Origin of the sequence: Cryptosporangium sp. NPDC048952 (assembly GCF_043197895.1) — a bacterium.
GTDB lineage: Bacteria > Actinomycetota > Actinomycetes > Mycobacteriales > Cryptosporangiaceae > Cryptosporangium.
Window position 1 is genome coordinate 34477 of sequence record NZ_JBICTY010000003.1, and the last position, 49382, is coordinate 83858.

General features: G+C 70.7%; 36 protein-coding genes and 2 pseudogenes. 17 read left to right on the forward strand and 21 right to left on the reverse strand.

All coding sequences use genetic code 11. The annotated features are described in order from the left end of the window. Positions 1-311, forward strand: a 311-nt coding sequence (locus tag ACGFY5_RS16285; protein WP_392720585.1) for a hypothetical protein, incomplete at its 5' end; no start/stop codon positions are given. Between the two features lie 244 nt (positions 312-555). Beyond that, the gene (locus ACGFY5_RS16290) at positions 556-1143 is read left to right on the forward strand and encodes a TMEM165/GDT1 family protein (RefSeq protein WP_392720587.1); all 588 of its coding nucleotides are present in this window, start codon (positions 556-558) and stop codon (positions 1141-1143) included. A 65-nt stretch (positions 1144-1208) separates the two neighbouring features. Here the strand turns inward: ACGFY5_RS16290 and def are convergent, their stop codons facing one another. From def to ACGFY5_RS16305, 3 genes are all read right to left on the reverse strand, one after another. Beyond that, positions 1209-1766 carry a peptide deformylase gene (gene def / locus ACGFY5_RS16295; protein WP_392720589.1) on the reverse strand — a complete coding sequence of 186 codons (558 nt, stop codon included), beginning with the start codon at positions 1764-1766 and terminating at the stop codon, positions 1209-1211. Beyond that, positions 1763-2356: a winged helix-turn-helix domain-containing protein gene (locus tag ACGFY5_RS16300; RefSeq protein WP_392720591.1), complete on the reverse strand. Its 594-nt coding sequence runs from the start codon at positions 2354-2356 to the stop codon at positions 1763-1765. The genes def and ACGFY5_RS16300 overlap by 4 nt, the downstream gene beginning before the upstream one ends. A gap of 239 nt (positions 2357-2595) precedes the next feature. Continuing rightward, positions 2596-3159: a QsdR family transcriptional regulator gene (locus ACGFY5_RS16305; protein WP_392720593.1), complete on the reverse strand. Its 564-nt coding sequence runs from the start codon at positions 3157-3159 to the stop codon at positions 2596-2598. A gap of 152 nt (positions 3160-3311) precedes the next feature. Between ACGFY5_RS16305 and ACGFY5_RS16310 the strand changes: the two genes are divergently transcribed. Further along, on the forward strand, positions 3312-4835 hold the full coding sequence (locus tag ACGFY5_RS16310) for a diguanylate cyclase domain-containing protein (RefSeq protein WP_392720595.1): 1524 nt from the start codon (positions 3312-3314) through the stop codon (positions 4833-4835). Here ACGFY5_RS16310 and ACGFY5_RS16315 read toward each other — a convergent pair. Continuing rightward, entirely contained in the window at positions 4825-5922 is a 1098-nt protein-coding gene (locus tag ACGFY5_RS16315; RefSeq protein WP_392720598.1) for a lytic polysaccharide monooxygenase, read from the reverse strand. The genes ACGFY5_RS16310 and ACGFY5_RS16315 overlap by 11 nt on opposite strands. A 225-nt stretch (positions 5923-6147) precedes the next feature. Between ACGFY5_RS16315 and ACGFY5_RS16320 the strand changes: the two genes are divergently transcribed. Further along, entirely contained in the window at positions 6148-7668 is a 1521-nt protein-coding gene (locus ACGFY5_RS16320) for a CHAD domain-containing protein (protein WP_392720601.1), read from the forward strand. Between the two features lie 81 nt (positions 7669-7749). After that, the gene (locus tag ACGFY5_RS16325; protein ID WP_392720603.1) at positions 7750-9366 is read left to right on the forward strand and encodes a carboxylesterase/lipase family protein; all 1617 of its coding nucleotides are present in this window, start codon (positions 7750-7752) and stop codon (positions 9364-9366) included. Between the two features lie 46 nt (positions 9367-9412). Here ACGFY5_RS16325 and ACGFY5_RS16330 read toward each other — a convergent pair whose 3' ends face one another. Further along, the gene (locus ACGFY5_RS16330) at positions 9413-10339 is read right to left on the reverse strand and encodes a pirin family protein (RefSeq protein WP_392720605.1); all 927 of its coding nucleotides are present in this window, start codon (positions 10337-10339) and stop codon (positions 9413-9415) included. Between the two features lie 116 nt (positions 10340-10455). Here ACGFY5_RS16330 and ACGFY5_RS16335 point away from each other — a divergent pair, with 116 nt between their 5' ends. Continuing rightward, positions 10456-11400 carry an alpha/beta hydrolase gene (locus tag ACGFY5_RS16335; protein WP_392720607.1) on the forward strand — a complete coding sequence of 315 codons (945 nt, stop codon included), beginning with the start codon at positions 10456-10458 and terminating at the stop codon, positions 11398-11400. Between the two features lie 75 nt (positions 11401-11475). Here the strand turns inward: ACGFY5_RS16335 and ACGFY5_RS16340 are convergent, their stop codons facing one another. Genes ACGFY5_RS16340 through ACGFY5_RS16350 form a run of 3 tightly spaced genes read right to left on the reverse strand, consistent with a single transcriptional unit; the run spans position 11476 to position 14983 of the window. Next, entirely contained in the window at positions 11476-12930 is a 1455-nt protein-coding gene (locus ACGFY5_RS16340; protein ID WP_392720608.1) for a helix-turn-helix domain-containing protein, read from the reverse strand. After that, positions 12927-14564, reverse strand: a complete 1638-nt coding sequence (locus ACGFY5_RS16345) for a hypothetical protein (RefSeq protein ID WP_392720610.1) — start codon at positions 14562-14564, stop codon at positions 12927-12929. The genes ACGFY5_RS16340 and ACGFY5_RS16345 overlap by 4 nt, the downstream gene beginning before the upstream one ends. Further along, entirely contained in the window at positions 14552-14983 is a 432-nt protein-coding gene (locus ACGFY5_RS16350) for a MarR family winged helix-turn-helix transcriptional regulator (protein ID WP_392720612.1), read from the reverse strand. Before ACGFY5_RS16350 ends, ACGFY5_RS16345 begins: the two co-directional genes overlap by 13 nt. A 130-nt stretch (positions 14984-15113) precedes the next feature. Between ACGFY5_RS16350 and ACGFY5_RS16355 the strand changes: the two are divergent. Next, positions 15114-15815: pseudogene (locus tag ACGFY5_RS16355) on the forward strand (ABC transporter ATP-binding protein); the annotation flags it as partial. A gap of 40 nt (positions 15816-15855) precedes the next feature. After that, on the forward strand, positions 15856-16584 hold the full coding sequence (locus ACGFY5_RS16360) for an ABC transporter permease (protein WP_392720614.1): 729 nt from the start codon (positions 15856-15858) through the stop codon (positions 16582-16584). A gap of 163 nt (positions 16585-16747) precedes the next feature. On the opposite strand, the pseudogene ACGFY5_RS16365 reads toward ACGFY5_RS16360, so the two are convergent. Continuing rightward, positions 16748-17254, reverse strand: a pseudogene (locus tag ACGFY5_RS16365) (VOC family protein); the annotation flags it as partial. A gap of 125 nt (positions 17255-17379) precedes the next feature. Here ACGFY5_RS16365 and ACGFY5_RS16370 point away from each other — a divergent pair. Continuing rightward, positions 17380-17988: a LysR substrate-binding domain-containing protein gene (locus tag ACGFY5_RS16370; protein WP_392720616.1), complete on the forward strand. Its 609-nt coding sequence runs from the start codon at positions 17380-17382 to the stop codon at positions 17986-17988. Positions 17989-18048: 60 nt separating this feature from the next. Continuing rightward, positions 18049-18987, forward strand: a complete 939-nt coding sequence (locus tag ACGFY5_RS16375) for a cation diffusion facilitator family transporter (protein WP_392720618.1) — start codon at positions 18049-18051, stop codon at positions 18985-18987. Between the two features lies 1 nt (position 18988). Here ACGFY5_RS16375 and ACGFY5_RS16380 read toward each other — a convergent pair whose 3' ends face one another. Next, the gene (locus ACGFY5_RS16380; RefSeq protein ID WP_392720619.1) at positions 18989-19798 is read right to left on the reverse strand and encodes an SAM-dependent methyltransferase; all 810 of its coding nucleotides are present in this window, start codon (positions 19796-19798) and stop codon (positions 18989-18991) included. Positions 19799-19963: 165 nt separating this feature from the next. Here ACGFY5_RS16380 and ACGFY5_RS16385 point away from each other — a divergent pair, with 165 nt between their 5' ends. Both ACGFY5_RS16385 and ACGFY5_RS16390 read left to right on the forward strand, forming a co-directional pair. Then, on the forward strand, positions 19964-23032 hold the full coding sequence (locus ACGFY5_RS16385; protein WP_392720621.1) for a PAS domain S-box protein: 3069 nt from the start codon (positions 19964-19966) through the stop codon (positions 23030-23032). Beyond that, positions 23029-24639 (forward strand): chemotaxis protein CheW, encoded by a 1611-nt coding sequence (locus tag ACGFY5_RS16390; protein ID WP_392720622.1) that lies wholly within the window; start codon positions 23029-23031, stop codon positions 24637-24639. Before ACGFY5_RS16385 ends, ACGFY5_RS16390 begins: the two co-directional genes overlap by 4 nt. Here the strand turns inward: ACGFY5_RS16390 and ACGFY5_RS16395 are convergent. The 3 genes from ACGFY5_RS16395 to ACGFY5_RS16405 all read right to left on the reverse strand — a co-directional run bounded on the left by ACGFY5_RS16395 (position 24636) and on the right by ACGFY5_RS16405 (position 27619). After that, positions 24636-25904: an EAL and HDOD domain-containing protein gene (locus ACGFY5_RS16395; RefSeq protein ID WP_392720624.1), complete on the reverse strand. Its 1269-nt coding sequence runs from the start codon at positions 25902-25904 to the stop codon at positions 24636-24638. The genes ACGFY5_RS16390 and ACGFY5_RS16395 overlap by 4 nt on opposite strands. A gap of 131 nt (positions 25905-26035) precedes the next feature. Continuing rightward, entirely contained in the window at positions 26036-26980 is a 945-nt protein-coding gene (speB, locus tag ACGFY5_RS16400) for an agmatinase (RefSeq protein ID WP_392720626.1), read from the reverse strand. An 18-nt stretch (positions 26981-26998) separates the two neighbouring features. After that, positions 26999-27619: a TetR/AcrR family transcriptional regulator gene (locus ACGFY5_RS16405; RefSeq protein WP_392720627.1), complete on the reverse strand. Its 621-nt coding sequence runs from the start codon at positions 27617-27619 to the stop codon at positions 26999-27001. A 52-nt stretch (positions 27620-27671) separates the two neighbouring features. Here ACGFY5_RS16405 and ACGFY5_RS16410 point away from each other — a divergent pair, with 52 nt between their 5' ends. Together ACGFY5_RS16410 and ACGFY5_RS16415 are read left to right on the forward strand one after the other, a co-directional pair. Beyond that, positions 27672-29063 (forward strand): DHA2 family efflux MFS transporter permease subunit, encoded by a 1392-nt coding sequence (locus tag ACGFY5_RS16410; protein ID WP_392720629.1) that lies wholly within the window; start codon positions 27672-27674, stop codon positions 29061-29063. Between the two features lie 2 nt (positions 29064-29065). Then, positions 29066-29431, forward strand: coding sequence for a hypothetical protein (locus ACGFY5_RS16415; protein ID WP_392720630.1), 366 nt, complete (start codon positions 29066-29068; stop codon positions 29429-29431). Here ACGFY5_RS16415 and ACGFY5_RS16420 read toward each other — a convergent pair whose 3' ends face one another. From ACGFY5_RS16420 to ACGFY5_RS16430, 3 genes are all read right to left on the reverse strand, one after another. After that, complete coding sequence (locus ACGFY5_RS16420) at positions 29432-33544, reverse strand: molybdopterin-dependent oxidoreductase (RefSeq protein WP_392720631.1); 4113 nt, start codon at positions 33542-33544, stop codon at positions 29432-29434. It lies immediately after the preceding gene. A gap of 149 nt (positions 33545-33693) precedes the next feature. After that, positions 33694-36417: a molybdopterin-dependent oxidoreductase gene (locus ACGFY5_RS16425; RefSeq protein ID WP_392720633.1), complete on the reverse strand. Its 2724-nt coding sequence runs from the start codon at positions 36415-36417 to the stop codon at positions 33694-33696. Then, complete coding sequence (locus ACGFY5_RS16430; protein ID WP_392720635.1) at positions 36414-37193, reverse strand: FAD binding domain-containing protein; 780 nt, start codon at positions 37191-37193, stop codon at positions 36414-36416. Before ACGFY5_RS16430 ends, ACGFY5_RS16425 begins: the two co-directional genes overlap by 4 nt. Positions 37194-37405: 212 nt before the next feature. Here ACGFY5_RS16430 and ACGFY5_RS16435 point away from each other — a divergent pair, with 212 nt between their 5' ends. The 3 genes from ACGFY5_RS16435 to ACGFY5_RS16445 all read left to right on the forward strand — a co-directional run bounded on the left by ACGFY5_RS16435 (position 37406) and on the right by ACGFY5_RS16445 (position 41656). Then, a complete protein-coding gene (locus tag ACGFY5_RS16435; protein WP_392720636.1) occupies positions 37406-39700 on the forward strand; it encodes a putative bifunctional diguanylate cyclase/phosphodiesterase in 2295 nt (764 codons plus the stop codon). Positions 39701-39815: 115 nt separating this feature from the next. Further along, entirely contained in the window at positions 39816-40442 is a 627-nt protein-coding gene (locus tag ACGFY5_RS16440; protein WP_392720638.1) for a biotin transporter BioY, read from the forward strand. Positions 40443-40513: 71 nt separating this feature from the next. Further along, positions 40514-41656 carry a damage-control phosphatase ARMT1 family protein gene (locus ACGFY5_RS16445; RefSeq protein ID WP_392720640.1) on the forward strand — a complete coding sequence of 381 codons (1143 nt, stop codon included), beginning with the start codon at positions 40514-40516 and terminating at the stop codon, positions 41654-41656. On the opposite strand, the gene ACGFY5_RS16450 is transcribed toward ACGFY5_RS16445, so the two are convergent. The 5 genes from ACGFY5_RS16450 to ACGFY5_RS16470 all read right to left on the reverse strand — a co-directional run bounded on the left by ACGFY5_RS16450 (position 41653) and on the right by ACGFY5_RS16470 (position 49202). After that, the gene (locus tag ACGFY5_RS16450) at positions 41653-43014 is read right to left on the reverse strand and encodes a CoA transferase (protein ID WP_392720642.1); all 1362 of its coding nucleotides are present in this window, start codon (positions 43012-43014) and stop codon (positions 41653-41655) included. The genes ACGFY5_RS16445 and ACGFY5_RS16450 overlap by 4 nt on opposite strands. Before the next feature lie 9 nt (positions 43015-43023). Continuing rightward, the gene (locus ACGFY5_RS16455) at positions 43024-43383 is read right to left on the reverse strand and encodes a VOC family protein (RefSeq protein ID WP_392720643.1); all 360 of its coding nucleotides are present in this window, start codon (positions 43381-43383) and stop codon (positions 43024-43026) included. A 29-nt stretch (positions 43384-43412) separates the two neighbouring features. Beyond that, complete coding sequence (locus ACGFY5_RS16460) at positions 43413-44723, reverse strand: N-acetylmuramoyl-L-alanine amidase (RefSeq protein ID WP_392720645.1); 1311 nt, start codon at positions 44721-44723, stop codon at positions 43413-43415. A gap of 82 nt (positions 44724-44805) precedes the next feature. Beyond that, positions 44806-45129: an STAS domain-containing protein gene (locus tag ACGFY5_RS16465; RefSeq protein WP_392720647.1), complete on the reverse strand. Its 324-nt coding sequence runs from the start codon at positions 45127-45129 to the stop codon at positions 44806-44808. Further along, the gene (locus tag ACGFY5_RS16470; protein ID WP_392720648.1) at positions 45126-49202 is read right to left on the reverse strand and encodes a SpoIIE family protein phosphatase; all 4077 of its coding nucleotides are present in this window, start codon (positions 49200-49202) and stop codon (positions 45126-45128) included. The genes ACGFY5_RS16465 and ACGFY5_RS16470 overlap by 4 nt, the downstream gene beginning before the upstream one ends. Positions 49203-49382 lie beyond the last annotated feature (180 nt).

The window sequence follows — 49382 nt, forward strand, 5'->3', positions numbered from 1 at the left end:
CGGCCTCCGCGGCCTCCGCGGCCCTCCGTGCCCTCCGGCCCTCTGCGGCCTCCGCGGCCCTCCGTGCCCTCCGGCCCTCTGCGGCCTCCGCGGCCGCCGCGGCCCTCCGTGCCCTCCGGCCCTCTGCGGCCTCCGCGGCCTCCGCGGCCCTCCGTGCCCTCCGGCCCTCTGCGGCCTCCGCGGCCCTCCGTGCCCTCCGGCCCTCTGCGGCCTCCGCGGCCCTCCGTGCCCTCCGGCCCTCTGCGGCCTCCGCGGCCCTCCGGCCCTCCGCGGCCTGTGTGGTGGCGGGGGTGGCGGGCGGGGAGTTGTAAGTCCATCGCGGGATGGAGATGTGAGACGTGTCGCGTCTTGGGGAGGCGACTGGGGTCGGGTGGGCTGATAGCGTTCGGGGCGCGAAGGGGAGTAGCTCCCAATGTCGCGGTCGACATGCTGAAGCGCTCGCGCTTCCGGCCGCGCGGCCCTCACGGGCGAGCGAGACCTTCGACTCAGGCGTTGTGTACGCCGGGTCGAGGTCGTGCGCGCACCTGGATCCGGCTGAAGACCGGAAGGTGTTTCGTGTCTGGATTCCTAGTGGCGACCGCCGTGAGCTTCGGCGTCATCTTCGTCGCCGAACTCGGCGACAAGTCGCAGCTCATGGCGCTGACCTTCGCCACGAAGTTCCGCGCCCTCCCGGTGCTGATCGGCATCACGATCGCGACCGCGATCGTGCACGCGGTGTCGGTCGCGGTCGGCTACGGACTCGGCGCGACGCTCCCCACCGGCTGGATCGCGCTGGTCGCCGCGATCGCCTTCCTCGCGTTCGGCGCATGGACGCTCCGCGGCGACACGTTGACCGACGAGGAGCGCTCCAAGGCCGAGAAGACCACCAAATCGGCGATCGTCGCCGCATCGGTCGCGTTCTTCCTCGCCGAACTCGGCGACAAGACGATGCTCGCCACGATCACCCTCGCCACCCAGTACGGCTGGTTCGGCACCTGGCTCGGCTCGACCATCGGCATGGTCGCCGCCGACGCGCTCGCGATCGTCGTCGGGCGCTCGCTGGGCCGGCACCTCCCGGAGAAGGCGATCAAGTACGGCGCCGCCGCACTGTTCTTCATCTTCGGCATCTGGCTCCTGATCGACGCGATCGCAGAGCTGGCCTGACCTGGTCGGCCGCGCTCAGCCCGCGAGCGGAGGCTCCTGGGAGGCGCTGCCCGATCGAACCGGACTCAGCCCGTGAGTGGGGGTTCCAGGGAGGCGCTGCCGTTCCAGGACGCCGCCCGGATGTCCTTGAGCGCCTGCTTGCGCACCCTCCCGCCGAGTCGCTCGACGTAGAGCACCCCGTCGAGGTGGTCGACCTCGTGCTGGAAGCAGCGGGCGAGGTATCCCTCACCGACGACGTCGACGGCGGCGCCGTCCACGTCGACGCCGGTCACCCGCACCCGCGCCGCGCGGGGCGTCGAGTAGCGCAGGCCGGGGACGGAGAGGCAGCCCTCCATCTCCTCTTCCAGTTCGGTGGAGAGCCGCTCCAGCACGGGGTTCACGACGTGGCCGCGCTTGCCCGGGCCGCAGTCGTAGGTGAAAAGCCTCAGGCCGACGCCCACCTGCGGCCCGGCCAGGCCGGCGCCGGGGGCGGCCTTCATCGATGCGGTCATCTGCTCGACGAGTTCGGCGAGCGTGGCGTCGAATGCGGTGACCGGCGCGGCCGGGCGGTGCAGCACGGGTTGCCCGGTGATGACGATCGGGAGCAGCCCGCTGGGGCCGCGTTCGGGGAGTACCACGGTCATGACGGCTGCTCCGGGAAGTCGGTGGGGGCTACGAGCGGGAACACCCGGGAGACCAGGGCGACCGGTCGGGCGTCGGGTGGGCGGGCGTCCGGGTGCTCGCGGGCGGCGAAGCGCTCGGCGACCGCGCGGACCGCGGCGGCGACCTCGGCCATCTCGGCCGGGGTCAGCCAGAGGACGTGGCTGGCGGCCTCGTCGGCGTGCCAGCGGGGGTCGACGGTGTCGCGGCCGGCGAGCCAGCGGCGGTAGCCCTCGTCTTCCAGCTCGCGCAGCAGCGGGGTCAGTTCGGGCTCCGCGTCGCGCAGGCGCGGGGTCAGTTCGGGCTCCGTGTCGCGCAGCCGCGGGGTCTGTTCGGGCTCCGCGCCGCGCAGCCGGGAGGTTTCGGCATCCCGGAGTCGCCACGGGCGGCGGCGTCCGGAGCCGCTACCCGGGGCGACCGGGGCCTCTTCGACGAGCCCGGCGCGGGCGAGTTGGCGCAGGTGGAACGAGCACGATCCGGAGCTCTCGCCGAGCTCGCGGGCGGCCTGGTTCGCGGTGACCGGCCCGTCGGCGAGCAGCGCCAGCAGCGCCTCACGGATCGGATGGTCCTCCACGCTTTGCAAAGTATCACCTTTGCAAAGCCCACCCCGCCGCAAAACCGCGCCGCGCGACCGCGCTGCGCCGCGCAACCGCGCTGCGAGGTCCGGCGCGCGACCGCGCTGCGAGGTCCGGCGCGCGACCGCGCTGCGAGGTCCGGCGCGCAACCGCGCTGCGAGGTCCGGCGCGCGACCGCGCTGCGAGGTCCGGCGCGCAACCGCGCGGCTAGTCTGCCGCGCAGCGAGTGCGGCAGTGGCTAGTCCGAGAGCTCCGCGCCCACGAGGACGCGGACTATGGCCAGGGCGGTGTCTACTTCTGGGGCGCCGCGCCCCAGGAGGTGGGCGTACATGTGGAAGTCGCAGACACGCACTATCGCGACCGCCAGCGCGGGAACCGGGAGGGCCAGCGTGAGTCGCCCGTTGGCGCACTCCTGCGCCAACAACCCCTCGACCAGCGCTGCTGCCCGATCCTCGATCGCGCCGGGCGTCGTCGCCAAGCGGATGAACACCATCGGCTCACGCTGGGTCAACGCCTTGAGCCCCGGCGCCGCGAGCACCGCACGCATGAACCGCGCGATCACGTCGACGACGTACTCCGGGCCCCCGGCCCCGTCGACGGACCGTGCAGCCCGCTCGGCCACCCGGAACGTCCGCTCGGTGGCCTCGGCCAGCACCACCCCGAGCAACTCCTCGCGGTTGCCGACCCATCGGTAGAGCGTGGCACGCCCGATACCCAGCTGGTGGGCGAGCGCGGACATGTCGACGGGCTCCCCGTCGAGATACGCCCGGCTCGCGAGTGCGACGACGTCGTCGGGCCCCACTCGTTCTCCCTGGTCGGCTCGGCTCTGCCGGGTCATCGTAATGGGGCTCGTTCCATCACGGATCGGACTTCCGGTTGGGCTCAGACCGTTCTGACCGGCGCCGATGGGCTCTATTGACGCGAAATCCCCAGAGCGAATCCCCCAGGAGCGACGTGAACGTCCGCGAGGTGATCCGAGGCTGGTCGCTCCTGCACCGCGTCCGTGGCGTCTTCCTGTTCTACGCGGTGTTTTGCGCGCTCGGGCCACTCGTCCAGATCGGCGGAACGCAGTGGCTGCACCCGTCGCAGAAGGCGCTGATCGACGGCTCCCTGTTCCTGCTGGTCGGCTGGTGGGTGCTGGGCTGGCACCGCACCCGGTTCCCGCGCCTGCTCGAGCCGTTCGAGTGGGCGATCATCGGCGCGTCGATCGCCTGCAGCGACGACAACGACGCCGCCGTCAACCTCGTCTTCGGCGCGATCTGCTTCCGCGCGTTCTACGGCAACACCTGGGACTGGGTCCGGCGCGTCGTGTACGTGGAGGCCGCGCTGCTGCTGGCGCCGCTCGCCCGGCGGATCGTCACCCCGGATTTCGAGGGGCCGAGCCCGTCGCTCGGTGCGGCCATCGCGGTACTGGCGCTGCTCATGTTCGTTCTGAAGAACGCGCTGGAGCAGCACGAACGGATGGTCGCCCGGGAACGGATCCTGGCCCAGGGCGCGGCGGCAGCCGTCGCGGCGACCGACCGGCAGACCATCTACGAGATCGCGGCACGCACCGCGCTCGGCCTGGCGGGCGACGGCACGGGCGTCCGGACGACGTTGTCGCAGGGGGACGGCTGGAGTACCCACGTCCGCGCCGCCGCCGGCGACCGCACCGAGGGACTCGTCGGTCTCGAAGTGCACTACGACCGCATGCCGCAGCCGCTGCACGACACGTTCCGCGACGGCGATCCGATCTACCTCGAAGGCGCCGAGTGTTCGGCCCTGAACGCGGTCGCCGACGCCAAGGTGTGTCAGGGCGGACTGTTCCTCGTGCCGCTGCGGACCCCCAACGGTTGGCTCGGCACGATGTCGATCGGCGCCGAGCGTCCGCTCCGCTCGGAGATCCGCACCAGCATGGTGACCTGGGCCGCCCAGGTGGCGTCGTCGCTGGAGACGCTGCAGCTCAACGAGGAGCTCACCCGGCAGGCGTTCCACGACTCGCTCACCGGCCTACCGAACCGGGCGCTGGTGCACGACCGGCTGCGGCTGGCGTTGCACACCCGGTCCGAGCACCCGCTGGTCGCGTTCATGTTGCTTGACTTGGACGGGTTCAAGCAGGTCAACGACGCCTGCGGGCACAAGGCCGGCGACGAGCTGCTCTGCGAGGTCGCGAACCGCCTGGTCGGGTGCGTGCGCCAGGGAGACACCATCGGGCGGCTCGGCGGCGACGAGTTCGCGGTGGTGCTGCCCGGCGTCCGTGATCGCACGCAGGGTCTGCGCATCGCCGAACGACTGGTCGAGTCGATCCGGACCCCGGTGACCGCGGACGGCCACCCGGTCGTCGTCGGCGCGAGCATCGGCGTCGCGTTCGCCGAGCACGGCGCCGACAGCAGCAATCTGGACGACTTGATGCGGTCGGCCGACGCGGCGATGTACCAGGTCAAGGCCACCCGCAACGGCGGGTACGCGGTAGCGGGCGCCCGAGCGGTCACCGCTTAGCGGACGGCTCCCACAGCCCGGGGGCGAAGTCGGGCTCCCAGCCGGGGACGGACCGGTGCGGTTGCAGGCAGCGGTACGTGACGTCGTCGTACTCGACCTGGTCGCCGACCTGGTAGTCGACGTTGGTGGCCCAGTCGCGGGTGGCCGTGCTGGCGCCCGGGCTCGTGTTGCTGGACTTCGCCACGGTGGGGCTGCTCCCGGCGGTGCCCCCGAACGTCACGTCGGAGCACGCGTAGAGCGCCGCGTCGCTGTCGCCGTCCTCCCAGATCGTGTAGATCAGGTGCCGCCCGGCCCGCTCCGGCAGCGTCACCGGAACCCGGTAGGTGTTGTCGGCACCGGGCTTGCCCGACACCTCGGCGAGCGGTTCCTTCTCCAGGCTCGCCCAGGTCAGCGCTTTCTTGGGGTCGTAGCCGGACTTCGTCAGGTAGAACCGCAGAACGCCGTTGTGCCGATCGTCCATGCGGTAGATGAACGTGGCTTTGCCGCGACTCTTCAGCGTGGTCACCGGCCAGTCGTCCCGAGCCAGGTCGAGGCCTCGGTACCGCTCGCGGCCCGCGCTACACAGCCGCGTGTCGGGGATGACCTCGTGGTGCCGGTCGCCGACGTCGGTGACACCGACGTCCGTTCCGTCGCCGAGGCCGACGGCCGGTTCGTCGCCATTGGCCGGACGCACCTTCGCTGCCGCCCGGCACGCGGTGAAAGCGTCCGAAAAACGGTTGCCCGGCCGGCACGAGTACCCGCGGCTCGACGGGGTCGTCGTCGTGCCTGCGGCCTCCTCGCCCGGCGGCCAGACCAACAACAGCGAAACGACGACGACGGCAGCGGACGCCACGGCGCCGGCGGCGATCAGGTGTAAGCGGGTGAGCCGGAAGCGCGGTGGGTCGGGTTCCGTCACGGGGGGAGGGGCGTCGGCGTGGTGGCGGCCCGGGCCGACCAAGGGGGCGGGCGCCGACGGGGGAGCGGGCGTAGCCACCGCCGCTGCTCGCGCGATCAGCTTCGTCAGGTCGTTGGTGAGCTCGGCGGGACTCTTCGCCGCCCGGCGGTGCGAACCGCGGGCGGACGGCTGGATCGAACTCGTCGACCTCACACGCCCGTCCACTGGACTCCCGTCCTACCCCCACCCAGCCGTCGCGGCTGATGCTAGTGCACCGGGACGTTCCCGCGTTGCGGGTCTGATCCCTGCTCACCAGCGTTGCCAACTACTGCACTTGGGTTGACGTGTGCGGCGCGCCACCAGTTCACCGCACCGTCTGGGCGTTTGCCGGATCTGCGTTGGGAAACGCTGATATCGGCTGGACGAAGGAGTGATTGCGTGACTGAGACAGTGGTCCGGGAGATCGAGCGGAAGTACGAACTACCCGAGGGTGTGGTGCTGCCGACCCTCGACGACCTGCCGGGGATCGAGGCCGACCCGGCAGCGGACGTCTTCGAGTTGGAGGCGGTCTATTTCGACACCGAGGACCTGCGGCTGGCGACCCACCGGGTCACGCTGCGGCGCCGCACCGGCGGTGACGACGCCGGCTGGCACCTCAAGCTGCCGGCCGGTCCCGACGGTCGCGACGAGATCCGCTGGCCGCTCGGGCGGGCGAGCCGTTCGGTCCCGACCGAACTGAAAGCACTGGTCACGGCGTACACGCGGGGCGCAGCGCTGGCGCCGGTCGCACGGATAAAGACGACCCGCACCCGTCGCCGCCTCCGCGACCCCGGTGGTTCGGTGCTGGCCGAGGTCGTCGCCGACGAGGTGGCCGGCCAGACGCTCGGCCGCGAGTCCACCGTGTCGTCGTGGTCGGAACTCGAGGTCGAACTGGCCGGTGGACACGCCAAGCTGCTCGACACCGTCGAGAAGCGACTCCGCGCCGCCGGCGTGCGTCGCTCTCCGAACGCGTCGAAGCTCGCCCGGGTCCTGGCCGACCGGATGCCCGACGCACGATCGGCGCGCGCCGGACGTCAGAAGAAGAAGTCTGTTGCTGTTGTTGTTGTCGACCACCTGCGTGAGCAGGCCGCGGCGATCCTCGAGTACGACCCGCGGGTGCGGCGGGACGAGCCGGACTCCGTGCACAAGATGCGCGTGGCCACCCGGCGCCTGCGTTCGGCGCTGCGGACATTCAAGACGGTCGTGGACCGCGACGCCACCCGCTCGGTGGGTGACGAGCTGAAGTGGCTGGCCGGTGTGCTCGGTGAGGCGCGTGACCTCGAGGTGCTGCGCGCGAGCCTGGGCGAGAAGATCGACGCCACACCCGACGAGTTGGTCGTGGGGCCGGTGCGCGCCCGGGTCACCGGACACCTGGCGAAGCAGCAGGCCGAGGCGCGCGAACACGTGCTCGAAGCGTTGAACAGCAAACGCTACTTCGCACTGCTCGACGCGCTGGACGACCTGGCCGAGAACCCGCCGCTGACGCGCGAGGCGCGGAACCCGGCGGCACGGGCGCTGCCGCAGACGCTGCGGCGCAGCCACCGGCGGGTCGCCCGCGAAATCGACGCCGCTGTCACGCTCCCGCCGGGCGAGCAGCGGGACCACCTGCTGCACGAAGCGCGGAAGTCCGCGAAGCGCGCGCGGTACGCGGGAGAGGCGTCCCAGCCGGCGCTGGGCAAGGTCGCCAAGCAGTTCGCCGGTGCGATGGAGGACGTCCAGGAGAGCCTCGGCGCGCACCAGGACAGCGTCGTGGCGCGCCAGGTGCTGCGCGAACTCGGCATGCAGGCGCACCTCGCCGGTGAGAACGGCTTCACGTTCGGGCTGCTGCACCGGGGTGAGCAGGCGCTGGCCGACGGCGTCGAGGACCGCATTCCCGAGGTGCGGGAGGCCGTTCGCGTAGCCGGTCGGCGTTTGCGGTAAAAAGCCCACGAGGTGGAACCGGGCGGTACTTAGCGGTACCGTCCGGGTTCCGGTCGTCCGGCGTTCAGAGAGGCCCCAGAGATGCGGTCAGCAATTCTCGCTACCCTGCTCGCGCTCGCTCTGCTGGCCGGCTGTACCAGCGAGTCGTCGGACGAACCGGCGGAGAGCTCCGTCGATCTGACCACAAAGGTCGTACAGACCGACAACGGCGCGCTCCGAGGGGCGAACGAGGCGGGTTACCGGTCGTTCCTCGGCGTTCCGTTCGCGGCGCCCCCCGTCGGCAAGCTGCGGTGGATGCCGCCGGCGCCGGCGGCGAAGTGGAGCGGCGAACGCGACGCGACCGAGGCGGGGCCCGCCTGCACCCAGCAGGGCAGCATCGTCAGCGGCGGTGACTCCGGAAACGGAAGCACCACTGAGGACTGTCTCTACCTGAACGTCTACACACCCACCGAGGGCACCGCCCGCCGGACGCTGCCGGAGCAGGCGCGCGAGGGCAAGCTGCCGGTGATGGTCTGGATCCACGGCGGCAGCTACACCAGCGGTGCCGGTTCCGACTACGGGCCCGCGCGCCTGGTCACCGAGGGCGGCGTGATCGTCGTGACGATCAACTACCGGCTCGGTGCGCTGGGCTTCCTCGCGCTGCCGGAGCTCACCGCCGAACAGTCGCTGGGTTCGGGCAACTACGGGCTGCTCGACCAGCAGGCGGCGCTGCGCTGGGTGCAGTCGAACATCGCGAAGTTCGGTGGCGACGCGAAGAACGTCACGCTGTTCGGGGAGTCGGCGGGTGGCGGCAGCGTCTGCTCGCAGATGGTCGCGCCGCAGGCCGAAGGGTTGTTCGCGAAGGCGATCGCGGAGAGTGGGTGTGCGTTGCGGGGGCCGACGCAGGCCGTCGCGGAGAAGACGGGGACGTCGTTCGCGGCGAAGGTGGGGTGCACGGGGACCGGAGTGCTTACGTGCCTGCGGGGTAAGTCGGCCGCGCAGATCCGGGCAGCGTCGAATGTGGCCGGAACGAGCCTCACCTACGCTCCGGCGAGTGGCGGGCCGGTGCTGCCCACCGACATCGAGACCGCGTTCACGAAGGGCGACTTCCAGGACGTCCCACTGCTGCAGGGCACGAACCACGACGAGGGTCGGCTGTTCGTCCTGTCGCTGGGACTGCAGAACGTCGGGGCGGCGCAGTACCAGACCGCGGTGCGCCGGGCGACGGGCAGCCTGGCCCCGCAGATCATCGCGAAGTACCCGCTGTCGAAGTACGGCACGGCCGGTGACGCCCTGGGCGCGGTCATCACCGACGCCACGTTCTCCTGCCCGGCGCTGCGGACGAACACGGCAGCGGCGAAACACTCCACCGTGTACGCGTACGAGTTCAACGACCCGAACGCACCGCTGCCGAAGATCGGGAACTACCCGCTGAAGGCCGCGCACGCTGCCGAGCTGCCCTACCTGTTCGACATGAAGCGGCTCGGTTCCCTGCCCGCTCCGGCGCAGAAGCTCGGCAAGGAGATGGTGGCGTACTGGACGAACTTCGCCGTCGACGGCGATCCGAACGGTGACGGCGTCGCGAAGTGGGAGAAGTTCGGGCCGGCGATGCAGGCGCTGGTTCCGCAGGGCTCGCAGGCGTTGCCGTCGACGTCGTTCGCGACCGACCACAACTGCGACTTCTGGGCCGCCCACCCGACGCTCTCGCTGCGCTCCTGAGGGTTGAACGTCGTGGGGGCCCATACGCCCCCACGACGTTCAACCCTTACCGGGTGCGGCCGCGGGGTTTGAGGGGCGTGGTCGGAAGCTCGGGGGCGTGCAGGGGTGCGCCGTCGAAGCCGGTGACCGCGCCGAACGCCTCGTGCGACTCCCAGGTGGCGCGAGCGGCCACGATCTCGTCGTGGCTGCGCCCGACGAAGTTCCACCACATGACGATCTGCTCCTCGAACGGTTCGCCGCCGAGGAGCAGGGTGCGGCCCTCGCCGCCGAACATGAGCTCGGTGCGGCCGCGACCGAGGTACACCAGCGCCCCCGCCGGGACGCTCTCACCGTCGATCACCGGGCCGTCCTCGAACGCCAGCACGGCGTACTCGAAGTCCGGACGTAGTTCGAGCGTCCCCGAGCCGACGATCTCCGCGCCGACCAGCGGGGTGTAGGTACGCGCGGGCGAGGTCGCGCCCGCCAGCGTCCCCATCAGAACGGTGGCGGTCAGGCCGTCCTTCGTCACCACCGGCAGGTCGTCGTGGTGGGCGAACGCGGGAGCCGTCGTCGCGTCGCTCTCCGGAAGAGCGACCCACAGCTGGGCCCCGTGCAGCACCATCCGCGGGGACTCCTCGGAGTGCGAGATGCCCACGCCCGCCGTCATCAGGTTGAGTTGACCGGGCCGGATCACCTGCTCGGAACCGATGCTGTCGCGGTGCAGCACCTCGCCCTGCACCAGCCAGCTGACGGTCTGCAGCCCCGTGTGCGGATGCGGTGGCACCCGCATGGTGGCTTCTTCCGGCCCGTAATGATCGACGAAACACCAGGCGCCGACCATCCGGCGGTGCTTGTGGGGGAGCGTGCGGGACACGGCCATGCTGCGCGGGCCGCCGAGCACGACGTCCCGACCGATCAGCAGCTCGTGGGCCGGGGTGGCGTCGGCCTCCCCACCGCAGGTCGCTTCGGCGGGAGCCGGATCCAGGTTGCTCACGCCGTGAGCGTACGTCGGTCTGGTCGCCGTCCTTCCCCGACGAGCGTCGGATGACCTGTGTAGTGCGCGGATGTCACGATTCCCCGGTCGTTGTGCCTCAGCGAGGAGGACCTGCCGTGACCTATGCCTTCGACCCCGAACTTGCCGCCGTGATCCCGTTGCTGCCGCAGGTCGACGTCTCGGACATCGCGTCCGCACGCGCGTCGACCGACTCGATGATGCTGCTGGCCGCGCCGGACGGTGAACTGCCCGCCGACGTGCGGGAGGTCACCGTGCCGGGGCCCGAGGGGGCGCCGGACGTCCGGCTGCGGATCCTCGAGCCGCGGACGCGGGCCGCCGGGCCGGTGCCCGCCATCTACGACATCCACGGTGGCGGGTTCATTCTCGGGTCGATGGACATGGACGATTCCGCGAACGCGCGGTTCTGCGACGAGCTCGGCGTCGTCGTGGTGAGCGTGGAGTACCGGCTCGCGCCGGAGGATCCCTTTCCGGCAGGGTTGGAAGACTGTTATGCGGGACTGGTGTGGGTGCGCGACCATGCCGACGAACTCGGTATCGACGCCTCGCGCATCGCGCTGCACGGGGTCAGCGCGGGTGGCGGGCTGGCCGCCGCGCTGGCGTTGTTGAGCCGGGACCGCGGTGGGCCGGAGCTCGCGTTCCAGTACCTGGGTGTTCCCGAGGTGGACGATCGGCTGGCGACGCAGAGCATGACGCAGTTCGTCGACACCCCGGTGTGGAACCGGCCCAACGCGATCGTCAGCTGGGACTCGTACCTCGGTGCCGGGCGGCGCGGAGGCTCCGACGTCAGCGTGTACGCGGCGCCGGCGCGCGCCACCGACCTCCGCGGTCTGCCGCCGGCGTACGTGTCGGCGATGGAGTTCGACCCGCTGCGCGACGAGAGCGTCGCGTACGCGTTGGCGCTGGTGGCGGCGGGAGTCAGCGTCGAACTCCACCTGTTCCCCGGGACGTTCCACGGGTCGGGTCTGGTGGATACCGCGGAGGTCTCCAAGCGCGAATCCACCGAGGCGGTAGCAGTCCTGCGCAGAGCCCTACGCCTCTAGCCCGCGACGCGCGCATCTGCGGCGCGCGGTGGCTGCGGCGTGCGGGGGCTCGGCGTGTGCGGCGGTGGGCGCGGGCTAGTCGGTGGCTAGTTTGCGTGCCCAGAGGGCTAGTTGGGCTCGAAAGCGGTCGCGGGGGTCGTCGAGGTGCCAGCCGAGGGCGTCCTCGACGTGAGCCAGGCGGGCCGCCACCGAGCTGTGGTGCAGGTAGAGGGTGGCGGCCGCCTGCCGGAGCGACCCGGTCCGGCAGAACGCCTCGAGCGCTGCGACGTCGAGCGCGCCGCTGTCCGTGCGGGCGAGGGCGTCCAGGGCGCGGACGTCCGGCTGTTCGCGCAGACGCGCGGTCGGGATGTCGGCCAGGAGGGCGAGCGGGCCGAGCTCGTCGTGGTCGACGACGGCGTCGGCGGGGCTACCCGCCGCCGACGCGAACCGCAGCGCGAGCCGCGCCTGAGCCCACGAAGCCTCGGCCGCGAGCCCGTCCACGTTCCCCCCGACCCCCACCCGAACCCCGCCCCTCCCGACGCGAACCGTGTCGCCGCCCCGCACCCCGGCCGCGCCCGGGGTGGTCGTGCCTGGGTGGGTGGCGTCCGGAGCAGCGGCGTCCGGAGCGGTGGCGCCTGGAGCGGTGGCGCCTGGAGCGGTGGCGCCTGGAGCGGTGGCGCCTGGAGCGGTGGCGCCTGGAGCGGTGGCGCCTGGAGCGGTGGCGCCCGGGGCGCCCGGGGCGCCCGGGGCGGTGGCGGAGCTCGCGGTGGTATTGCGGGATTCAGCTTGGCGGCTGCTGAGGGCGGCGCGCAGGTCTTCGGCGGGGGAGGCCGTACTGTCGCGTCGCTGGAGGAGTACGGCGGCCACGCCACCGATCACCGCGACCCGCACCGACCGCACCGGCCGCCCCCGAGCGACGAGCGCGACCGCTTCGGCGCCGGGGTCGCGCCCCCGGTCGTCGGTGACCGCCACGACCCGAACCGGACGATCCGGCTCCAGCCCGAGCAGCCGCAGCGCGCGGGTGCGGTCAGCGGCCGCCTCTCGGTCGGAGAGCACGAGCTCGACCAGCGCCGGATCGGCGAGGTGCGGCGCCCCGACCCGCTCCGACGACAACAGCAGCACCCGAGCCGCGAGCGACGCCCGCTCCAAAACCAGTTCGTCCAGTGGCGCGGGCCCACCCAACCGCTCCAACCACAGCCGCCCACCCCCGAACGCGATCTCCCCAGAAGCCGCCGCGCCCACCGCGCCGCCAGCGCCCACCGCGCCTGCGGTGGCCGCGGCGCCTGCGGCGGCTGGTCCGGCCGCGGTGGCCGGGCTGCCGAGCGTGGGCGATTCGCTCGGGGAGGACGGCTCGCCGTCGGGGCCGTACCGCAGGATCCGGCCGTCGGGGAGCTCCAGACCGCACGGGCACTCGGCCAACCCCGCCGTGGCCCGGACCAACGCCGCTGCCGTCGCACGGTGCTCGACGAGCGCGTCGAAGTACGCAATCACCCGAACCGCTGCCTCGGCGTCGGCGTCGAGCGCGGACAACCGCAGCAACAACCCCTTCATGACCGGAGAATAGCCACGCGGCTCCGCAGTGTCGCCATGGGTGCGTAACGCCAGCGCGGGAGGACGCGCGCGGCCCAGATCAACTCGCGGCACTCCTGTTCCACCTCGAACGCGGTGAGCAACCGCTCGTCGAGCGAGTCGCCGGCCGGCGTCGCGCGGTAGGCGGTGAGGTATGCCCTCCGAGCGTCGCGGATCCAGGCGTCGATCCGCGCGCGTCTCGTGCCTCCCGTCCGCCGGTCGGCGATGCGTCCGACGTAGTCGATGCTGCACAGCATTTGGGCGACGTCACGAGCGACGGGTTCGAGCGGGTCGGCGCCCGGGGACGGCGCCACGGGGTTGTCGTCGAAGTCGACCACCGCGTAGCCGTCGCGCCACCGGAGTACCTGGCCGACGTGCAGGTCGCCGTGGATGAGCTGCACCGGCGAGGGGCCCCTCACGGTGCTCAGCCGGGCGACGAGATCGCGGAGCAGGGGAGCGTGGTCCCGTAGCCAGCGCTGGTCCTCGCGGAGCCCCACGGCCGGGTCGGGATGGCGCCCGTCGTTCGGAGCGTCGGCCGGGAGCACCGGACCGACGTCCATCGCCTCGATCGCCTCCACCGCCTCCCCGACAGCCCTTTCGGCCCGCGAGACCCACCCCGTGATCTCGAGATCACCCACCTCCCCCCGAGGCGAGCCAAACAACCCCGATGCCGTCCCCAACGCCCCGTGCAACTCACCCGTCAACACCCCAAGCAGCGCCCCCACCTCGACGCCACCCAACCCAGCCCCCGCGCCGCTCGCGCCCGCGCCGCTTACGGCGCCCGCGCCGCTTACGGGGCTTACGGCGCCCGGGCCGTCTACGGCGCCCGTGGCGTCTACGGCGCGCATGGCGGGTGGGCCGTCTACGGCGCCCATGGGGCCTTGGCCGTCTACGGCGCGCATGGCGGGTGGGCCGTCTACGGCGCCCGTGGGGCCCAGGCCGTCTACGGCGCCCGTGGCGCGTGGGCCGTCTACGGCGCCCGTGGCGTCCGGACCGTCTACGGCGCCCATGGCGCGCGAGTCCGGGCCGCCCACGGCGCCTTCGGCGACCGCGCTCGCGGCTTCGGTCGGTACGGCGAGGGCGGATGCTGTGCACCAGTCGTAGCCGTCGACAGCCTCCGGTAGGTACTCGACGACCGTCGCGATCAGCGCTTCGGCGTCGCCCGAAGCGACCGACACCGTGGCGTACGGACGCGCGGTAGCGGCGAACCCGACCGCCGACAGGTGCGCGAGCACCGGCGGCCGAGGCTCCGGCCGACGCAGCCACTTCACGACGAGCCGCTCACCCACCACCACCGACGTGTTCGTCTGACTCGCGGTGATCGGCCGCTCCCCGACCACGTCGGGAACAGCCTCGAGCACCCGCACGACGAACGGCCCCGGCCCCCAACCCGTCGGAGCCAGACCCGGCGCCCAACCTCCCGGCGTCAGAGCCGGCACCGAACCTTCCGGCGCCAGCGCCCACTCTCCCGGCGCCAGCGCCCACCCTTCCGCCGCCAGCGCCGACGCCCACCCTCCCGCCGCCAGCGCCGGCACCGAACCCCCCGCCGCCAGCGCCGCCACCAACGCCTCCGACACCCCCGACACCCCCGGCGCGCCGGCCCTCAACTGAGCCACGCCTCGTCGTCAGTGCGCAAAGCCAGCGTCGAACGGAGCAGGCGACGCAACGCCTCGACCGCCGCGGGGGAGGCCCCCGCGAAGAACGCCTCCTCCGCCTCGCGGAGAGCCCGCGCGATCAGCGGCAGATTGCGCACCGCCTGGGGCGTCAGCGCCAACCGCCGGGTGCGACCACTCGCGCCCGGCGCCCGCACCAGGTACCCCGCACCCTCCAGCAGCGACACCATCTCGTGCAGCGACTGGCGCGAGACGTCCAGCTGCTGGGCCAGCTCGGTCATCGTCAGTTCCGGCTCGAGATCGAGCTGCACGAGCAGCCAGTACTGCCGGGTCGTCAGCTCGAACGGCCGCAGTGTGGCGTCGGAATAGCGGGCGGCCAAGCCACCGGCGTGGGCCAGCAGATAGGCAACCGGAGGTTCCATCGTCAGGGACCCTAACAGTTACGTGATATTCCGGCCTACGCTCTTTGAGCTTCCGGCGCCGGAAAGCCTCTCAATCCAGCCCTAGCCGCCTCAAAGCGGCTAATGAGTCATGCCCAGAAAAGAGGCACGCATGATCGTCGCGCGGAATCTCACGAAGAGTTTCCGGCTACGCAGAGGGCAGACCGTCGAGGCCGTCCGCGGCATCGACTTCGACGTACGACCCGGGGAGCTGGTCGCGTTCCTCGGACCCAATGGCGCCGGGAAATCGACGACGCTGCGCATGCTCACGACGCTGCTCCCGCCCACCGCGGGAACGGCCGTCGTCGCGGGCTGCGACATCCGGACCGACCCGGCCGGAGCCCGCCGCCAGATCGGCTACATCGGACAGGGGCACGGCGCCGGCGACTACTTCCGGGTGCGCGACGAGCTCGTCACCCAGGGCCGTCTCTATGGCCTGAAACGGCAGCGGGCGAAAGAACGGGCCGACGAGCTGCTCGCCACCCTCGACCTCGAACCCCTCGCGAACCGGACAGCGGCCTCGCTCTCCGGCGGCCAGCGGCGGCGCCTGGACATCGCGATCGGGCTCGTCCATCGTCCACCGCTGCTGTTCCTGGACGAGCCGTCGACGGGCCTGGACCCGCAGAACCGGGCGAACCTCGCCGACGTCATCCGGAAGCTCCGGGACGAGTTCGCCACGACGATCCTGCTGACGACGCACTACCTCCAGGAGGCGGACGCACTCGCGGAGCGAGTGATCGTGATCGACCACGGCCGGGTGATCGCGGACGACGACCCGGCCCGGCTCAAAGAACGAACCTCCAAGGACTCGCTCGACGACGTGTTCCTCGAGCTCACGGGCAGGAGCCTGCGTGATGACTAGCGTTGTCTTCGAGCGCGAAATCGCTCCGGTGCTGCGCAACCCGCTCGGTCTGGTGTTCACGGTCGCCCAGCCGCTGGTGTTCCTGCTGCTGTTCGGGCCACTTCTGGGCGACGTTCCGGGCACGGGGTGGCAGTGGTTCGTACCGGGGATCCTCGTCATGACCGGCCTGTTCGCCACCGCGGGCGCCGGCTGGGGGATCCAGGCCGAGCTGATGGGCGGGTCGATGGAGCGGATCCTGGTCGCGCCGGTCAGCCGGGCGTCGATCCTCGCGGGGAAGACGCTCAAGGAAGGGTTCTCGCTGCTGGCCCAGGCGGTGCTGATCATCGTGGTCGCGATCCCACTCGGGTTCCAGCTGTATCCGCTGCAGGTGCTGGCGGGCCTCGCGCTGCTGGCCGTGTTCGGCATCGGGTTGGGGTCGCTGGCGATCGCGCTGGCCATCCTCACCCGCAAGCAGCCGGAGACGTTCTGGGGCGCCCACCAGTTCCTGCTGTTCCCGTTGGTGCTCCTGTCCGGCGTGCTGCTGCCGGTGGAGAACGGCCCCGGGTGGCTCGCGACAGCCGCTCGGCTCAATCCGCTGACCTATCTGGTCGAGGCCGAGCGGGCGCTGTTCGCGGGTGAGTTCCTGGACACCTCGGTCCTGTACGGGGCGATCGGCGCGGTGGTCACTGCTGCGGTGGGTCTGACCGTGGGTGCCCGAGCGATGCGCAACGCGGCCCTTTAGACCGGGTATCAAAGCCCAGCAGCCCGACGTAGCTGCGGCCCAGACGACGACCGGCCGCGTTGCCGGCACTTCCGGATACAAAAGCGGTATCCGAAAGCACCTCCGCCTTGCCGGATCGCCGCCTGGGTCGCGCCTACGTCGGCCTGAGACTTTGATACACGCCCTAGATCGGGGGCGCCGTGAACACGCCGCGATCCGGGTCGTTGAACGATTCTTTGGCGACCAGTTCGTTCATCGGGTTCGCGGTGCCCCACTGGTCGGCGACCTCGGGCTGTGAGAAGTCGTAGATGTGCGGGTGCCAGGCGTCCTCGTCGAGCTGCTCGAGCTCGGTCGTGTACTCGACCGTGTTGCCGTGCGGGTCGAAGAAGTACGTGAACGTGTTGTCCCCGGCCATGTGCCGGCCCGGTCCCCAGATCTTCTGGACGCCCGCCCGCAGCAGCCGGCCGGTGCCGAACATGCACTCGTCGATGCCCCGCAGCTCGAACGACGCGTGGTGCGGCGACGTGTGCGGGCCCTGCGCGATCGCCAGGCTGTGGTGCTGCGGGTTGCAGCGCATGAAGTACATGACGTCGCCGATGTACGGGTGCGACAGCGTGTCCGAGAGCGCGAACGAGAGGTGCTCGGTGTACCAGTCGCGGGTCGCCGCCGCGTTCGGCGAGTTCAGGACGCGCGCGGGTGAGCGGGTCGGGCTCACGCAGCCGGCGATGAGCGCCGCGCTGGCTCGGCTCCGGCGGCACTTCGGCGACGAGTTGATGGTGCGCCACGGCAACCGCTACGAGCTGACGCCGCTCGGCGTTGCGCTGCGACACCGCACCGAGCTGGCGGTGGCAGCGGTCGAGCGGGTGTTCGGCGCTGGAGGAGCGGGCGCCCGGCGTCCGGCTGCGACTGGAGCCGCACGGGCCGAGCGTGATCGACGACGCCGAGACGACGCTGCGCGGCAACGACCTGCTGCTGTTGCCGCACGGCTTCATCAGCGACTACCCGTCGCAGAACCTCTACACCGATGGCTGGGTCTGCGTCGTCTCCGAGGGGTACCCGACGATCGGTGACTCGATCAGCGCGGACGAGCTGCGCTCACTGCCGTGGATCACGCAGTACCACCGCCCCACCGCGTCCACTACTGCCGACCGGCAGCTTGCGCTCCTCGGGTTCGAACACCGCGTCGATCTGGTGATCGAGAGTTTCCTGCCGCTCCCGTTCCTGCTTTCGGGGACGCGACGAGTGGCGCTGCTGCAGCGTCGGCTCGCCGAGCGGCTGGCGTCCGCGGCCGGAGTGCGCATTCTGCCGTGTCCGATCGAGGTGACGGACCTCGTCGAGGCGGCCTGGTGGCACCCGCTGCACGCGGCGGATCCGGGGCGCCAGTGGCTGCGCCGCCTGTTCGCCGACGCGTCAGCTGAGCTGTGATGACAGTCGTTGTCGTCGTCACCTTTGCGTCATATAGCGAATCGCGCATATGTTGGAGTCATGCACGACCACAACCATGACCACGGCGGGCACTCGCACGCGATCAGCCGGGACGCCGACCGGCGGTGGCTGGTCGCCGCGCTGAGCCTGATCGTCGTGTTCATGATCGGCGAGGTGGTCGTCGGACTGCTCGCCGACTCGCTGGCGTTGCTCTCCGACGCCGCGCACATGCTCACCGATGCCGCCGCGATCGTCCTCGCGCTGATCGCGATGCGGCTGGCCGCACGCCCGGCCAAGGGCAACTTCACGTTCGGTCTGCGCCGCGTCGAGATCCTGTCCGCGCAGGTCAACGGCATCACGCTCTGGGTGCTGGCGGCGGTGTTCGTCCTCGAGGCGATCGACCGGTTCCGTAACCCGCCGGACGTCGCGGGCGGGCTCGTGCTCGTCACCGCGATCGTCGGCATCGGCGTGAACGCACTCGCGACCTGGGCGATCTCGCGCGCGGACCGTCGCTCGCTGAACGTCGAGGGCGCGTTCCAGCACCTGCTCAACGACCTGTTCGCGTTCATCGCTACCGCGGTCGCCGGCGCGGTCGTCCTGTTCACCGGCTGGGCGCGGGCCGACGCCGTGGCGACGCTCATCGTCGCGGTGCTGATGGCCTACGCCGGTTGGGGCCTGCTGCGCGATTCCTGGCGGGTGTTCCTCGAAGCGGCGCCCCGCGGGCTGGACGTCGCGAAGATCGACGGCGACCTGCACGCGGTGGACGGCGTGGTGGACGTGCACGACCTGCACGTCTGGGAGGTGACGTCCGGATTCCCGAACCTCTCGGCGCACCTGCTGCTCGCCAAGGACCAGGACTGCCACGCCCGGCGTGAGCAGATCGCCGCGCTACTGGCCGACCGCTACGGCATCCACCACACGACGCTGCAGGTCGACCACGCTCAAGAGGCGCTCATCGACCCCGCTCAGCTGCGGCACGGTGCACCAGCCCCGCACTGAGTCACGGCTTGCGGGCCACCCCGCCGTACTCGATCCACTCGAGGCTGGTCTGCTCCGGGCCCGCGAACGCCGGGTCGGGCCGCCACGTCGAGATCTCGACGAGCCCCGGCTCCAGCACGTCGAGCCCTGCGAGGAACGTCTCGATCTGCGCCGGCGGGCGCACCGCGCCCCAGTTGCCGCCGGTGCTGGTGAGCATGAAGTCGGTCAGCTGCTGACGAACCGCCGGGTCGTCGCTGGCCAGGTGCGACATGACCAGGAAGCTCCCCGACGGCAGTTTCTCGAACACCCGGGCGACGAGTGCGGCCGGGTCGTCGGCGTCGGGGATGCAGTGCAGCACCGAGACGAACAGCGCCGCCACCGGCTGGTCGAGGTCGATCAGCCGGACGACGTCGGGCTGGTCGAAGACCGCGTCGGTGTCGCGCATGTCGGCCTGGATGACCGTCGTGTTGCTGTTCTCGGCCAGCAGCGCCCGCCCGTGCGCTAGCACGATCGGGTCGTTGTCGATGTACACGACCCGCGAGGCCGGGTCCACACCCTGGGCGATCTGGTGGACGTTGTCCTGCGTCGGTAAGCCGGATCCGTGGTCGATGAACTGGCGCACACCGAACTCGGTCGCGAGCGTGTGCACCGCCCGCTGCAGGAACCGACGGTTGTTGATCGCCAGCGCCGCGGTGCCCGGTGCGGCGGCGTCGAGCTGACGCACGGCTTCGCGGTCGACCGCGAAATTGTCCTTGCCGCCCAGGTAGTAGTCGTACATCCGGGCGACGCTGGGAACGCTGGTGTCCACCGGAGTGGGGGTCGTCTCGGCCACGGCCGGAGTCTATCCACACTGGACCGACGCTGTCTCGCCCATCCTTTCGAACACGAGTGCGAAGAAAGATAAGTGCAGCTCGAGTGCTGGTTGGTCTCAGACCGGGTGTTCTCGTGCCGACGTTCGGAGTGGTCTCTCTTACGTTGTGGTTCCGAAGGAGCAACGGTGACGCAGCCCGCGAGTCTGATCGACGCGAACGCCACTCCCGCGATCAAGGCGGCGTCCCTGGCGCTGCTCGTTCAAGAACGCCTCGTGCTCACGGTCAACGCGAAGACCGGCGCGGTGCTGTCGGTCAACGACCGTGTGGTCGAGCTGGCCGACCGCCCGATCGAGGCGCTGATCGGGCAGCGGCTCGACGCGCTCTGGTCGATCTCCAGCGCCTCCGTGGAGAAACTGCTCAGCACCGGTCGACGCGGTGAGTTCGTCGAAGAGGTCATCCAGATCAGCGACGGCAGCGGCAAACCGCGCTGGCTCCGGCTGAACTGCGCGCCCGTCCTCGGTGACGGCGTCACCCCGGAGGCCGGGCCGATCACCGCCGACACCGGCATCCCGCCCGCCGAGCCGACGGCCACGCCGGCGAAGACGACCTCCGCCGCCAAGGTCACCGGCGCGCCCGCTCCGGTGACGGCGGCCGCGGAGAAGCCCGGCGAGAAGCTCCCGGTCAAGCCTGCGGACGCACCGTCGGAGGCCGCTGCGAAGGCCGCCGCGAAGGCCGCGCCGGCCAAGGTGGGAGCCGCGAAGCTCACGGGCGGCAAAGACCCCGACCAGGTGCTGGTCACCGCCTACGACATCACCAAGGACCGCGAGCAGGTCGGCGAGCTGCGCGGACGTTACGCGGCGATCGACCGGTCCCAGGCCGTCATCGAGTTCGACCTCGACGGCACGATCCTCGCGGCGAACGACAACTTCCTGAACCTCACCGGCTACTCGCTCTCCGAGGTCGTCGGCCAACACCACCGGATGTTCGTCCCCCCCGCCTACGCCGAGGGTGCCGAGTACGCGAAGTTCTGGGAGCGCCTGCGCAAGGGCGAGATCGAGTCCGGCGAGTACAAGCGGATCGGCCGCGGTGGACGCGAGGTCTGGATCCGGGCCACGTACAACCCGATCTTCGACCTCGAGGGCAAGCCCTACAAGATCGTCAAGTACGCGATGGACGTCACCGACACGAAGATGGTGGCGGCCGAGTACGAGGGCAAGGTCAACGCGATGAGCCGCGCCCGCGCGATCATCGAGTTCGAGATGGACGGCACGATCATCACGGCCAACGAAAACTTCCTCAACACGACGGGCTACACGCTCGAGGAGATCGTCGGCCAGCACCACCGCATGTTCGTCGACGACGAGACGGCCCGGAGCAGCGCCTATCGGATGTTCTGGCAGAAGCTCGGCCACGGCGAAATGGATGCCGGCGAGTACAAGCGGTACGGCAAGAACGGGAAGGAGATCTGGCTCCGGGCGTCCTACAACCCGATCTTCGATCTCGAAGGACGGCCGGTGAAGGTCGTGAAGTTCGCGATCGACGAGACCGCCGACAAGATGCGCAACGCCGAGTTCGAGGGCAAGGTCAACGCGATCAACCGGTCGCGGGCGTCCATCGAGTTCGACCTCGACGGCAAGATCCTCGACGCGAACAAAATGTTCCTGGAAGTCACCGGTTACACGCGGGACGAGATCATCGGCCAGCACCACCGGATGTTCGTCGACCCGAACTATGCCAACACCGATGCGTACCGATCGTTCTGGAAGCGGCTCAACCAGGGTGAGTTCGAGTCCGGCGAGTACAAGCGCTTCGGCAAGGGGGATCGGGAGATCTGGCTCTACGCCAGCTACAACCCGATCTTCGACCTCAACGGCAAGCCGTACAAGGTCGTCAAGTACGCGTCGGACATCACCCAGCAAAAGCAGATGAACGCCGAGTACGAGGGCAAGGTCAAGGCGATCGACCGGGCGCAGGCCGTCATCGAATTCGACCTCGACGGCCGCATCCTCACCGCCAACGAGAACTTCCTCAACGTCACCGGCTACACCCGGGACGAGATCATCGGTCGGCACCACCGGATGTTCATCGACCCGCAGGAAGCCGGCAGCGAGGCCTACGCGAACTTCTGGGAGCGGCTGGGGCGCGGCGAATACGAGGCCGGTGAGTACAAGCGGATCGGTAAGGACGGCAAGGAAGTCTGGATCCAGGCCACGTACAACCCGATCTTCAACCTCGACGGCAAGCCGGTGAAGGTCGTCAAGTTCGCGATCGACGTCACCGATCAGAAACTGCGCAACGCCGAGTTCGAAGGCAAGGTCAACGCGATCGACAGGTCGCAGGCGGTCATCGAGTTCGACCTCGAGGGCAACGTCATCGAGGCGAACGACAACTTCCTGCGGACGATCGGCTACTCCGCGCGGGAGATCAAGGGCCAGCACCACAGCATGTTCTGCGCCCCCGACTACATCACGTCGCCGGAATACCGCGACTTCTGGCTGCGGCTGCGTAAGGGCGAGTTCATCAGCGGGCGGTTCCACCGGGTCGGCAAGTACAACCGTGACGTCTGGATCCAGGCCTCGTACAACCCGATCTTCAACCTCGGCGGCGAGCCGGTGAAGGTGGTCAAGTACGCCACCGACATCACCGAGCAGGTCCAGCTCGAGCAGTTGCTGGCGGGTAAGACGCTGGAGATGAGCGAGAACGTCACGGCGCTGGCCAAGTCGATCGACGAGATCGTGGTGAGCGCGCAGACCGCCAGCGGCATGGCCGGCACGACGCAGGAGAACGCCGAGACGGGCTTCGAGGAGCTGCGCAAGTCGATCGAGGCCATCGACCTGATCGAGAAGTCCTCCGAGGAGATCGCGTCGATAGTGAACGTGATCGGCGAGATCGCCAGCCAGACCAACCTGCTCGCGTTCAACGCGTCGATCGAGGCGGCACGGGCCGGCGAGCACGGGGTCGGGTTCTCCGTCGTCGCCGGTGAAGTGCGCAAGCTGGCCGAGCGCTCGTCGGAGGCCGCGCGCGAGATCAGCAAGCTGATCGCCGAGTCGGCGAACCGGGTCAGCCAGGGCTCGTCGGTGTCGCGCCGGGCGCAGGAGGCGTTCACCGAGATCCTCAAGAGCGTCCGGCAGACCAGCGACTCGATCCAGCGGATCGCGGCGTCGACGCAGGAGCAGCAGGCCGCATCCCAGCGGGTCGGTGAGATCATCGTGGCGCTGACCTCGGCCAACAAGCAGGAAGAGGTCTCGGTGTGACCCTGCTGGCCGAGCGGCCGGCGGCCGCGGACGAGTTCCTGTCCGGGTCCATCCCCGACAACCGCAGCCTGGTGCAGATCGTCACGGGCAACGACACCACGGTCTACGGCATGTTCACGATCGGGCCGTCGCTGGTGGCGCTGCCGCTCTCCGAGCTGCGCGAAGTGATTCCGTGCCCGTCGCAGTTCAGCCAGCTGCCGGCCCGCGCACCGGGCCTGCTAGGCGCGGTCAACCTGCGCCACCTGGTCATCCCCGTGCTCGACCTACGCCAGCTGATCGGCATCGACGACACCACCGGCACCGACGTCATCGTGATCGTCGCCCGGGAAGGCAAGATGTTCGGCCTGCTCGCGGACGAGATCCGCGGCGTCGTCCGGATTCCGAACGACGCGCTGATGGAGATGGCGGTCGGCGGACCAGGGGTTCCGCTGTTCCAGGAGAGCTTCGAGCAGCCCGACGACGGCAGCATCGTCGCCGTGCTGGACTCCGCCGCGATCTTCGAGCTGCCGGGCGTCCCCGTGGTCAAGGAGTCCGGCACCCGGAACCAGAGTGCGCTGGCGGCCGCTGCCACCAGCCCGGACTCGGCCGACGCCGGGTTCATCAAGGCCGGCGACACGAACCGGCGCGTCGTGATGCTGCTGCGGTGCGCGAACATCGGGCTGTCGATCGACGTCAACCATGTGCACTCGGTCATCCCGAAGCTGGTGATCCGCCCCTCACCCCTGGTCGGGGAGTCCTGTCTCGGCGTGGTGACGCTCGGTGGGAAGTCCGTGCCGGTCGTGGACTCGCTGCAGGTGCTGGGATTCGGGCAGCTGCCCAAGAACGACACCGAGCGCGGCATCGTGCTGACGATGCCGCGTGGGCTCGTCGTGCTGAGTGTCTCGGACGTCACGAACATCGAGTCGGTGCCGGCCACCGACGTCCTGCCGCTGCCGACCGCGGGCATGGCCCAGAACCGGTTCGTGCAGGGCGCGCTGCTGATCCCCGGCAAGGGTCAGAACCTGGTCCTGAACGGCGAGGCGCTGCGCTGCGACGAACACCTGGACAACCTCGCGAACATGGGTATGCCGCTGGAGGGGTCGGCGGAAGCTCTCGCCGAGGAGGAAGCGCGCAACCGGCGAGCGCAACACGAGGAGAGCACGGACGACGCGCCGGAGGGCCGCCGGGTCGTGCCGGTGGTCAAGAAGATGCTCACGTACAACGCCGGTGTGGACGTGGCGAGCCCGCTCGTCCAGATCAAGGAGATCCTGCCGTACCCCACCGACTACATCCCGCTCGACGCGGTGGGCGCGACGATCCAGGGGGTCTTCACCCACCGCCGGGCCACGGTGCCGCTGATCTGCCTCTCGACGCTGCTCGGACGGTACGAGGAGGTCGACAGGGCGACGGCGCGGGTGCTGCTCGTGGACGCCGAAGGCGGGGGTTACGTCGGGTTCATCGTCCCGTCGTTGAACGCGATCGAGGAGTCGATCTGGGAAGAGGTGGAGGACGAGCAGCGCGGTGTGGGCACCGATCCGCTCAGTCGCCGCCTGATCAAGGTCGGTACGCCCGAGTCGGGCCGGATGCTTCCGGAGATCGACCTCGAGCGGCTCGCCGCTTCTACTTAGGCTGGTGGATTCGGCATCGGGCGCCGGGCGCCTTCGACCCCCACGTCGTCCAGCATCTTCGTCGACCAGCTGATCGCCGACAGGTACGCCTCGGTGGGCTCCACCGGTCCGGTCAGCGCGGCGAGCTCGCTCACCGCGCCTTCCTCGTAGTGCCGCACCGCGGTGAGGATCTCGCCCAGGTCGCCGGCGCCCTCGGTGAGCGCCTCGCGGACCTCGTCGGCCAGCGGCAGCTCGTCGGCGAGCGCCTGCACGGAGCGTCCGGTCAGTTCGGCGATGCCGGAGAGCAGCCCGATCGTGAACGCGACGCTGCCCGGCAGGTGCTGGAACTCCGCAGTGGTCTGGCAGAGGCGCGCGCGGGTCATCGTGGTCGCGAGCTGGTCCTCGGTGGCGTCCGACACGTCGGTGAGCAGCATCAGCGTCACCCACTGCCGGACCTTGTCCAGCCCGAGGAAGACCGCTGCCTCGTGCACGGACGAGACTTTGACGGTCAGCCCGGAGGCCGCCGAGTTCGTCGCGCGCAGCAGCCGGTACGCGAGCGTGGGGTCCATCGCGACGCGGTCGACCACCTCGTCGTAGTTGACGTCTTCCGCGCTCAGCGCGGCGAGCAGCTGCAGCCGGCTCACCCGGGCGGGGGAGAGACCGGTCGTCGACAGGACGTACGGGCGCCCGAGGATGTTGCCGCGGAACAGGTCGAACCCGAGCAGGAATGCGACCTGGAGCTGCTCCTCGGTCTCCAGCCGCTCGGCGATCAGCCGCAGGTGTGGGTAGTCCCGGCACCGCTGGATCGTCGAGTCGACCTGGGCCGGGTCGGCTCCGCGCATGTCCATCATCACGTAGCTGGCGATGTCGAGCAGGCGCTCGTGCCCGCTGCCCCACTCGAACGCGCTCAGCGCGATCGTGAAGCCGCGTTCGACCAGGTCAGTGGCGCCTTGGACGACCTCGTCGTCGACCTCGACCGACGGCACGATCTCCAGCGCGGCGTGCCCGGTGTCGAACGGGATCGGCAGTTCGCCGACCAGGAACTCGCGGGTCACGTTGATGAAGCAGGCCTTCGCACCGACCAGCTGTTCCAGACCGAAGTCGGTGAACGCCGAGACGATGACCCGGCTGGTCGCGTACGGACCGCGACTGGAGGCCCTCGGCGCGTCCGCTGCGTCGCGGAACGACAACTCGTAGGCAACGACGTCGCCGGTCTGGTCGTAGATCCCTTGGCGCCCCACGTGGACGAGCGGAGCCGAAAGATCGGTTGGCGGACGCACGAGCATGGGTTCAGGTTAGTACAAAAACCCTATAACGGACGCTATGCCGCGACGCGTTGTGCGCGAGCATCGCCAGTGAGGGGTGGAATCGGCGTGTCGCGCGCCGAAACCAGCCACGGCCGGCGGCTCGGCGTCCGTTACGAGGCAGTGGTGTTCCGTCCCAGTACGGAGAGGAGCTCGAACGCCACGTGGGCGGCGGCCACCCCGGTGATCTCGGCGTGGTCGTACGCGGGGGCGACCTCGACCAGATCGGCGCCGATCACGTCGAGCCCCACCAGGCCGCGCAGCGTGTTGAGGAGCTCCCGGCTGGTCAGCCCGCCGGCCTCCGGCGTGCCGGTGCCCGGCGCGTGGGCGGGGTCGAGGACGTCGATGTCGACGCTGACGTACACCGGGCCGGCCCCGAGCCGCCGACGCATGCGCGCCACGACGTCCGCGACGCTGCTCGTCTCGTAGTCGTCGGCACGGATCACCTGGAAGCCGAGCACACCGTCCGCGGTGAGGTCCTCGGCGGTGTAGAGAGGCCCGCGAATGCCGATGTGCAGGCACCGCTCGCGGTCGAGCAGCCCCTCCTCGGACGCCCGGCGGAAGGGCGTCCCGTGAGTGGTGGGTTCGCCGAAGTAGGTGTCCCAGGTGTCGAGGTGGGCGTCGAAGTGCACGACGCCGATCGGACCGTGCTGTGCGTGGGCGGCTCGCAGCAGCGGCAGGGCGATCGTGTGGTCGCCGCCGAGCGTCAGCAGTTTGGTGGTGCTGTAGGTCTTGGCGGCGGCTTCGATCGTGGCCACCGCCTCGCCGATGTCGAACGGGTTGACCGCGAGGTCACCGGCGTCCACGACCTGCTGGACCGCGAACGGGGCGACGTCTAGCGCCGGGTTGTAGGGGCGCAGGAGCTTGCTGGCCGTGCGGATGTGCGCGGGGCCGAACCGTGCGCCCGGTCGGTAGCTGACGCCGGAGTCGAACGGGACGCCGAGCACCGCGACGTCCGCGGTGGCGACCTGATCGGCTCGGGGCAGCTGGGCGAACGTCGGTGGCCCCGCATAGCGCGGGATCAGCGAGTTGTCGACGGGTCCGATCGGCGTGGACATGCGGACGCTCCGGTTCTGTCAGGGCTGGTAGCCGGTGAGGAACGCCTGAACCCCGGCCGCAACCGCTTCCGCGGTCCGCTCCGGACCCAGGTGCCCGACCGGCTTCATCGCCCGCGGATTGGCCTCGATCGTGGTCAACGCCATGAAGTGCAGCATGGTGCGGTCGACGTTCCGCACGGTCAGAAGTCCCCGCTCGCCGAGCGCAACCAGTCTCCGCGCGACCTCACGCTCCACGCGCCGCGGCCCGGCCTCCTGCCAGGCCGTGATCACCGGCTCCGGGAAGTGCGTCGACTCCGCGGTGATCTGACGAACCATCGCGAAGTGCTCCGGGTTGTCGATCGCCTGCCGCACCAGCGCGTGCCCCACCGCGATCAGCTCCCGCGGCACGTCGTCCGCGGTTCGGGCCCCGGGCACGTCCCGCAGCAGCGCCTCGAACCGGTCCGCGACCTGCGTCGCACTGGCCTCCAGCACGGACGCGAACAGCACGTCCTTGCTCACGAAGTGCTTGTAGAGCGTCCGCGACGAGACCCCGGCTTCGGTGGCGATCGCGTCGACCCCGGCGCGCGCGTACCCGTCGCGTCCGAACACGATCCGCGCGGCCCGGGTGATCGCGTCGCGCTTCTCGGCCTGGAGCTGCATGGGGCTACTTTATCCTTGCGTAAAGTAAAACGATTACTTTACAGTCGGGGTCATGAACGAACCGATCCCTTGGCCGATCTGGCGAGTCAGCGCGATCATCGCGTCCTGCGCGTTTCTCACCGGCCTGGACGCGTCCGTCGTCAACGTCGGCCTCGACACGATCACCCGCGACCTGCACACCACGCTCGGCACCGCCCAGTGGGTAGCGACCGGCTACCTCGTCGCGTTCGCCGCGTCGCTCCCGATCTGCGGCTGGCTCGGCCGACGGATCGGCGTCGGCCGGCTCTGGCTCGCCTGCGCGGCCGCGTTCACGATCGCGTCGGCCGCCTGCGCGTTCGCACCGACGATCGGCTGGCTGATCGGTCTGCGCGTCGTCCAGGGCCTGGCCGCGGGCATGCTCATCCCGGCCGGTCAGACCGTGATCGGCCAGGCGGTCGGCCCGGCCAGGCTCGGCCGGGTGATGGCGGCGCTCGGCGTCGCGGTGACGCTGGCGCCCGCGCTCGGCCCGGTGGTCGGTGGCGCGGTGATCGAGGTCTGGTCGTGGCCCTGGCTGTTCCTGATCAACGTGCCGGTGGGCGTCGTCGCGATCTGGCTCGGTCTCCGGTACCTGCCGCGCGGTGAGGCCGGCGATCCCGGACGGCTCGACGCGTTCGGCCTGGTGCTGCTGAGCGTCGGACTGCCGTTGGTCGTGTACGGGTGCACACGGTTCGGGGAGTCGCGGGACGCCGGTCCGCTGGTCCTGGTGGGGGCGGGGGTGGGTGCGCTTGTGGTCTACGGTGTGCACTCGGCGCGATCGGCCAACCCGATCCTCGACCTGCGGCTGTTCGGCAACCGGGCCTACCGGGCCGCCGTCGCGACCGGCGCGTTCGCCGGTGCCGCGCTCTTCGGCGCGGGCCTGCTCTACCCGCTGTACTTCCAGCTCGGGCGCGGCGCCGACCCGCTGGAGACCGGCCTGCTCCTGCTCTCGATGAGCCTCGGAACCACTATCGCGCTCCCGCTCGCCGGACGCCTGTCGGACCGCATCGGCGGCGGCTGGGTCAGCCTCGCCGGCAGCCTGGTGACGGTCGCGTCCACGTTCCCGTTCGCACTACTTCCGATCGACGCCCCGGAGTGGATCGTCCAGGGCTTGCTGTTCGTTCGCGGAGCCGGCCTGGCAGGGGCGCTGACCCCGGCGGTCACCGCGGCGTTCGCGGCGGTCACGCCCACCCAACTGCCCGACGCGGCGGCGCAGGTCAACATCGTCAACCGCGTCGGCGGGGCACTGGGCGGCGCGATCTTCGCGGTGGTGGTCGCCAACGGGTTGCCGCGCGGCGCCGACGTGGCTTTCCACAGCGCGTTCTGGTGGCTCGTCGCCGCCTCCGCCCTCGGCGTCCTCGCCGCCGCCTGGCTCACCACCGCCGAGGCGCGCACGCATGAGACCGCCGCTACCGGGGAACGCATCTGACCATGTCCGTCACCGCATTCCAGAATTTCCCACTGGGCGACCGCGCTGCCCGCTGGGACGGCTCCGCCGCGGAGAAGCGCGTGCGTGCCTGGGCCGACGCCGAGGACGAGCCCAACGAGAAGTACCGCAACGCGCACGTCTGGTACGACAAGGACCGCAAAGACAAGTTCACCGGTTACAAGCTCCTCATCGCCGACGTCGTCGACGGTGAACTCGTCGCGATGCCACGGGGCTTCATGGCTGCCGCGGCGATCATGCAGGGCTCCCACGGCGGCATCGACCTCCCCGAGGCCGACATCGCCCGAGTCAAAAGCCACCTGGCCAAGTACTACGCCAAGCTAGGCGAGACCCCTCCCTGGGAGGACTGATCAGTAGACGTCGCGGACGTAGCGGCGGTCGGCTGAGAGTTGTTTGACGTAGGTCGCGGCGTCGTCGGAGGAGAGGTTGCCGTGGGTGGCGACCACCTCGCGCAGGGCCGCGTCGACGTCCTTGGCCATGCGGCGGGCGTCGCCGCAGACGTAGAAGTGCGCACCGTCGCGGAGCCAGGACCAGAGCTGGGCACCGTGCTCCCGCATGCGGTCCTGGACGTAGATCTTCGCGCGCTGGTCGCGGGAGAACGCGGTGTCCAGGCGGGTGAGCGTTCCGTCGGCGCGGAGCTGCTCCAGTTCGTCGGCGTAGTAGTGGTCCGTGGCTTGTTGCGGGGCGCCGAAGAACAGCCAGTTGCGGCCGGTCGCGCCGCGGGCGCGGCGATCCTGCAGGAACCCGACGAAAGGCGAGACGCCGGTGCCGGGGCCGACCATGATCGCCGGGGTCGCTGGGTCGGCGGGGGGCTTGAAGTGCGTGGCGCGCTGGACGAACACCGGCACGGTGGTGCCGGTGGGGGCGTCGGCGAGGAACGTCGAGCAGACGCCCTTGCGTTGGTGACCCGCCTCGTTGTCGAAGCGGACGACGGAGATGGTCGTGCGCACGAGGGTCGGGTCGTCGAGCGGGCTCGACGAGATCGAGTAGAGCCGGGGTTGGAGCGCCGGTAGGGCGTCGATCCATTCTTGGGCGGCTGCGTCGACGGGGTAGGTCGCGAGGAGGTCGGGGGCCTGGCGGCTCCAGGTCCAGCGGGCCAGTTCGCCCTTGTTGTCGGGGCGGAGGAGCTTGTTGAGTTCGCGACTCCGGGTGCGGTCGAGAACGAAGCGGAGCAGCTTCGGGGTCAGGGCTGCGATTTCGCGGTGGTGGAGTAGCGCCTCGTCGAGCGTGAGGTCCTGTCCGGACAGGGTTACCGGGGTGGTGGGGTCGAGCCCCGTGAGGGTGAGCCATTCGTCGACTAGCTTCGGGCAGTTCGTGGGCCGGACGCTGAGAGCGTCGCCGACGTCGTACTCCAGCTCGTTGGCCTCGAACGTGAACTCTCGCACCTCCCGTACCGCCCCAGACCCACTCAACACCCGATTTCCCACCACCCGAACCGCAACCGGAGCCCCCCTCCCACCCCGGTCCAGCGCCATTCCGGCGTCAGTGGCCCCGCCGGCTGCGGCGCTGTTCGTGCTGACCGCGCCGGCTGCGACCGGATGGGTCGAGAGTGCGGTTTGGATGTGGGTCATCCAGGCTTCGGCTGCGGGGGAGTAGTCCGGTTCGCAGTCGACGCGGTCGGTCAGGCGGTGGGCGCCCAGCTCGGCGAGACGGAGATCGAGGCGGCGGCCGTGGCCGCAGAAGTCGTCGTAGTTGGAGTCGCCGAAGGCCAGTACCGCGTACCGCAGCCCGTCGAGCCGGGGAGCGTCCGGTGCGGACAGTGCCTCCCAGAACGACCCGCCGTTGTCGGGTGCCTCGCCGTCGCCGTACGTGCTCGTCACGAACAACAGGTCCGACGCCTGGCGCAGCGCCGCTGGTGAGCAGTCGGCCATGTCGAACACGGTCACTGTGCGACCTGCCTCCGCGAGCCGAGCCGCCACCGACAACGCGAACTCCTCCGCGTTCCCGGTCTGCGAAGCCCACAGAACCATCACCCCCCGCGCCCCCACGCCTGCGATACCGACGGTGCCGACCGCGCTCCCGGCACCGGCCGCGCCGAATGCGCCCGCCGTGCTGGTGGCGCCTGCCGCGCCGAGGGTGCCTGGGCTCACGGTGCCCGTGCGGGAGTGGGTGCCGGCCAGGGAGCCGTTGATCCAGAGAGCCGTGTCCGGGGCGAACGGGGCGCCCGCCGGCAGTACCGGGATGCGTCCGTCGAGCGCTGGCGCGGCCTGCAGGCCCGTCAGGAAGCCCGCCAAGTAGTGGCGTTCCGCGGCCGAGAGCACTGGCGGTGCCATTGCGCCCAGCCCGAACACGTCGGTCAACGCGTCCACGGCGGCGGGCGCCGTGACGTCGACAGGAGCAGGAACGACTGTGAGCGCGACAGCGCACACCTTGAACTCGGGCTGAAACGAGATGGGGTCAACCGCGTCGTTCGTCACCGCGTTGACGCTCAGGTACTCGCCGAACACGTCGTTCCAGTGGAACGGCGCGAAGCACGTTCCGGGCAGCACCCGGTCCGTGACGACCACCGGCAGCACCGCCCGCCCCCGTCGCGACGCGACGTCGATCCGGTCCCCGTCCTGGACCCCGAGGTCAGCGGCGTCCGCCGGGTGAACCTCGACGAACGGCCCCGGGTTCAGCCGGCCCAGCTTCTCGACCTTGCCGGTCTTCGTCATCGTGTGCCACTGATGCGGCAACCGGCCCGTGTTCAGCACGAACGGAAAATCCTCGTCGGGCAGCTCGGCCGGCGGCACGTGCGGACGCGGATAAAACGCCGCCCGCCCACTCCCCGTCGGAAACACCATCCTGGTCCGCGCGCCGTCCGCGGAATCGACCGCGTAGCGCTGCGGATGCCGCGCAACCGCATCCCCCGGCGGCGAAGGCCACTGCACCGGCCCCTCCCGCAGCCGCGCGTGCGAAACGCCCCGCAGGTCGTATCCGGTCACCGGATTCGCGAACGCGGTCAGCTCGGCGAACACCTCCGCAGCGGACGCATGCGCAAAGCCCTCGAACCCCATCTCGGTCGCGACCCGGGCGATCAGCAGCCAGTCCGGCAACGCCTCGCCGGGCGCATCCACGGCCTGCGGTGCGAGCGTCAGGTTGCGCTCGGAGTTGACCGTCACCCCGTCGTACTCCGCCCACATCGCCGCAGGCAGCACCACATCGGCGTACTCGTTCGTCTCGGTGTTCGCGAACACGTCCTGCGTCACGACGAACTCCGCGGCCTCCAACCCCTCGATCACCGTCCGCCGGTTCGCGACCGACGCGACCGGGTTCGTGCAGATGATCCAGGCCGCCTTCACCTCGCCGTCGGCCATCCGCCGGAACAGATCGACGGTGCCCGAGCCCACCGCCGTCGGAATCGTCCCGGCCGGCAACCCCCACTGCGACTCCACGAACGCCCGATCGCCCTCGACCAGCACCGACCGCTGACCAGGCAGACCAGGCCCCATGTACCCCATCTCCCGGCCACCCATCGCGTTCGGCTGACCGGTCAGCGAGAACGGCCCGGCCCCGGGATGCCCGATCGCCCCCGTCGCCAGGTGCAGGTTGACCAGCGCGTTCGTGTTCCACGTGCCGTGGGTGCTCTGGTTGAGGCCCATCGTCCAGCAGCTCATCCAGCGGTCGCCGGCGCCGGCGATCAGGCGCGCGGCCTCCCGCAGGTCGTCTTCCGGAACGCCGGTGATCTCGGCAACCCGCGCTGGCGGGTAGTCCCGCAGCAGCGCCGGCATCGCGTCCCAGCCCTCGGTGTGGTTCGCGACGAAGTCGGCGTCCACCGGCAGCAGCGCGAGCAACCCGTTCAGCAAAGCCAGGTCCGTACCTGGCTTGAGCTGCAGGAACAGGTCCGCCTTCGCGGCGGTTGCGGTCCTTCGAGGATCGACGACGATCAGCTTGGCGCCGCCGCGTTTGATCCGGTCGAGCATCCGGAGGAACAGGATCGGGTGGCAGTCGGCCATGTTCGAGCCGATCACCAGGAACACGTCGGCGTGGTCGAAGTCGTCGTACGAGCCGGGTGGGCCGTCGGCGCCGAGCGAGAGTTTGTAGCCGCTCGCCGCGCTGGCCATGCAGAGCCGCGAGTTCGACTCGATCTGGTTCGTGCGCAGGTAGCCCTTGGCGAGTTTGGTGGCCAGGTACTGGGCTTCGAGCGACATCTGACCGGAGACGTAGAGCCCGATCGCGTCCGGGCCGTGCTCGTCGCGGATCGCCCGGAGGCGCCGGGCGGTCAGGGTGATCGCCTCGTCGACGGGGGTGGGGGTCTGGCCCGCGTCGTCGCGGACCAGGGCCGTGGAGAGCCGGCCTTCGGCCGACAACAGGTCCACGCTGGTGGCGCCCTTGGTGCAGAGCCTGCCCCGGTTCGCCGGATGTTCCTTGTCTCCGGACGCTGTGAGTGCGCGCCGCCGCCCGTCGGCGTCGCGCCCGATCTCCAGGACGACGCCGCAGCCGACGCCGCAGTACGAGCACACGGTCTTAACGCGTTCGGACACGCCTCGATGGTGCGAACCAGGCGTTTCGTCGACGTCACGCGGTTCGGGCAGGCCTGGTTACACCTCCCGCACACCGCCCCGCCCACACGGTGAGCCCGCCGTACCCTGGCCCACCGGCCGCGGGGCGACGCGACTCCGGGGGAGCGCGGTCACGCCGGGGTGCGGGCGGACAGGGTTCGCCAGACGATGTCGCGGGCGAGGGGGAGTTGGGTGAAGCGGACGCCGGTCGCGGCGCGAACGGCGTTCGCGAGGGCGGGGGCGATCGGGTTGAACGGGGATTCGCTCATCGACTTGGCGCCGAGGGGGCCGATCGGGTCGTGCACGTCGGTGACGAAGCGGACGTCGGTGTGGGGCACGTCGGCGAAGGTGGGGAGGTGGTAGGTGCGGAAGGTCGGGTTCGTCACCGCGCCGGTCTCGTCGATCCGGACGTGTTCGAACAGAGCGGCGCCCAGGGCCTGGGCGATGCCGCCTTCGATCTGACCGCGGCATTGCATCGGGTTCATCACGCGGCCCGCGTCGGCGGCGTGGACGCTGCGGAGGATGCGGATCTCGCCGGTGCCCGGGTCCACCGCGACGCGGAACCAGTGCGCGTTGAACGCGACCGACCGCGGAGTCCCCCCGAAATGCCCCTCCCCCCTGAGCCGCCGCCCGGCAGCGTGCGCGGCCTCCCACAGATCCTTCAACGTCACCCGGCCGGCGCCACCGACGACCGCATCCGCCTCCAGCCGCCACCCGCCGGCGCCTGCGGCGCCTGACGTGTTTGCGGTTGGGAGCGCGCCGGCCGCGGTGGAGAGGAGGGTGGAGTGGAGGGCGCGGGCGGCGGATAGGACTGCGTTGCCGGTGACCGTCGTGCCGGTGGAGCCGAAGGCGCCGGTGTCGTGGGGGACGGCGTCGGTGTCGGACTGGCGGATCGTGATCCGGTCGACGGTGGTGCCGAGCACGTCGGCGGCGATCTGCTGGAACACGGTCGTGCTGCCGTTGCCGAACTCCGCGGTTCCCACCGCGAGCTCGTAGTGCCCGTCGGCCAGCAGCGTGACCGTCGCGTCGGAGTAGTGGCCGTTGGGCGGCGTGGTGGCGATCATCGCGATCGCACTGCCGTCCCCGACGAGCCACCCGGGGGGAACGTCGTCCGCGCGCGCCTGCCGGGCCTCCCGGAGAACGTCGAGGCACTGATCGAGCCCATAGCTCGCCACCGTCAGATCCGCCTCGTGCCCCGCCGGCGTGACCAGCGGATCCCCACCCCGGATCACGTTGCGCGCCCGGAACTCGACGGGATCGAGCTCGAGCTCCCGAGCCAACTCGTCCATCGCCGACTCCACCGCGAACAGCACCTGACCGAGCCCGTACCCCCGGAACGCCCCCGACGGCACCGTGTTCGTATACGCCGCGTACCCCTCGACCTTCTTGTTGTCGCACCGGTACACAGCCATCGACTCACCACACGCGTGGAACAGCACCCCCGGCCCGTGGTTGCCGTACGCACCGGTGTTCGACACGATCCGCAGATCCATCGCCGTGAGCGTTCCGTCGCTCGTCGCGCCGAGCCGGACCCGCGTGGTGAACGGATGCCGCGTCGTCGCGCCCTCGAACTGCTCGGAGCGCGTGTACTCGTACTTCACCGGGCGCTTCGTGACGAGCGCGGCCAGCGCCACCAGGTCCTCGGCCAGCATCTCCTGCTTGCCGCCGAACCCACCGCCGACCCGGCCGGTCAGCACCCGCACCCGGTCCAGCGGCAGGTCGAAGACCGTGCACAGCGCCCGCCGGGTCAGGAACGGCACCTGGCTGCTCGACCGCACGACCAGTCGCCCGGCGTCGTCGAACCAGGCCACCGAGCCGTGGGTCTCCAGGCTGGCGTGTTGCACTCGCTGGGTACGGAACGTTCCGGTCCACGTCGCGTCGGCGGCGGCGAGACCTGCCTCGACGTTCCCGATCTCACCGTGCACCTCGCCGGCGACGTTTCCCTCCGCCCGTGCGATCCCGTCCCCGGGTCCCTTGTCGGCGTGCAGCACGGGTGCGCCCGGCTGCAACGCGTCCTCCGCGTCGAAAACCGCGTCGAGGACGTCGTACTCGACGACGATCAGGCGACAGGCCTCTTCCGCGGCGCCTTCGGACTCCGCCACCACCGCGGCGACCCGCTGACCGTGGAAGCGCACCACGTCGTCGAGGACACGGGTGTCGAGCGGATCGTCCTGATCGCGCTCGTGGCGGCCGGTGGAGTACAGCTTCGTCGGTGCGTCCTCGTGCGTGAGGACGGCGTGCACGCCGGGAACGGCCCGCGCCGCCGAGGCGTCGATGCGGACGATCCGCGCGTGCGCGTGCGGTGACCGCAGCACCTTGAGGTGCAACAGCCCCGGAACGTCGACGTCGAACGTGTAGCGGGCCGCGCCGGTGACCACGAGCGGACCGGCGGGGGCGGGCGCGTTGCCGCCGATACCGGCCTCGTCCGAGGCGTGCTGCACTCCGCGGACGGCGTCCTCGATCGCGCGATAACCCGTGCAGCGGCACAGGTTGCCCTTGAACGCCCGCGGCAGGTCGTCCTTCTGCCACTCGTCCAACGCGGCCGTCGTCATCACGAACCCGGCCGTGCAGAAGCCGCACTGGAAACCCTGGGCGTCCAGGAACTGCTGTTGGACGGAGTGCAGGTGCCCGTCGCGAGCCAGCCCCTCGACCGTCGTCACGGTCTTGTCCCGGGCGCGGACCGCCGGATAGAGACAGCTGTGCACGGGGGAGCCGTCCACGTGGACCGTGCAGGCACCGCAGTCGCCGGCGTCACAGCCTTTCTTCACGCCGAAGTGCCCGAGCTCCCGCAAGTGCGTGCGCAGGCACTGGCCCGGGCGTGGGGGCTGCTCGTACGGCTTTCCGTTGACGATCATCGGGTCGCCGCCAATTCGCTGCGAATATCGTCCGCATAACGCAGTGTGAGGTGCCGACGCCAGGCGGGAAGCCCGTGAACGTCGTCGACCCAGAGCTCGGGGGGAATGACGGCCGTCAGGTCGATCGCGGACGGAACCGACGGGAAGCGGAGCTGCACCGGTCGGCGCGTGGACGCGGTGACCGTGAGGACGAACGTGCCGTCGGCGTCGACGCGACCGATCACCAGCGCGGCCGACCGCCCCAGCGTGTGCAGCGACCCGCGGCGGAACGCGGTGCGTGCACTGACCGCCGTTTTCGGCAGAAAGATGGACCGCAGGAACTCGCCCGGCCGCAGATCGGTCGTGCCCTCACCGGTCACGAACTCGACGACCGGAACCAGACGACGCGCACCATCCAGCGCCTCGACCGTGCACACCCCGTCGAGCGCCGCGGTCAACGACGTCATCGGACCAGCCGGAAGCGCAGCACACAGGTTGCCACCCACCGTCGCCACGTTCTGGATCTTGAAGCTGGCCAGGAATGCGTCGCAGCAGGAACGGAACAGCGGTGGACCGTAAGCGTCCAGCTCGGCGATCGTGCAGGTCGCGGCGATCTCCAGGCCGTCAGGCGTCGGCGTGAGCGCGGGCCAGCCGAGCGTGGTGAGGTCGCGGAGCCGGCGCAGATCCGGCTGCGGTTCGGAGAACAGCACGGTGCCGCCGGCGAGCCAGCCGTCGCCGGGCCGCCAGTCGCCGGCCTCGGCCGCGCCGGTCACCTCGTCGATCGTGTTCAGGTCCACGCTCAGTCCTCGTACCTGGGCACCTCCGGGACGTGCTTCCCCGATCATCACATCACTGCCAGTGACCAGCGGCTACTGGTGTTTCCTCCGAACGTGACGGCCCGGCACCCCACCTGAGCTGGCCGATCCCACAGGTTCCCCCGCGGAATGCCGATGGGGCGTCAGGCGGCCGTCCCGAGCGCCGCAGCCGTGCGCGGAAGGAGGCCGTCACGATGACGTCCCGCCGCGCACAGCTGCTCGCCGAGCTCACAGAGGTCGTGGTGCTGTCCGCGATCATCGCGGTCGTCAACGAGGTCGGCTGGTACGGGGGGCACTCGACACCGGTGCTGCTCGCGCTCACCGCTCCGCTGCTGCTCGCCAACACGACAGCGGTGCAGCTGTGGCTCGCCGGCGGCGTCCTGCGGCAGCGGGTCGCGCTGCGGATGTTCCTGCACATGGTGGTCTGCTTCGGCGTCGCCGCGTTCGTCACCGGCTGGGGTCCGGTGATGATGGGCGGCCTGATCGTGGTCGCGAGCCTGCACATGCGCTGGAGCGGTGCGCGGGTCTGGCGCCTGGCCGTCGCGTACTCGTGCGTGACCGCGGGGCTGGGCGCACTCGCGATCGACCGGGGCCTCGTCGCCGACTACTTCGGCTCGCCCGAGTCCTACGTCCTGTGCGGGTTGATCCTGTTGGTCGTCGTCCTGGTGATCCGGAGCTACGGCACGATTCTGGAGCAGCAGGAGGAGACGCAGCGGGAGCTGGTCGGCTCACGGGCCGCCGCCCGGCGCAGCGAACGGTGGTTCCGTGCCCTGGTCAAGAACACCAGCGACGTCATCACGGTGGTGGACTCGGCGGGCCTGTTCACCTACGTGTCGGAAGCCGCCGAGCAGCGGCTCGGGCATCGCCCGACCGACCTGCTGGGTGGTCCGGCGGACGAGATCGTCGACCCGATCGACCGCGAGGCGTTCGCGGTCTTCCTCGACGGCATGATGGAGCCCTCGTCCGGTGACCACCGGGCCGAACTGCGCCTCTGGCACGCCGACGGCACGCCGCGGTGGCACGAACTCACCGCCTACAACCTCCTCGACGACCCGGAGATCATGGGCGTCGTCCTGAATTGCCGGGACGTCCACGAGCGCCGGGCCTACCACGACCTGCTCGCATTCGACGCCTCGCACGACGCGCTGACCGGGCTGGCCAATCGCGTCCAACTCAACCGCGCGTTGGACGAGGCGCTGCTGCTGCGGGCGGCGACGATGGCCGCGGCGGGCGACGAGGGCATGCCGACCGTCGCGGTGTTGCTCATCGACTTGGACGGCTTCAAGCCGGTCAACGACACCTACGGCCACGAGTGCGGCGACGCGCTGCTGGTGACCGTCGCGCGACTGCTGGAGCGCAACGTGCTCGGCGTCGACACCGTGGCGCGGATCGGCGGTGACGAGTTCGTCGTCGTGCTGGGCGGCATCACCCGGGAGAGCGACGCGATCGCTGTCGCCGAGCGGGTGCTCCGTGCCCTCCGCACCCCGATGCGCCTTCCGCACGCCGAGGTGCAGGTGGGCGCCAGCATCGGCATCGCACTCGCGGACGACGAGGCCGGTGCCGTCGAGATGATCCGGCGTGCCGACCACGCCATGTACCGGGCCAAGCGCGAAGGACGTAACCGCTGGTCATCGTATGCGGCGGAGTGCGGGCCCGGCGCCGCCGACGGGGCGGGTCGGCTCAGCGGGGACGAAGCGGAGATCGCGGCGGCGGCACTCGAACGCGACCTGCGCGTCGCGCTGGCGACCGGACGCGGCTTGTCGGTCGTCTACCAGCCGATCGTGCTGCTGGACGACCGCTCGCTGTGGGGCTTCGAAGCGCTGATGCGCTGGGCCCACCCGGCCCGCGGCCCGGTGTCTCCCACGGAGTTCGTGCCGATCGCCGAGCGGACCGGCATCATCCACGAACTCGGTCGCTGGGTACTCGACCACGCCTGCCGCCAGGTCGCGGAGTGGCAGCGTTCGCTCCCGGACGACCAGCAGTTCTCGGTGTCGGTCAACCTGTCGGCGCGGGACCTCGATCAGCCCCGTGTCGTCGACATCGTGCTGGAGACGATCGCCACCGCCGGCCTCGACGCCGAACATCTCGTCCTGGAAGTGACCGAGAGCGCGCTCGTCGATCCGGACCTGGCGATCCCGGCGCTGAGCCGGCTCAGCGAGGCCGGCATCCGGATCGCGATCGACGACTTCGGCACCGGGTATTCGTCGCTGCAGTACCTCACGCAGATGCCGGTCGACATCCTCAAGCTCGACCGCTCGTTCGTGAGCAAGCTGGACGGCACTCCGCAGCACGCCGCGATCGCCGAGGCCGTCGTCCGGCTGAGTCAGACGCTGCACCTGGGGACCGTCGCCGAGGGCGTGGAGACCGAGGAGCAGGCCGCGGAGCTCGCTGCGCTGGGTTACCGGAAAGGCCAGGGCTATTTGTTCTCCAGGCCGCTCAGCGCGGACGACGTAGCCTCGAAGCTGCTGACGATCGGTAGTCGGTGGTGAACGTCGTTGGAGGTTTCCTCCAAATCGATGGACGTGACGTTCGTCGCGGAACGCCCTGGAGCCCGAGATAACTGAGTAAATAGCCTCCTGACAGGAAGTTTTCAGGAGGAGGCTCATGTCCACGCTCAGCGTCACCCGGTCCCCCCGCGTCCTCGCCGACGTAATCCCCGGTGGCATCGTTCGGGACGCCGCTCTCGTCGGCGGGTCGGCACTCTTCGTCGGGCTCTTCGCGCAGATCGCGATCCCGCTTCCGTTCACCCCGGTGCCGATCACGGGCGGCACGTTCGCGGTGCTGCTCTCGGTGGCGGCACTCGGCCCGGCACGCGGTGTGCTGGGCATGCTCGTGTACCTGCTCGCCGGAATGGCGGGAGTGCCGTGGTTCTCCGACCAGATGTCGGGCTGGTCGATGCCGTCGTTCGGCTACATCCTCGGGTACGTGCTGGCCGCGGCCGTCGTCGGTGCGTTGGCTCGTCGGGGCGCCGACCGGACGGTGCTGCGTACGGTGCCGCTGATGATCGCCGGGAACCTGGCGGTCTACGCGATCGGTGTGCCGTGGCTGATGGCGTCGCTGGACGTCAGCTTCTCGAAGTCGCTCGAGCTCGGCCTGACGCCGTTCCTGATCGGTGACGCGGTGAAGGTCGCGCTCGCTGCCCTGGTGCTCCCGGGCGCCTGGGCGCTCGTCGGCCGAGCCGACCAGGCACTCAGCCGTCGCGCCGAGCGCCGCTCGGACGACGCGGCCTGACGGAGCTGCCCGCCCCGGCGTTGCGATGGCGCGCGCCGGGGCGGGCGAACGGCCCGGCCTAGGATCGAGCGGTGACCGAAACGCTCGCTCCGGAGATCGACAGCAGCGACCCCTCGTCGTTCCCGTGGAGCGTGTTCCACGACCGCCACCCGGTACTGATCGAGCGGGTGGCCACGCAACTGCCGCGCCCGGCGTCCCACCGTGCGGCGCTCGACGCGCTGCTGCTCGAATCGACGTCCGGCACGATCACCGCGCCCGACGTCGACGCGCTGCGGCACGAACCGTGGCCGTGGTGGCGCCCGGAGTACCGCGGCCTGCCGTGGGGCGAGACACCGTTCCTCTGGGCGGAAAGCTACTTCTACCGCCGCATTCTCGACGCCGTCGACTACTTCGTGCCCGGTCCGTGGCGCGGCGTCGACCCGTTCGCGCCCACCAAGATGGGCGAGTTGGCCGGTGAGGCCGTCGACGACGAACTCGCCGCCCTCGATGCGTCGCCCGAGTGGGACGCGCTCGTGCAGTCGTCGCTGTGGGGGAACCGCGCGGACCTGAGCTTCCAGGCCGGCCCGACCGCCGGGTCGGAGACGGGCGGGCTGATCGCCGACGACAGCGACGCGTTCCGCGCGCTCGTGCACGACCGGGCGCCGGGCGCGGTGCACCTGATCGCCGACAACGCCGGCCGGGAGCTGCTCCCGGATCTGATCCTGCTCGATCATCTGTTGGACGCCGGGCTCGCGACCGCTGCCGTGCTGCACGTCAAGCCGCATCCCTACTACGTTTCCGACGCCACGACGGCGGACGTGCTCGCCGCGCTGAACCGGCTCACGGGTGCCCCCGGGCGGGCGCGGGACGTGGGCGAGCGGCTGGACGGGTTCCTGCGGGACGGGCGGCTCGAGATCGACGCGCACGAGTTCTTCTGTGGTCCGTTGACCTATCAGGCCCTGCCGGTCGATCTCCGTAGCCGGTTCGCGGAGGCTTCGTTGACGATCTCGAAGGGCGATCTGAACTACCGGCGCCTGGTCGGGGACCGCCACTGGCACGCGACCGCGCCGTTCGCGGGGCTCACCTCGCATTTCCCGAGTCCGTTGGCCGCGTTGCGGACGTTGAAGTGTGATGTCGCCGTTGGGCTGACGGAGGAGACGCTCGTTCGGCTGGACGCCACCGGGAAGTCCTGGCGGCTCACCGGGGAGTACGCGGTGATCCACACGCGCGGCTAGGTGCTCCAGCGGGGTTCGCTGGAGCCCCAGGTGACTGGGCCGGTCGGCCAGTCGCGCGGGCCGTCGTCGAGGCGGAACGGCGGCAGCGCGTGCCGCACGACGCCGTACGGGCTGTTCAGCTCCCCCAACCAGTCGTTGGCATCGAACGCTCCGGCGCCGGCACTGCGCGGAGCTCGGAGGAGCCAGGTGGCGGTGCGGGCCAGGGAAGCGCGGATCGTGGCGCCGCCGCCGCGGGTGAGTGCGCGGAGGATCGCTGCGGCGAGCAGGTAGCCGGTCGCGTGGTCGAGGGCCTGCGCGGGCAGCACTCCCGGGTGGCCGTCCGCGTCGGCGGTGGATGCGGCGATGCCGCTGGCGGCCTGGACGAGGCTGTCGAACCCGCGGCGGGTCCGCCACGGTCCGGTCGCGCCCCAGGCGGTGAGGCTCGCGACGACGAGCTCCGGACGCGCGGCGCGGAGTCGGTCCGCGTCGAGCCCGAACGCGTCCAGGGCGCCGGCGCGGTACCCGGTGACCACGACGTCGGCGTCGGCCAGCAGGTCGTCGAACGTGCGGCGGTCCGCGGGGGAGCGGAGGTCCAGGAGCGTCGAGCGCTTGCCCAGCCCCGTGTCGAGGTGCTGGGGAATCAGCTCGGGCAGGTTCGGTGAGTCGACCCGGAGCACGTCCGCCCCGAGGTACGCCAGCGTCCGGGTGGCCACCGGCCCGGCGATGACCCGAGTCAGATCCAACACCCGCATCCCGCGCGCCGCCGCGCCGCTGTCGGCCCCGGTTCCGACCAGGGGGCCGGCGGCTGCGGCGTAGCCGGGGCTGGTCTCTGTGAGAGAGCCGGTGGCCGCGGATCGGCCGGCGGGGGAGGTGGCCCAGGACTCCGGGGTGCGTACGGCCAGGGCCAGGCCGCCGGCAGCGGTGACCCTCTCCTCGACGTCGAGGGCGGAACGTTGGGCGAGGTGGGTGGCGAGCGCGTCCCGGTCGGCCCCGGACGGGAGACCGAGCGCGCCGAGGAGCCGCGACTCGTGGTGCGGATAGTTCGCATGCGTCCGAACCCACCCGTCCCGCGTCCGGAAGAAGCCGGAGAGCGGTGCCCAACCGCCTACCTCGACCCCGTCGAGACGCAGGTGGCGTTCACTGGTGAACGCTGTCGCAACCGCACGCCGATCCACCGTGCAGTTCCGGACCGAACCGCCCCGCGAGGCGAGGAACTCACCGGCCGCGAGCCCGGCCGACGCCACCGCCGCAACGGCCAGATCCGTCACCGGCAGCGGCGACGGCAACGTCTGCGTCGGCCCCGCGATACGCAGCCGCGACAACGCCTCGGGCGCCCCGCCCACCCCGGCCCAGAACTCCGCGATCGCCCGGCTCTCCATCCTGGAACGCTACCTGCGCAGAACGCAGAACTCGTTGTCCTCCGGGTCGGCGAGGACGACGAACGGCTCCTCACCGGTCTGGCCGACGTCGATGCGGCGCGCACCGAGCCCTTCGAGCCGGACCACCTCGTCGTCCACGTCACCGACGGTGACGAGGTCGGGATGGAACCGGTTCTTGCCTGCCTTGGCCTCGCCGGAAGCCTGCAGCCAGACCGTCGGGGTGCTCGGCGGCGCACCGGCCGGCGGGTAGAGCTTCGCCGACCCGTCGTCGCCCTTGTCGATCCGGTAGCCCAGGGCCTGCGACCAGAACTGCGCCATCAGATCGACGTCCCGGACGTCCAGCGTCCACTGCGCGAATGAGCTCACCATGGCCGTAGGACTGCCCGTTCCAGCGGCCGCTAAGTACGCGACCTCGGGTCGAGGTGGTACCGGCCGATCAGGGCCTTCGTGCGGGTGCGGACGCCCGGCAGGATCGCGAGGCCTTCGTCGCCGGGGCAGGCGGTGCGGCTGGTTTCGCGGTGCGGGGAGATCGCCGGGATGCGGACGGTGGTGCGCTTCTTGTAGCGCGTCGACGGGCCGCCGGTGATCCGTTGCGTCGAGAGCGGGTCGACGCCGTAGCGCCCGAGTTTGAACGCGGCGTAGCGGGCGACGGCTTCGCGGGCGGCTGCGCTGATCGGCTGTTTGTCGTGGTTGCCGATTATCGCGATGCCGGAGGTGCCGGTGTTGAAGCCGCCGGCGTGGATGCCGATCACCGGGCGGTCGAGGCCGCCCGCCCGACCTTCCCAGAGGCGTCCGTACTTGTCGACGAGGACGTTGTAGCCGATGTCGCCGTATTTCTCGGTGACCGACATGTAGTAGTAGATCGAGCGGATGATGCGTGGGACGTCGTCGGCGCTGTAGTTGTTCGTCGTTGCGGTGTGGTGGAGTACCACCGCCTTGAGGCTGGACGCGTAGCGCGGGCGTTTGCGCATGTAGGCGGTGCTGGCGCCCCAGGCGCTGCGGCTGAAGATCTGGACTACGCCGTTGCCGTAGCGGGTCGGTTGCCGGGCTGCGGCGGGGAGGCCGCGGAAGGTCACCGGGTTGGATCCCGGATCGAGCAGGTCGAGCGTGACGTCCTTCGGTGAGCGGCCGCTGACGCCGGTCAGGACGACGTCGATCGCTTCGGCGTCGCCGGTCCAGATCAGGCCTGGACCGGTGCGGCCGGCGCGGTTGTTCGCCCCGTGGTATTCGTTCGTGGTCCACGGGGACCACTTGGGTGTGCCGGACGCCTTCGTGCGGACGGCGACGCTCACCTCGCCGAGTGCGACGTCGCGACGCCAGGTCACGCCGACGGCGGCGAACCGTACGCCTGCGGTCGCGGCGCGCAGGACGCGCGCCGTGCCGTCGACCGCCAGCTCGTGCCCGTCCGCGAGCGGCACGCCCACCGGCTGCACGGCCAGCCCCCGCGCACCCCCGGTCGGCGCCCCAGCACTCCCTACCCGGAGCCGCCGAGCAACCCGCACCACCCCATCACCCGCGCTACCCACGGCCGCGCCCGTGCCGCGCGCAGCGTCTGCGGCTGTGTCGGCCGCGGCGGCCACGTGGGCCGGTGCGGCTCGGGTGGTGGCTGTGGCTTCGGTGGCGGGTGTCAGGACGCCCGCCGCTAGCGTGGCTGCGGCCACCATGCCGCTGGCCAGAAAGGTTCGGCCTGTTCTCCTGGACTGTCGCATGACCCGTCGCCCCCGCGATCCGGAATCAGGAGTAGGGCGTCGGCAAAGGCGCCCCACTACCTCGTCGGCACGGGGCGGCGGGTCATGAGTGAGACGCGGGATCCTCCGGCCGAACCACCCGCACATCGGCCAACTGAGTGAGTCCGCAAACAGTCAACAGGTACTCGTTCAACGGCGCGATGTGCACCTCGATCGAATCGGCGTGCACGAACAACGCCGCGAGCGCCGCACTGTCGAGGTATTCGACCCGGGTCAGATCGACGAGGAGCTTGCTCTTCGGGCTGACCTCGGCCGCCAGCCGGTCCCGGAAGTCCGCGGCGTTGCTCAGATCGATCTCACCGGTAGCGGTGAGCCGCGCGCGTCCGTCCTCGGTAACGCCGCTGGTCATCTGCAGGGGGACGGTCATGACGCGATCCTCGTGGTCATTTCTACGGTGGTGCCGGTGGCGCCGGTGTGCAGGGTGACGTCGGCCATCAGCGATCGGATCAGATGGAGTCCGTGCCCACGGTGCGGGTTACCCGTGGTGTCCCTCCATTCACCGGTGTCGGACACGGTCACGCGCAGATCGTCGCCCAAAGCGCTGGCGACCAGCCGCACTCGGCCGGTGGCGCCACGGTAGCCGTGTTCGACGGCGTTGGCGCAGGCTTCTCCGGCCGCGACCAACACGTTCTGAGCGTCGGCAGTGGTGATCCCGGCGCGGGCTAGCCAGTTGCGGAACGTGGACCGCACCCCCGCCAGCTCGCCCGCCCGGGCCTCGAACGACACGTCGAGCGGCGCCGGGTGCCGGTAGAGCAGCAGGGCGACGTCGTCGCTGGTGCCGTCCTGGCCGGCCAGCTCGTCCATGACGTGGTCGGCGAGGTCCTCGACCGGCAGCGACCGGTGGTCTCGAACCGTGACGGCGGCCTGCTGAATGCCGGAGTCGATCGACACCCGCCGACGTTCGACCAGCCCGTCGGTGTAGAGCAGCAGAACGGCCCGGCCCGGCAGCACGATCTCGGCGTCGGCGCGCGGGTTCCCCCGCTTCAGCCCGAGTGGCGTTCCGCGGCTGGCTTCGAGCAGTTCGGTACGCCCGTCGGGGTTCGTGACGATGCCTGGCGGATGACCGGCGCTGCTGTAGACGAGCCGGCCGGTGGTGGCGTCGAGGATCCCGCAGAACGCAGTGGTGCACGCTGCGCCGGGCAGCAGCCGGGCGAACGTGTCCAGGGCGGTGAGTACCGCGGCGGGACCGCTCTCCCGCAGCAGCAACGCGCGCCCCGCGCTGCGCAGCTGCCCCATCACCGTTGCGGCCGCCAGCCCACGCCCGACGCAGTCGCCGACCATGATGCCGATCCGCCCGTCCGGCAGGTCGACCGCGTCGTACCAGTCCCCGCCGACCTCGAGCGGACGCCCGGCCGGCTGGTAGCGCACCGCGAAACCGCCGGGCAGCACCGACGGGCCGAGGATCGAGCGCTGCAGCGCCTCGGCGACCGCGCGCTGCTGGTCGAACGCGTACGCGCGCTGCAGCGCCTGCGCCAGCGAGCCCCGCAGCCCCAACAGCAGGTCCTGGTCCTCTGGGCCGAAACCGCGGGTCGGATCGAGCACGAGCCAGAGCGCGACCGGGCCGAGCGCCGAATCGACGGTGGTACCCGCCCCGGCCGGCCGACCGGAATCCCCCTCGATCCGGAGGCCGGTCGGTGGAACGTCGCCCAGCTCGGCCGGTTCCGGTCCGGGCCCGGCCTGCGCCGCCACTCCCGAACCGCGGGCGAACACCGTCCGCGCCTGCCACTGCTTCCGAAGCTGTTCGACGCCTGCCTGCAGCACCTCGGGGACGGTGCGCGCCGCCCCGAGCCGCTCGTTCATCGCGTTGAGCGCGGTGTCCCGTTGCGCGGCCCGGTGTTCGGCGGTGACGTCACGAATCGTGCCGACGATCATTTTTTCGCCGCGGTCGTCGTCGACAACATTGATCGAAACGGCGGCCCAGAGCCGGTGACCGTCACCGTGCCGCAGAGGGACGGTGAAGTCCCCGTAGGGGCCTTCGAGGATGCGGCGGTAGGCCTCGACGACCTGCTGGTGGGCGGACGGATCGGACTGCGCGTCCGGCCACCAGGGCTGGGGCGCGGGGTACGGGAGGCCCTCGGCGGGGTAGCCGAGGATCTCGGTGAAGGCCGCATTCATCTCGACGACGGTGCCCTCGCCGTCGGAGACGAAGAAGCCCTCCTGGAGCGAGTCGATCAGCGCCGCACGCCACTGGGCGTGGTGGTTGCGCAGGTTGGCGAGGTCGACGATCGTGCGCACCCGCGCCAGAAGCTCCTGCGCCGCGAACGGTTTGACCAGGTAGTCGTCCGCTCCGGCGTCGAGGCCCTCGACCGCTGCCTCCTGCCCGGCCCGCGCCGAGAGCAGCAGGATCGGGATACCGGCGGTGCGGGTGTCGGCGCGGAGTGCGGTGACCAGCTCCAGACCGTCCAGGCCGGGCATCATGACGTCGCTGACGATCAGGTCGGGTGGGTGGGCCCGGGCGGCACCGAGCGCCGCGACACCGTCGACGACCGTCGTCACGTCGTACCGGCTGCGGAGCAGACGCTGCAGGTAGTCACGCATGTCGGCGTTGTCGTCGGCGACGAGGACCCGCGCGCGGCCGGCGTCCCCCGTCGATATCGGACGGACGACGGCGGTGTCTCCGATCGTGCTGGTCACGTCGGGAAGCCACCGCAGTGCCTCCTGCACGAACGGCTCGGCCGTACTCGTCGGCAGATCGACGTCGGTCGTCGTCGAGATCTGGTCGGACGGCAGATGGGCGGAACCGAACCGCAGACCGATCGTGAACGTCGTGCCGCGGTTCGGCTCGCTCTCCGCGGTGATGCTGCCGCCGTGCAGTTCGACGAGTTCGCGCACCAGCGCGAGGCCGATGCCGCTTCCCTCGTTCGAGCGGGAGCGGGGCATCGGGATGCGGTGGAACCGCTCGAACAGCCGCGGCATCTCGTCGGCCGGTACGCCGATGCCGGTGTCGACGACCTGGACTGTTGCGCCCTCGGTGGCTTGCTGAACGAGGACCCGGATCGTGCCGTCGAACGTGAACTTCAGCGCGTTGCTGAGCAGGTTTAGAACAACCTTCTCCCACATTCCACGATCGACGAAGACGGGCTGGTCGAGGTGGGCGCAGTCGACGTCGAAGACCAGACCGGCGCGCTCGATCGCGGCCCGGAACACGCTGGCGAGCTCCGCGGTGAACAGCGCCAGGTCGATCGGCTCGAACCGGGCCTGCATCCGGCCGGCTTCGATGCGCGAGAAGTCGAGCAGCGTGTTGACCAGCTTGGCCAGCCGCTGACCGTTGCGGTGGATCATCTCGACGTCGTCGCGCGAGCGTTGGTCGTCGGCGGGAAGGCGGTCGCGGAGCTCCTGCACCGGGCCGGTGATGAGCGTCAGCGGGGTGCGGAACTCGTGGCTGATGTTGGAGAAGAACGCGGTCTTCACACGGTCGAGCTCGGCCAGTTCCTCGGCGCGCCGCTCCTGGGCCTGGTAGCTGCGTGCACTGGCGATGCCGCTGGCCACATGGGTGGCGGTCAGCTCGATGAAGCTGCGGTACGAGACGTCGTCGGGGTCGCGGTAGCGGTTGAGCCCGGCGACCAGGACGCCGTACGACGCGCCACCCTGACCGAGCAGCGGCACCTGCAGGACCTTCGTCGGCGGCAACGGCCAGTCGCCGCGGGGCAGCGACGCCGACAGCTCGTCGTCGAGATCGATCAGCCTCGACTCCTGCTGGGTCGGATCGACGTGCCAGGGGGAGTCCTTCGTCAGCACCTGCGGCGCCGCGGGGTGGCCGGCGTCGATGCCGGACGTGGCGGCGAGTTCCGCGTTTCCGTGCTGGTCGAACAGATAGATCGCGGCGAACGGCAGGTCACGGAGGTTGCGCCGGAGCTGCTCGGCGGCGAACGTCAGCGTCTCGCGCTCGGTGCGGACGACGCTCGGGTCGGAGCCGAGGTCCCGCAGGGTCGACATCCGCCGTGCGCCGATGACCCGCTCGGTGTCCTCGCTGACGACGCACAGCATGCCGACGAGGACGCCGTCGTCGTCGCGGAGCGGACTGTAGGAGAACGTGTGGTAGGTCTCCTCGGGGAAGCCGGAACGCTCCAGGAACAGCAGGAGCCCCTCGTCCCAGGTGGCTTTGCCGGTGGTGAGCACGGTGTCGATCCGGGGGCCGATGTCGTTCCAGATCTCCTCCCAGACCGTGCTCGCCGGCTGACCGAGGGCCCGCGGGTACTTGCGGCCCAGCGTGTCGCGGCGGTAGGCGGCGTTGCAGAAGAACGTGAGGTCCGGGCCCCACGCCATCCACATCGGGAAGCGGGACGGGAGCAGAATGTTGACCGCGGTGCGGAGGCTCTGGGGCCACTCGGCCGGTGGGCCGAGAGGGGTCGCCTGCCAGTCCACGCGGGCCAGATCGGCGCCGACTTCGGGGTCGGAGGCGAAGACGTCGAGCCCGGCCGAAGATCTGTCACCGCTCATCGCGTCGGAAGGTCCCTCTCGCCCGGGGCGGATCAGCGACCACGGTACCTCGGGAGGGTCGCTGACGACGGCCTCTGGTCGCGCGGCACGTGTTGCCGGTGCGGCATTCACCGAGCCCGCGAAGGTCCGGCGCGGCGCGGGCGCCGCCGCGCCGGGTCCGGTGCGGCGCGGGCGTCGCCG

Bases quoted from the DNA above. Each gene is read 5' to 3' on its own strand.
- def (WP_392720589.1), bottom strand. From the start codon at position 1,766: ATGACCGTGGTACTCCCCGAACGCGGCCCCAGCGGGCTGCTCCCGATC.
- ACGFY5_RS16325 (WP_392720603.1), top strand. From the start codon at position 7,750: ATGCGGTCAGCAATTCTCGCTACCCTGCTCGCGCTCGCTCTGCTGGCC.
- ACGFY5_RS16340 (WP_392720608.1), bottom strand. From the start codon at position 12,930: ATGAAGGGGTTGTTGCTGCGGTTGTCCGCGCTCGACGCCGACGCCGAG.
- ACGFY5_RS16350 (WP_392720612.1), bottom strand. From the start codon at position 14,983: ATGGAACCTCCGGTTGCCTATCTGCTGGCCCACGCCGGTGGCTTGGCC.
- ACGFY5_RS16360 (WP_392720614.1), top strand. From the start codon at position 15,856: ATGACTAGCGTTGTCTTCGAGCGCGAAATCGCTCCGGTGCTGCGCAAC.
- ACGFY5_RS16375 (WP_392720618.1), top strand. From the start codon at position 18,049: ATGCACGACCACAACCATGACCACGGCGGGCACTCGCACGCGATCAGC.
- ACGFY5_RS16395 (WP_392720624.1), bottom strand. From the start codon at position 25,904: ATGCTCGTGCGTCCGCCAACCGATCTTTCGGCTCCGCTCGTCCACGTG.
- speB (WP_392720626.1), bottom strand. From the start codon at position 26,980: ATGTCCACGCCGATCGGACCCGTCGACAACTCGCTGATCCCGCGCTAT.
- ACGFY5_RS16405 (WP_392720627.1), bottom strand. From the start codon at position 27,619: ATGCAGCTCCAGGCCGAGAAGCGCGACGCGATCACCCGGGCCGCGCGG.
- ACGFY5_RS16410 (WP_392720629.1), top strand. From the start codon at position 27,672: ATGAACGAACCGATCCCTTGGCCGATCTGGCGAGTCAGCGCGATCATC.
- ACGFY5_RS16415 (WP_392720630.1), top strand. From the start codon at position 29,066: ATGTCCGTCACCGCATTCCAGAATTTCCCACTGGGCGACCGCGCTGCC.
- ACGFY5_RS16425 (WP_392720633.1), bottom strand. From the start codon at position 36,417: ATGATCGTCAACGGAAAGCCGTACGAGCAGCCCCCACGCCCGGGCCAG.
- ACGFY5_RS16435 (WP_392720636.1), top strand. From the start codon at position 37,406: ATGACGTCCCGCCGCGCACAGCTGCTCGCCGAGCTCACAGAGGTCGTG.
- ACGFY5_RS16440 (WP_392720638.1), top strand. From the start codon at position 39,816: ATGTCCACGCTCAGCGTCACCCGGTCCCCCCGCGTCCTCGCCGACGTA.
- ACGFY5_RS16450 (WP_392720642.1), bottom strand. From the start codon at position 43,014: ATGGAGAGCCGGGCGATCGCGGAGTTCTGGGCCGGGGTGGGCGGGGCG.
- ACGFY5_RS16455 (WP_392720643.1), bottom strand. From the start codon at position 43,383: ATGGTGAGCTCATTCGCGCAGTGGACGCTGGACGTCCGGGACGTCGAT.
- ACGFY5_RS16460 (WP_392720645.1), bottom strand. From the start codon at position 44,723: ATGCGACAGTCCAGGAGAACAGGCCGAACCTTTCTGGCCAGCGGCATG.
- ACGFY5_RS16465 (WP_392720647.1), bottom strand. From the start codon at position 45,129: ATGACCGTCCCCCTGCAGATGACCAGCGGCGTTACCGAGGACGGACGC.
- ACGFY5_RS16470 (WP_392720648.1), bottom strand. From the start codon at position 49,202: ATGAGCGGTGACAGATCTTCGGCCGGGCTCGACGTCTTCGCCTCCGAC.